Here is a 57671-nt window from a genome sequence, read left to right as displayed (position 1 = left end):
CGGATCGACCCCGCGGCGCCGGGACCAGGCCACCAGGGCGCGCGCGAGCAGCACCCACAGTGCCCCGAGACCCACCCATTCCACGACCTGCCAGCCCAGGGGATAGAAGGTGGATACCGAACCCGTGAGGGTCAGGATCGTCCCGCTGACCACCAACTCCAGCCCGAGTGCCACGAACGAGAAAGTGGCCAACGAGGCCATGAACCCCGGGTCCGCCTCGCGGGCGTCCCAGATCTCCGGCAGTCCGATGCGTCGCATGCCCCCAGTCAACCAGCCGCTGCCGTGCGGGCGGGAATCCCGGGCCCGGTCCCGCGGTGTCCGCGGGGGCCGGGTGTGACGCGAATCAAGGGCCCATGGCCTAAAATGCTCGTGAGGGCTCTGTGAGCGCAGTGCTGCGCTGCATCCCCCCACATCAGGTCGCTCCAACCGGGGGTTCCCGGTGCGGAACGACACACCTCGACGCAGAAGGACACTTATCCGTGGACCTGTTTGAGTACCAGGCACGCGACCTGTTCGAGAAGCACGGCGTTCCCGTGCTGGCCGGCATCGTCGCCACTACCCCAGAAGAAGCCAAGGCAGCAGCAGAGAAGATCGGCGGGGTCACCGTCGTCAAGGCACAGGTCAAGGTGGGCGGCCGCGGCAAGGCCGGCGGTGTGAAGGTCGCGAAGTCCGCCGACGAGGCCTACGAGTACGCCCAGCAGATTCTGGGAATGGACATCAAGGGCCACACCGTGCACCGCGTGATGATCGCGCAGGGCGCGGACATCGCCGAGGAATACTACTTCTCCGTCCTGTTGGACCGCGCCAACCGCTCCTACCTGGCCATGTGCTCGGTCGAGGGGGGCATGGAGATCGAGCAGCTCGCCGTGGAGCGCCCGGACGCCCTGGCCCGCGTGGACGTCAACCCCGCGGAGGGCATCACCGAGGCCAAGGCCCGCGAGATCGTGGAGCAGGCCAAGTTCGACGCCGAGACCGCCGAGAAGGTCGTCCCCGTGCTCGTCAAGCTCGGTGAGGTCTACACCAAGGAGGACGCCACCCTGGTGGAGGTCAACCCGCTGGTCAAGACCGGCGACGGCGAGATCCTCGCCCTGGACGGCAAGGTCTCCCTGGACGACAACGCCGAGTTCCGCCACGAGGACCACGCGGCGCTCGCGGACAAGTCCTCCGCGGACCCCCTCGAGGAGAAGGCCAAGGAGAACGACCTCAACTACGTCAAACTCGACGGCGAGGTGGGCATCATCGGCAACGGTGCCGGTCTCGTGATGTCCACCCTGGACGTCGTGGCCTACGCCGGTGAGAAGCACGGCAACGTGAAGCCCGCCAACTTCCTGGACATCGGAGGCGGCGCGTCCGCCGAGGTCATGGCCGCCGGTCTGGACGTGATCCTCAATGACCCGCAGGTCAAGTCCGTGTTCGTCAACGTCTTCGGTGGCATCACCGCGTGCGACGCCGTTGCCAACGGCATCGTGAAGGCGCTGGACATCCTCGGTGACTCCGCCACCAAGCCCATCGTGGTGCGTCTGGACGGCAACAACGTGGAGGAGGGCCGCCAGATCCTGCGCGAGGCCAACCACCCGCTGGTCACCTCCGCGGACACCATGGACTCCGGCGCCGACAAGGCGGCCGAGCTGGCCCACTCCGCCAAGTAATCGCCCACGCGAACAGCTATCAGGAAGAAGACATGTCGATCTTTTTGAACAAGGACTCCAAGGTCATCGTTCAGGGCATCACCGGCGGCGAGGGCACCAAGCACACCGCGCGCATGCTCGCTGCCGGCACGAACGTGCTCGGCGGTGTCAACGCCCGTAAGGCGGGCACCACGGTGAACCACCAGGACAAGGACGGCAACGCCGTCGAACTGCCCGTGTTCGGCAGCGTGAGCGAGGCCGTGCAGGAGACCGGGGCGAACGCGTCGATCGTGTTCGTACCGCCGGCCTTCTGTAAGGACGCCGTGATCGAGGCCATCGACGCCGAGATCCCGCTCGTGGTGGTCATCACAGAGGGCATCCCCGTGCAGGACTCCGCCGAGTTCTGGGCGCACGCCAAGGCGAACACCGGCGCGGACGGCAAGCCAAAGACCCGGATCATCGGCCCCAATTGCCCGGGCATCATCTCCCCCGAGGAGTCGCTGCTGGGGATCACCCCCGCGAACATCACGGGCAAGGGCAAGCTGGGCCTGGTCTCCAAGTCCGGCACGCTGACCTACCAAATGATGTACGAACTGCGGGACCTGGGCTTCACCACGGCCATCGGCATTGGCGGTGACCCGGTCATCGGCACCACGCACATCGACGCCCTCGAGGCCTTCGAGGCGGACCCCGAGACCGAGGCCATCGTGATGATCGGTGAGATCGGCGGCGACGCCGAGGAGCGCGCCGCGGAGTTCATCAAGGCGAACGTGACCAAGCCCGTGGTGGGCTACGTCGCGGGCTTCACCGCTCCCGAGGGCAAGACCATGGGCCACGCCGGCGCCATCGTCTCTGGTTCCTCGGGCACGGCCCAAGCCAAGAAGGAGGCCCTCGAGGCCGCCGGTGTGAAGGTGGGCAAGACCCCGTCGGAGACCGCGCAGCTCATGCGGGAGATCTTCGAGGGCAAGTAAGCCCCTCCCGGCGCTTCGCCGCCGGTGCATCCACGACGACGCCGCTCGCCCACCTCGGTGGAGGAGCGGCGTCGTTCGTCGTGGTGCCGTTCGGACGCGAGCGTCAGCCGGTGAGGGACAGCGGCGCGGTTCGTCGTGGTGAGAGTCGAGCGCCGGCCGGACGGGATGCGGGCGCGCGATGAGGACCGTGACTCGGGTCAGGACTCAGGTCAGGACGATGGTCCGATTGCCGGAGATCACCACGCGACCCTCCGCGTGCCACTTCACGGCGCGGGACAGGGCCTGGGTCTCCGCCTCGGAACCCACCGCCACGAGGTCCTCCGGGGTGTGCGCGTGATCCACCGGGATCACGCGCTGCGCGATGATCGGACCCTCGTCCAGGTCCGGGGTGACATAGTGGGCGGTGGCCCCGACCATCTTGACCCCGCGCTCGTAGGCCTGGTGGTACGGCTTGGCGCCCTTGAAGGAGGGCAGGAACGAGTGGTGGATGTTGATGCACCGACCCGCGAGCTGTTGTGTGAGCTCGTCCGAGAGGATCTGCATGTAGCGGGCCAGCACCACGAGTTCGGTGTCGTAGGACGCGGCGATCTCGAGCAGTTGCGCCTCGGCCTGCGGCTTGGTGTGCCGGGTGACGGGCACGTGGTGGAACGGCACACCGTAGAAGTCCACGAGGGGTTGCAGGTCCGTGTGATTGGACACCACACCCACGATCTCGATGGGCAGTGAGCCCACGCGCGCTCGGTGGAGCAGGTTCACGAGGCAGTGCGAGATCTTGGAGACCATGACGAGCACACGGGTTTTGTGCCGGGCGTCCACCAGACGGAAGCGCATGTCGTGCTTCTCGGCCACCGGGCGGAACCCCTCGATCAGGGACTCAGTGGTCACGGTGCCCGGTTCGTTCATGGTGTGGCAGCGGATGAAGAATTCGTCGTTGTGCCGGTCCGAGAAATGCTTGACGTCGAAGATGTCGCAACCCTGCTCCGTGAGGTTCGACGCCACGGCGCTCACGAGACCGTAGGCCTCGGGGCAGTGGACGGTCAGGACGTGTTCATCGGACGTGGGCTGCTGGGCCGACATGAGGGGATACTCCTGGGATCGCGGAACGGGGAACGGAGCGGCCCCGGAGCACGGGATGTCATCCGTCCGGGGACCGCAGACGATCTTATCGCCCCGGGCTACACAGCGCGCGGGATGGTCCGGATCTCGGAAGGGGCGTTAACGACCGGTGGCCGCGGGAGCGGACGGTAGGAGCCCGTCCGGCGCGGGGAGAGGTGCGCCTCTGTGAGAGAACCCGCAGCCACCGGCAGGCGATAACGCCTCAACGGGATCAAGCCGTGGGCTGAGCGGCTACCGACGCACAGCATCAACCACAGAGCACCCCCCAGTGCATGTGTGGCGATTTCCCTGTGCGAAGTCTCCCGTTGCGGTGGTTCGTAGAACCACGCCCCCAGAATATCGGAATTTCTCAGATGACTCGGAGCCGGTGAAATTTCATGAAGTGTGGTTCGCGCCAATCGGCCCACCGATTTATGCGTGTAAATCAGCCGGAAATTGACCCCTTAAAGCCGCTCTGACCTGCAATAACAGGGTTTTTCGCCTAGTGAGCGAAGGTTAACAAATGCTAATGAGCGAATATCTCAACAATACTCACTGCACTTGTAGGCCGTAGAGGGGACAAGTAATGCCTCCTGATTGTGGACACGCACCACTTTTATGTCGCACAAATCACACTTCTGCCCACGGAGAACAGTCGTCGTTCGGTACTCACGAGACCGTCGTGTTGAATGCGAGCCCCAGAAGGTAGGTGGCGATCGCGGCCCCGTACCCAATCCCGAGCTGCCGTAGTCCCCGCCTGAACGGGGAGGCGCCGGAGAGCAGCCCCACGAAACCGCCCGTGATCAACAACGCGATGCCCACGAGCGCCATTCCCACGGCCATGGCCACTCCGCCGCCCAGGCCGAAGAGGTAGGGCAGGATCGGGATGATCGCCCCGGACGCGAAGAAGCAGAAGCTCGACGCCGCCGCCCCCAGATCGGTGCCCAGGGCCTGGTTGTCGTCCGTGGCGGGAAGCTCCTCGCCCGGTTCCGTGTTGAGCACACGACGCGCCTTCTCGTCTTGGAACGACAGCGATGGATCGCAGTCGCAGTCGAAGTGTCCGAGTCGCTCGGCCGCCCGGTGCTCTGCAGCCTTCTCGCTCATGCCCCGGGCCCGGTAGATCAGTGTGAGCTCGTTGGCGTTCAGGTCCAACGCCGGCGCCACGCGCAGGGTCACCTGGGTGGGTTGGGAGGCGTCCAGCAGTTCCCGCTGGGATCGCACGGAGACGTATTCGCCCGCTCCCATGGACAGGGCACCCGCGAGCAGTCCGGCGATGCCCGAGAACAGCACCAGGGAGCTGGACGTGCCCGTGGCGCCCACGCCCATCACCAGGGCCAGGTTGGACACCAGGCCGTCGTTGGCGCCGAACACGGCGGCCCGGAAGTTGCCGGACAACCGCGTGCGGCCATCGGTTGCGAGCGCGCGGATGATCTCCTCGTGGACGGCCTCGTCCGCCGCCATGGCGTCCGTGGCATCCGGGTCCTCGCGGTACGGGGAGCGGGACTCGGCGCGCTGCAGCAGCGCCAGGACGAAGACGGATCCCACGTGCTTGGCCAAGAACATGAGCAGTTGCGCTTGCAGGGCGGGTCTCGCCGGACGATCGGCGTGGGGTCCGAGCAGACGACGCCAGTGTTCGGCGTGGCGGCCCTCCGCCTCGGCCACGCTCTGCAAGATCTCGGCATGGCGGCCCGAGCTGTGGCGGGCCAGGTGTTCGTACGTGGCGGCCTCGGCGAGTTCGTCCGCGAGGTAGTGACGCCACCTGCGGATCTGGGCGGCAGTGGGTTCCGGTGACTCGGGAACGGTGGAGGAAGCGCTGTGGTGCTCGGGCATGTACCCGTATTTTACGCGCGGGTCACCGGCGGTGGTTTCGCGGCTCCGAAGCACCCCGCGCGCCGTCGGCCGTGGATCCCGCCTCGCGCCTGGCTCGCACCTGAACCCGCGCCGAACGCTGTCTGCGCCGCAATACGCTCTGCGCGCCATCGACCGCGGAGCCAGTCAGCCCGCGGAGCCATCCAGCCCGTGGGCCGCTCAGCGCGCCGGGACGCTAGGCGACGGCCGGAGCCACCCGCATCGCGAACGGCAACAGGACCCCCGGTGAGCACCCCCGCGGTGATGGGTTTGGGTACGGCGGCCAGGAGTTTGCCGAACAGCCCGGTCGCGCCCAGCACGAGACTCACGAGGGCGGCGACCACGTAGGCGCCCACGGCGTCGGAGAACTCGTAGTTGCTGAGGGTAGCGCGAGCAGGCGGCTCGCGGTGATCTCCGGGGCGGGGAGCGACCCCACGCCCCAGTGGAACTCGTACGGGTCCCCGCACGCCCGGTGACTGCGCATGCCGGCGAGGACGCTGCGCGCGGCCGCCCGCGGCAGGCACGGTCCGCACGTCCACGGCCGTCCAGGGACGGTGGGATCGTCCCACCCCCACGACCTCAGCCGCTCCGCGGGACACCACGGCCCGGTGAACTCGGCGGGTCCGTGGGTGGCGGCCGCGGAACGGCCCGCGACGCGCTGCAGGGCGCACTGCACCCCGCGGGGTCCCGTGCGCACCCACGCGGCGGGAACGTCCGGGGTGCCCTCCGGTGAGTCGTACTCGACCATGAGGAAGTCGTTCCAGAGCATCCCGGCGATGGCCCTGGTGAGGACGGACTCCAGCCGGGACCATGGACAGGCCGGCGGATCGGGGACGGGGGAGGCAACCCGGGCCAGCACAACACCGATCCCGGCGCGCCGCAGTGCCACCTCGGTGCTCGGACCGTGGCCGTGCGGCGTCCTGCTGTGTGACATGCTCGAGTGCCTCCCAACACCGTGATCACGCAACACCCACGGATCGGGTCAGGGGTCCGCGCACGCGGTGCGGGTGCGCCGGGGCCAGCGCGATCTGTGCTCACGCTAACCCGCTGACCGTGCCGGGTCGACAGGTCGGGGGAAGTGTGACTTCCACGGAAAGGACCCCGCGCGGTGTTCCCGCGTGCGCCCGAGCTCGACCGTCGGCGTGATCGGGACCGTGCAGGGTACTCAACGGACCCCGGGGTTCGCTCAGACACCAACCAGCGCGCGGATGTCCTCGGCGTCGAGCGTGGCGGAGAAGAACCGTTCATCGTCGAGCACGGCCCCGAACAGGTCCGCCTTGCGGGCCTTGAGGTCCATGACCTTCTCCTCGATTGTGCCCTGCGCGACCATGCGGTAGACCATGACCTTCTTGGTCTGCCCGATCCGGTGGGTGCGGTCCACGGCCTGGTTCTCCGCCGCGGGATTCCACCACGGGTCCAGGAGGTAGCAGTAGTCGGCCTCGGTGAGGTTGATGCCGAAACCGCCGGCCTTGAGGCTCACCAGGAACACGGGGGCGCGGCCGCTGCGGAACTTCTCGAGCGCCCCCGCGCGGTCCCGCGTGCTGCCGTCGAGGTAGCTGTAGGCGATCCCGGCGTCGTCGAGGCGCTGGGCCACGATCTTGAGGAAACTCGTGAACTGGCTGAACACGAGCGGGCGGTGGCCCTCCTGGACGAGCTGGGGCAGCTGGTCGAAGAGGACGTCCAGCTTTGAGGATGGCGCCTTGGACTCCGGGTCCACCAGGACGGGGTCCAGCGCCAACATCCGCAGGGTGGTCAGCGACTGGAAGATGGTGAACCGGTTCTTGTCGAAGTTGCGCAGCAGGCCCAGGATCTTGGCGCGCTCACGCTGCAGCCGGCGGTCGTACGCACTGCGGTGTTCGGGGTTCAACCCCACGGGCAGGACGTGCTCGAGCTTGGGTGGCAGCTGCAGGTCCACGTCCGACTTGGTGCGGCGCAGCATGAACGGGCGCATCCGGGCCCGCAGCCGGGCCAGGGCATCCGAGTCCATGGCGCGTTCGATGGGACGCTGGTAGTACTCGGTGAAACGTTTCTTGGACGGGAACAGCCCGGGGGCGGTGAGCGAGAGCAACGACCACAGTTCGGAAAGACTGTTCTCCATGGGGGTGCCGGTGATCGCGAGACACGTGCGTGCCCGCAGGTTCTTCACGGCGCGGTAGGCCTTGGTCCGGGGGTTCTTGACGAACTGGGCCTCGTCCATGATCACCCCGGTCCACTCGACCGAACGGTAGGCCTCCGCGTCCAGACGCAGCAGGGCATAGGACGTGAGCACCACATGGGAATGCGCGGCGGCGTCGGCCACGGAGTCCTTGGTGTGGGTGAGCACGGTGATGTCCAAGGAGGGCGCGAAGCGGCGCAGCTCGGCGGACCAGTTGGCCACCACGGAGGTGGGTGCGATCACCAGGTGGGGTGGCAGCTGCGGGTCCCGGTCCGTGGCGCGCAGGATCGCGGCAATGGTCTGCACGGTCTTGCCCAGGCCCATGTCGTCCGCGAGGATCCCGCCCAGTCCGTGGTCCCACAGGAAGCTCAGCCACCGGAAGCCCTCGTACTGGTAGGGGCGCAGGTTGGCCTGTAGGGCCTCGGGGACCGGGGGAGAGGGGATCTCGTGCAGGTGGGTCAGTGCGCGCACGCCCTCGCGCCACTGCTCGGCCTGGCGGGTGTCCGTGGCGAGGTCTTCAAACTGCTCCCACAGGCTCGCCTGGTAGCGGTTCAACGCGAGCGGCGCGTCCTTGTCCTCCTGCAGAGTGCGGGCCTCGGCGATGAGCGTGCGCAGCCGCGTGAACTCGGGGCGGTCCAGGGAGAAGTAGGAACCGTCCGGCAGCAGCATCACCTCCTGGCCGCGGTCGAGCGCTTGAAAGATCTGGGAGAACGGGAGGTAGTGCTCACCGACCCTGATGGTGACACCCAGGCCGAACCAGTCGTGGTGTTCGGTGGGCGCGGTGGACACCGTGATCTCGGTGGGTTCGGTGACCTCGCGGTAGGCGGGACTCCCGCCGGTCTCCACGATGCGCAGGTCGGGGATCTTGCGCAGCAGCGGCAACCAAACCCGCAACAGGGTCAGGGCGTCCTGCGCCGCGTACGAACTGCGTTTGAAGTCCAACTCGGGGATCCGGCGGTGCACGGCCTGGACCATGGAGGACTCCCACCGGGACTCGCGGGCCACGGGCTCGTCCCCGAGAGGGTCCAGGGGGCGGAAGGGCAGCCGGATCCGTTCGCGACCCTTCTGGTACTCCCACTCCCACTCCACGCGTTCGGTGAGGTCGTCGTGGTGGATGGTGAGCACGAACTGCGGATCCGCGACCTGGGGCAGCACCAGGGAGTCCTCGCCCGCGATCACGTGCATGCTCTGGTGCAACCGGGGGAAGTAGGTGTCGAAGAACTCCTCCACACCGTCCTGCGGGACCGTGAGGGATTCGGCGCGGTCCAGGAACGAGCGCTGCTGCTGATTGAGGCGGGTGCCCAGGGCGACCAGGTGCAACGGGAACTGGTTGAGGTCCTCCGCGGTGTCCAGGGCCGCGGGGGTCGCGTCCGGGTAGAACAGGCCGTGACCTGGCTGGCCGATGATCCGGGTCCAGCGCAGGGGGATCTCGTTCTCGCCCACGATGAGCTGGGGGTGCAGGGCGAGCTCGCCGTGCTCGCCGGGATCCACGCGCACCTCGAACCGGCCGTCGCGATCCACGATCACGGGTGCTCCCGTGCCCTTGGAGACGAGCGGGATCCCGAGCCCCCGGGCGCGCCCCAGGATGGGCCACAACAGGGGAGAGGTGTAGCGCTCCATGTGCAGCTGGTGCCGGTCCGCAGCGTAACTGCCGCGGTGCGACTCGGAGAGCGCTCGCAGCTCCTCGAACCAGTCCAGTTGCTCCGCGCTCAGGTGCCCGGAGCGGGCGTGGGAGGCCAGGTTGCCCCAGTCGATGCCGGTGTGCACCCACCCGTGGCGCTGTCCGCGCAGCACCGGACGGGCCGTGAGACTCAGCGGGGTCTCCCGGGGTGATTCCTGCCACGCTTTCGGTGTGCGGTTCTGCACCCGGGTCAGGTCCAGTTCGAGGGCCACGGTGGGTCCGGATTCCGGGTCCGCCACGACCCTGTCGGGACTCATGCCGGGCACGATCCGGGAGAGTTCGCTGCGCCAGTCCGGGGCGGCACCCGGACCGCGGGCGTCCGTGAACTGCGCAGCACCATCCATGGCCCCTACCGTACCGCCCGGTGCGGACACGGCCGGGCGCCGGTGGGCGAGGGCCCGGGCAGCGGCGTCGTCGTCGTGCAAACCGGGGGCGCGGTGGGATCGGGCAGTGAACCGCCGACGGGCGGGAACTTATAATCGACAGGGATTGTCGTGTTTCGAGCGCGCCGCACGGCGCAGACGGAGGATTTGTGGCTGACGCTGCCGGTTTCCACACGGGGGACCACGCAATGGCATCCGGACCCCGGGAAGTCGAGTACCTGCGCTGGAACGACGCCGTGGCGCGGGCATTCTTCGGCCCCAGGAGGGCCGGGGAACTGGTCCACCTGGACCTGGACGAGAAAATGCTCGAACAGATCGGCTCGGAATTCGGCCTGGACGGCCCGGCCACGCTGCGTGCGCTCGCCGACTCCGTGACGCCGCTGCTCGTGACGGACGGCTCCCGCCGGTCCGTGTTCGACGCGTTCAACAAGCTCACCGAGGCGTGGTACCGGACGTCCCGGCGCCAGCTCGAGGACCTCACCAGGATTGGCCCGCCGCCCATCGTGGCGCTGTTGGCCCTGTTCGCCCTGGCCGGGCGGCACATGTCCGCGCTCGCGGCGCGCACGGGCAAGAAGTCCGTGTCCACGTTCTACCTGCCGCTCGCGGTGTTGCTGCAAGCGGGCCAGGACAACGTCAAGGCGCTCGAGACCTCGGTGCGCAAGGACTCCGAGACCTACTGGGACGCGCTGCGCTATTGGCTCGAGGCCTTCGACGGCCAACTCGGGTTGCCGTCCGCGTACGCCGTGAACCACCGTCCCGTGGGCCTCGCTCTGTCCCAGACCCTGTTCGGCCCGTCCGAGCTGCGGCAACTGCACCAGATGTTCGAGGACCTCGAACTGACCACGGCGCAGGGGATGAGCGCGGCGGAGCTCGGGATCTACATCGACTTCTGGCTCGACATCGCGGACACCGATGTGTCCAAGAGCCTGCGCAGCATCTGGACCAACCCCCTCACGCGCGATCCCGCGTTGCAGGTCGCGCTCGCCCAGTTGGACGCGTGGGAGTCCGCCCCGGACGACGCCGCCGCGGCCGCCGCCCGCGGCACGCGGCACCTGGGCTCGCGCAGCCCCGGGTTGTCCCTCACGGACGGCACGGACTACGTGGGCAACCCCATCTACGAACTCGGTTTCGTGGTGCCCAAGCGGCTGGTGCCCGGTCGGGAGGTGGATCTCGCGACCACGGTCGGCCCGCGCACCATGTTCCTGTCCTACATCGGGGACGCGTTCCTGGGGATCTCCGCGTACAACGCCCGCATGACGAGTGACACGCTGCTGTCCGGGCAGCTGCAGATCACCGCGGGGGAGCTCACCCTCACGCGTAATCCACGGCCCGTGGTGGTCTTCGCCAAGGACGCGTACTCGGACACGTTCATCTCCGTGGACCACGTCCCCGCGGCGTGGCCGTGCCGGATCATGGTGCGCAATCAACCTGAATGGGTGGATCAGATCCGCGCGATCCTGGACGACTCGGCCTCTCCCGACTACCGCGTGGTGGGCCCGGGGGAGAACGGGGTCTGCGAGGGCTGGGTGCTGTTCGACGACGTCCAGGTGCTGCGTGCCGGTGACCCCGCGCTGACCGTCAACGACAACTTCTCGGCCCTTGTACCCCGCCTGGTCCCCGCAATCACCCTGTCCGGCGGGCTGCGGATCCCCGGGGACGTGGACCGGTTCTCGGCCCTGCGGCCCCCGCAGTTGACCGTCACGTCCGACAGCGACGACCCCCTGTCCGTGGAGTGCGAGTGGCGTAACCCGCACTCGTTCAAGCTCATGAGCACCAAGCTCACCGCACCCCGGGTGCCACCGTTCCAGGTGAGCCTGGGCGGGACCGATCTGGCCCGCGAGGACGGCCACCTCAAGCCCAACGACTACACGCTAGTGCTGCGTTCCGGGCGCACCGTGAAGCAGCGACTCGAGTTCCGCGTGCGGGACAGTTCCTACTACATCACTCAACGCTCCCTGGGCTACGACGGTGAGATGGTCCACGTCGCGGAGGAACCGTTGTGGCCCGTCACCGCGGTGACGCGGGACGAGATCCCGGATGAGTACGTCCAGGGCTCGTTCGACAACATGGACCCCCACGAGGCCACCGTGGACGAGGTCCCCGTGCCCGAGGTCGCCGGGTGGGAGTCCGCCGAGGGGCAGATGTTCCCCGAGCGCAGCAACGAGCTGCCCGAGGCCCCCGACGTGTCCTGCATGGTCACGGGCAAGCACAAAGTGATCCTGCCCCCCATGGATCCCAAGGCCAAGGCGCCGTGGGTGTTCGGGCGCTGCAAGTTCTGCGGGCTCACCAAGCGCTACCCCGGCCGGCTCACCAAGCTCTCGGCGGTGGGTCAGACGGGTTCGGTCGAGGCACTGCAGTTCATCGGCCCGGACGAGGGCGAGTACCCGGGGTCCTGGGCGCCGTTCAAGGACATCCTCACGTTCTTGGGTGGCGGCAAGCGGTCGAGCCTGTCCATCGTGGCGCGCCAGCTCGAGGACTCCGAGCGCTTCGAGGAATGGTTCGTGGGTCACCTGCAGGCCCTCGGTTTCCTGGAGGTGATCCGGGACGAGAACTGGACGGTGCGCCGCTGGCAGGTGTGCTCCCCGGCCCTGACCCAGCTCGTGGACGGCTCCATCCTGCTCACGGGCGGGTGGAAGACCGACCAAGAGGACGCCGTGACGCAGGCGGTCGGGGCCCAGGGTGGTGAGGTCGTGGTGCTGTCCCCGGAGGACCACGCGACCACCATGCTCCAGGATGTGGACCTCGACGCGCTGAGCAAGCTGCTGCCCGAGGGGCTGTGCGACGTGGTCTACGACGCCGGGCCCGTCATGCTCGACACCCTGCCCCCGTTGTCCTCGGTCGTCGCCGGGCTGCCCCTGAAGGAGATGCAGTACAACGGGGTCGCGGAACGCTTCGTGCCCGCGGACGCCACGTGGGAGGCCACGGACGACCGCAACCAGGCGGGGCTGTACCGGATCAACCACCACCACAAGACGCGCTACGCCTACCGCACCGCGGAGGACGTGGTCTCGGGTCACGCCCGTCCCGTGTCCTCGGGGCTCGGCAAGCACCTCGCGGCGCGGGACACCGGCACGGCGTTGGTCAGCTACGATCCCGAGCTGCGGTTGCTCTCCGTGCCCATCGGTGCCGCCCTGCCGGGGCTGTACGCGCGCGCCACGGTGCTGTGCTCGGGGCTGCTGCCCCCGCTCGTGGACGAGGACTTCTCCCTGAACTACGGGGACGTCTCCGAGGAGTTCGCGAGCGCCCTCGTGGCCAAGCTGCTGGGCTGACAGTGCCGCCCCGGGCGAACGGGGGTGTGCTCGTGGGGCCGCGCGGCTGCATTCGGCTGCTGCGCGGCCCTCCCCTACAGTGAGGTGGCGTGCCATGACTAACGGCTGGTAGTAAGGCGCCTCAACCCCGGGTCGTCCGACGTCCGACCCGCATCCCCGACGTGACCACACACGATTCCTCGTCCATCCGTCACCCACGCCCGGGCTCGTCGCCCGTCGCGGATCCGCCCGCCCCGTCCGGGCCCCTCGCTCTGCGCCACCCCGGTTGCCCGTCAACTGGCGGGTCTTCGTGGCCGCGGCAACCCTGCTTGTCTCGCTGTCCGCCTGGGCCACGGAGGCACCCGAGCACGCCGACGCCGTGATCGGCGGCGTGGTCGCGTGGGTCGCCTCCCGGCTGGGGTGGTTCTACATCCTCACGGCCGCTCTCGCGATCGTGTTCGTGATCCTGGTCGCGGACAGCAGGCACGGCACGATCAAGATGGGCCCGGACCATGCGAAACCCCAGTTCAACCTGTTCACGGGGTGGGCCATGTACGCCCTGATGGGCATGGCATTCGGCTACTTCGCCTACCGCTTCGGCATGCCGCTGAGCATCCGCTCCGCTCTCTACCCCCTGATCGGGTGCCGGATCCACGGTGCCGCCGGCGACGCCGTGGACACCGCGGCGCTGCTGGGGACCATCTTCGGGGTGGCCACGTCCCTGGGGATCGGGGTGGTCCAGTTGAACTTCGGACTGCGCTACCTGTTCGCCGTCCCCGAAAACCTGGCGGTGCCGTCGGCACTGACCGCCCTGGGGATCCTCATGGCGGTGGCTTCGTGCGTCTTGGGCGTGGACAAGGGCATCCGGCGGCTTTCCGAGCTGAACATCATCCTGGCGATCGGGCTCATGCTGTACGTGCTCATCACCGGGCGCACGGCGTTCCTGCTGGATGCAATCGTCAAGGGCGTGAGCGGATTGCGCGTGGCAGACGCCTCGGTGATGCCCGAGCTCGTGACGGTGAACCCGAACATCACGGTCTTCATGAGCGGTGAACGCGCCGCCGAGCTGATCGCCCAGGACCGGGACACGACCGCCCACTGAGAACCGGGCGGGAGCGCAGAGAAGCGCTCGACACACGCGTGTGGCCCGGATCCGTTCGGACCCGGGCCGCACCGTTCGTGGAGTTCGCGGTCGCGGTGACCGTGTGCGCGTGGACTACGCGGGCATCGGCTCCAGCTTGTAGAAGGACACCCCGCCGGTCACCCGGGAGGCCCCGGGGACCAGGAGTCGGCTGTACTTGGCGCACCACTGGCCGCGCCCCCGTGTGTGCTGTGCGGCGAGTGCGACCTCACGGGCGTCGTCCGCGAAGTACTCGTGCTCGTGACCGTCCGATCCCGTGATGGACACCACGTGCCGGGCGGGGTCCGCCTGAACGGTGACGTCCACCCACTGTTCGCGGGTGTCGGGGTGGGATTTCTGGGTTGTCGTGTTCATGATGTCGGGCCTCTGATTTTTCCGGTCGCTTGCCGGAACCACACGTGTGGCCCCGGCCGCTTCGTCATCCAATCCACCCCTGAACCGAGGGTTGGCGTACGCCGAGTTGGAGCTCTGGGCGCGCGGTGACGTCCTTGTCGTTGCGCGGGCGCATCTCGTGAAGCTGCTTCGAGCCTATCCGTGGATTCGGGGGACCAGCCAGGCGCGGACCGAGAATGTCATCAAAACTTAACCAAGCTTCTGTTGAGTAACATCTGGCACCCGGCGGCGGTTCTCATGGGGTGCGCAGGTCGCTGCGGCGCGTGCCGCGCATCCGGGAGGTGACCGTGCGAGCGCGCTCGTAGTGGCCCAGCAACTGCTCGCACACAGCACCCCACGTGCGCTCCTGCACGCACTGGTGGGCGGTGCGCGCGAAGGCGAGGCGTTTGGCGTCGTCGCCCGCGAGGTCCCGGACGCGCTCGCGCAACCCGGCCAGGTCACCCGGGGCGTAGAGCCACCCGTTACGCGAGGAGTCCACGAGGTCCAGGGGACCGCCGCGGCCCACGGCCACCACTGGGACCCCCGAGGCCATGGCTTCCTGGATGGTCTGGCAGAACGTCTCGTGCTCACCGGGGTGCACGAACACGTCCAGCGACGCCATGGCCGTGGCGAGTTCGGTGCCCGTGAGGAAGCCCTCGAAGTGCGCGTTGGGCAATACCGAGCGCAGCGACTCCTTCCCGGGACCGGAACCGATGATCACGAGCCGGGTGTCCGGCAGGGCGTCGATCGCGGCGAGGTCCGCGACCTGCTTCTCGGGGGCCAACCGCCCCACGTATCCCACGAGTCGCTTGCCGCCGCCCACGCGCTCGCGCCACGCGTGATCGCGCAGCGCGGGACGGAACCGGCTCGTGTCCACTCCGCGGCGCCACATGTGCACCCGCTGGACGCCGTGCTCGTGGAGCTGGCTGATCGACGCCGTGGAGGGAGCGAGCGTGAGGGTCGCACTGTTGTGCATCGCACGCACGTGGGACCACATGGCGGTCTCCAGCACGGATGCACCGTAGCGTGCGGCGTAACCGGGCACGTCCGTCTGGTACACGGCCACGCACGGCAGACCCAAACCCTTGGCGGCCTGGATGGCCTGCCACCCGAGCACGAACGGGGACGCCACGTGCACCACGTCCGGGGCGAAGCGGGCCAGGATGCGCTGCATGCGACTCACGGTGCAGCTCGCCACGCGGACCTCGGGATAGCCCGCGAGCGGCAGGGACGGGATGCGCTCGATCCGCACGCCGTCCACGTGGTCCACCGAGCCCAGGAACAGGGTCTTCTCGTAGGAGGGGGCGATCACCATGGCCTCGTGCCCGTGATCCCGCAGGTGTTCCAGGACGCGGATCACCGAATGAGTGACACCGTTGACGTGGGGGAGGAACTGTTCGGCCACCAATGCAATTCTCACGGTTCCCACTGTGGGCCCGGCGCCTCACGGGGGAGTCACCCGGGGGTGGCCCGCAGGTGAAGTCCGGGCTAACTTCGCTGCCCGTGGTGCGCGGGTGAACGTGAAAAGATGTCCGGTGATGAAACTTCCCTCACTGCCCGGCGTGGTCTCGGGCGTACGCGACCGCTTCACGTCGCACGGTTCGTCCCCCGTGCGCGCCGCCGACGTGCCCCGCCCCGAACCGGACGACTCCCCGGGACTGCCCATGCCGCTCGCGCTGCAGGGCGTGATCGAGCTGCTCGCGGTGGCCTTGGTGGGCCTGTTGCTGGGCACCGTGCTCCTGGGTGCGGTATGGGCTGCGGGGGGCTTCGCGACCCTGGGCGCGGGCGGGAGCCTGCAGCTCGCCGGTCAGGTCTGGTTGCTCGCGCACTGCGTGCCCCTCACGATCCAAGCCATCCAGGGCCTGTCGCTGGACGGTGGCGGGACGGTCACGCTCGTGCCTCTAGGGCTCACGCTGATCCCGTTCGGCCTCGCGGTGATCGCGGGCCGCCGGATCGCCCGGGCGTGCTGGCGCGGTCAGTTCCTGATCCCGTTCTTCGCCGGGATGCTCGCGTACGCGCTCTTCGGGGCCCTCGTGGGCTGGCTCAGCCGCACCGAACAAGTCTCGGTGGACCTCGTGGCGGCCGCCCTGTTGCCCCTGGTCCCGGCCGGGTTGGGCACCCTCGTGGGCGGGTGGAGCGCTTCGCGCTCGCTCGCCGCGGTGCTCGGGGCCGACGTCGCGTCCTGGTTGCAGCGCACGAGCCAGCACTCACGCTGGGCCGGTTCCTACGTGTGGGCCGTGATCCGCGCCGGTTTCCTCGCCGCGGTCACCGCTGTGGCGGCCGGTGCCCTGTTGTTCGTGGTGACGCTCGCGTGGAACTGGGACCGCGTGATCACGGTCTACCAGGACCTCGGTACCGGCGCTGCGGGGGACACCGCCCTGACGGCACTGCAGTTCGGGTACCTGCCCAACATGGTCGTGTGGGCGCTCACGTGGGCCACCGGTGCCGGCTTCTCGCTGGGCACCGGGACCCTGGTGTCGCCGTTCCAGAGCACGCTGGGACCGCTGCCGCAGTTCCCGGCGCTCGCCGCGCTGCCCACCGGTGACCCGTGGCTGTACGCCCCTGCGGTCCTGGGGTTGCCCGTGCTCGCGGGTCTGCTCGCGGGGTGGTGGTTCTGCCGCGAGGGTGAGAACCACCTGGACGACTGGATGGCCATCCGCCTGCCTCTGCGCTGGATCACGTTCGTGCTCTCCACCGTGCTCACGGCGGTGTTCATGGCCGCGGTGGGGGCGGGCCTCGTGACCGCGCTCGCGTGGCTCTCCAGCGGTTCGCTGGGCATCGGCAGGCTCACGGACATCGGCCCGCACGCGTGGCACGTGTTCCTGTGGCTCGGTGCCGAACTCGCGGTGGGCGCCACCGTGGGGTGCCTGGCCGGGCCCTGGCTCGAACGCGAGGGCTACCGTTCCCGCTCCCGCGCCGAGGCGGACGAGCTCCCCGTGCCGGATTCCCCGGCCCCGGAGGACGACGCCGCTGTGGCCCACCACGACGCCCTGCCCGCCGCTGGCGCCGTGCACAGTTCCCGCTCGGCTTCCGGCCCCGGCGCCGGGCAGGATGCTCGCACGGCACCCGGTGGCCGTCCTGGATCCGGGGCGGCCGTCCCGGACGGCGAGGTCACGGCTCGGGGTGTCCGGGGTCTGTTCCGGGGCCGCGCGTCGCGCGCTGCCGCCGAGCCCGAGCGGGAGTCCCAGCCCCGCGGCGGGTCCACGGCCGTGGGACGATCGGCAGACGAACCGGGACTGTCCCGCCGTGAGGAGGCCAAGCGTCGTCGTGCGCAGCGCAGGTCCGAGAAGCGCAAGGCCGCGCGGCTGGCCGCCCTCGACGACGAGCGGGACTGAGACGACGATGAACCGCTCCTGGCGCCGACGGGCTCGGGCGTCCCAGGACATGGGACTGGGCCGATGACGAACCGCTCTCGATAGCAATGGACTCGCTGGGAGCGGGCGTCTCAGGACCCGGGACCGGCGGAGGTCGGCGAGGTCGCTCCCGGTGTAGCACTCCCCGAAGGGGCAGGGTTCGAGGCGCTCGGCGTGGGCGTGACAAGGGAGGCCTCAGGCGTGGCGGTGGCCGTCGGATCGTCCTGCGGCGCACCCGTCTCGAGGGGCGCACCCGAGAAATGCTTCCACACGTTGTCGTTGAGCTGTTGCTCGCACCGGCTGGTCGAGGACAGCGTGAGGGCCCGATCGGTGCATTCCTGGTAGACCTGGGTGGCCGGCCACACGAGCAACCGGGTGCCGCCGCCCAGCGCGTTGATCACACCCCACACGATGGCCAACACCGCGAGCACCGTGATCGGGACCCGTGAGGACGAACCGCGGGAGCGCGCGAGCGCGATGATGCCCAGCACGATCGCGGCGATGGCGAGTACGAGCCCCGCCACGGTGGACCACACGTCACCCACCACGAGTGCGGAGGCGAGCACCGCGAGGGCCGCGGCTACCGCGGCGAACCGGAGCCGAGCGCCGTCAGAGGGGTCCCCCGACTGGGGGCCGCGAGGTGAGGGCTTTTCACCGCGCGGGTCGCCGGCGTGCGGGCCACGGTGCTGCGGGCCGCCGGAGTGCGGTCCCCCTGAGTGGGAACCCCCGGAAGGGGAGCCGCCGGAGGTCGAACCCATCGAGTGCGTGGCGTGGGGCGGCGTGCACCGGTGGCGGGAATCGTGCATACCCACCACTGTAGGCGAGCGGACGGACCGAGCAGCGTCGCGGGCGCAGCACCGCCGCGGCGCCATCGAGGCAGCCTCGCTGGATAGAGTGGGCCCATGCGTTTAGTGGTTCTGGTCTCGGGCTCCGGTACGAATTTGCAGGCGATGATCGACGCCCTGCACCAGGGGGACGTGGAGGTGGATATCGCCGCCGTGGGTGCGGACCTGGAGTGCGCCGGTCTGGACCGGGCGCGCGCCGCGGGCATCGACACCTTCGTGGTGCCGCTGTCCGAGTACCCGGACCGGGAGCAGTGGAACCGTGCGCTGCAACGACGCGTGGCGTCCTACCACCCCGACCGCGTGGTGTTCGCCGGGTTCATGCGGATCGTGGACGCGGAGTTCGTGTCCGTGTTCCCGGGCCGGATCATCAACACGCACCCGTCCTTGTTGCCGTCCTTCCCCGGTGCCCATGCCGTGCGGGACGCCCTGGCCTACGGCGTGAAGGTCACGGGCGCCACGGTGCACGAGGTTGTCGCGGACGTGGACGCCGGACCCATCCTGGCCCAGGTCGCGGTCCCCGTGGCCGAGGACGATACCGAATCCGTGCTGCACGAGCGGATCAAATCCGCCGAGCGCACCCTGCTCGTCAACGCGCTGGCGAAACTGAGCTGGGACGTCACGAGCACCGACCCCGATCTGCCCCGGTCGTAGACTGAACCGGGCTCCGGCCCGCCTACCGTCCGTACCCTCGTCCCCACTGGAGAGCTCGTGAACACTGCCGACCTGAACCGTGTGCCGCTCAAGCGCGCACTGATCTCCGTGTACGACAAGACCGGTCTGGAGGAGCTCGCGCGAGGGCTGCACGACGCCGGCGTGAGCATCGTCTCGACCGGTTCCACCGCCGGGACCATCCGCGGCGCGGGGGTCCCCGTGACCGAGGTCTCCGAGGTCACCGGGTTCCAGGAGTGCCTGGACGGGCGGGTCAAGACCCTGCACCCGCGCGTGCACTCGGGAATCCTCGCGGACCGGCGCAAGCCGGAACACATGGATCAGCTCACCGAGCTCGAGATCGAGCCGTTCGACCTGGTGATCGTGAACCTCTACCCGTTCCAGGACACCGTGCGCTCGGGTGCGGAGCAGGACGCCGTGGTGGAGCAGATCGACATCGGTGGTCCGTCCATGGTGCGCGCGGCCGCCAAGAACCACGCCGCGGTCTCCGTGGTCGTGGATCCCGCCGGTTACCCGGACGTGGTGCGCGCGGCCCAGGAGGGCGGTTACGACCTCGCGGCCCGGCAGAAGCTCGCGGCGGCGGCGTTCGCCCACACCGCGGCCTACGACACCGCCGTGGCCACGTGGACCGCCCAGCAGTTCGACCACGACCCCGAGGCGAACTTCTGGCCCCCGTACGCGGGTCTCGCGCTGCAGCGCGCGGAGTCCCTGCGCTACGGCGAGAACCCGCACCAGAAGGCCGCGCTCTACACGAACGACGCCGCGGCGCCCGGGATCGCGCAGGCCGAGCAGTTGCACGGCAAGGCGATGTCCTACAACAACTACGTGGATGCGGACGCCGCCGTCCGCGCCGCATTCGACTACGACGAGCCCGCCGTGGCCGTGGTCAAGCACAACAACCCGTGCGGCGTGGCCGTGGCCACCCCCGGCGCGCAGGACCCCATTGCGGACGCCCACCTCAAGGCCCACGCGTGCGACCCGCTCTCCGCGTACGGCGGTGTCGTGGCGGCCAACCGCACGGTCACGGCGGACATGGCCCGCAACCTCAAGCCCATCTTCACCGAGGTGGTCGTGGCCCCCGAGTTCGAGCCGGAGGCGCTCGAGATCCTCGGGGCCAAGAAGAACATCCGCCTGCTCGCGCTGCCCGAGGGCTTCGGCCGCGATCCCTTGGAGTACCGCGGGATCTCCGGCGGCGCACTGTTCCAGCAGGCCGACCGCCTCGACGCCGAGGGCGACGACCCTGCCGACTGGACCCTGGTCTCGGGTGACGCCGCGGACGAGAAGACCCTGGCGGACCTCGAGTTCGCATGGCGTTCCCTGCGAGCCGTGAAGTCCAACGCGATCCTGCTCGCGAACAACGGCGCCTCGGTGGGCATCGGCATGGGCCAGGTCAACCGCGTGGACTCGTGCCGCCTGTCCGTGGAGCGGGCGAACACGCTCGCCGAGGATCACGCTGAACGTGCCCGCGGTGCGGTCGCGGCGTCGGACGCGTTCTTCCCGTTCGCGGACGGGTTGCAGGTGCTCCTGGACGCGGGCGTGCGCGCCGTGGTGCAGCCGGGCGGTTCCATCCGTGACGAGGAGGTCATCGAGGCGGCCCAGGCCGCGGGCGTGACCATGTACCTCACGGGGGCGCGGCACTTCTTCCACTGAGCGGCATCCACCGAGCCGCATCCACTGGGCGACACTCACTGAGCCGCTCCCGCCGGGCTACCGCGGTTTCACCCGGCGTACGACGACGCGCGGTCCCGGGCTTCCGGGGCCGCGCGTCGTCGTGTGTTGCGGTTGTCCAGGCGGGCTCAGGAGAACATGGCGCGGTGTTCCCGGGAGAGCTCGATGTAGTTCTGGGCGTTGCGACTCACGGCATGCTGCTCGTCCACGGACAGCTCCCGCCGGACCTTGCCCGGGACCCCGGCCACGAGGGAACCGGGCGGGATGCGTTCGCCCTCGAGTACCACGGTCCCGGCGGCGATCAGGCTCCCGCGGCCCACCACGGCGCCGTTGAGCACGGTGGCGTTCATCCCCACGAGGACGTCGTCCTCCAGGACGCACCCGTGGATGACCGCGTTGTGGCCCACGCTCACGCGCTCGCCGATGGTCGTGGGGTGGTCCGGGTCCGAGTGCACCGTGACGTTGTCCTGCAGGTTGGAGTTCGTCCCGATCCGCAGGGGGGAGCGGTCACCGCGCACCACGGCGCCGTAGAAGATGCCCGCCCCGGCACCCACCACCACGTCACCCACGATCGTGGCGTTGGGTGCCACGAAAGCGGAGCGGGCCACGGAGGGCCGGTGCTGACCGTAGGGCAGGATCAGGGGTTCGCGGGCGGCGACGGCGCCCGCGGGCTCGGAGAACTGTGTCATGAGCCATAGCATAGTGCGCGCTCGCGCTCGTCACGACGCCGCCGGTAGCCGCCACTCGCCCGGCGCGTGGCCGGGGCTCGGCCCGGTGTGCGCCCGGTGAGCAGGCGCGCCCGAGCCGCGCGGCGTTGTCGTACGGCCACGGTTCGGGGCGGGGCTCAGCCTTCGCCGGCGTCGGAGATGAACCGGCGCCGCAGGGCGGCCATGGCCTTCTCGGGACGCCGGGACTCGCGGTGGCGCAGTGACACCGCGATCTTCTGCCCGCCCTTGAGCACGTACTCGGCGCCGTTGACGTGCACCGTGACCGGATCCGCCTTGACCGAGCTCGCCTCGAGCTCCAGGATGTCGTGGTCCAGCGAGACCTCGATGACCTGACCGCAGTACAGGACCGTGAAGTCCACGGCGTCCAACTCGCGGGGCAGGGCGGGCTGGAACTCAAGCCACTGGCCCCGCACGCGCAGCCCGGCGTACGCGCGGGTGATCACGTCCACCGAACCGGCCATGGCACCCAGGTGGATGCCCTCACCCGTTGTGCCGCCCTGGGTGTCGTCCATGTCGATCATGAGCGCGTCCTGGAACGAACCCCACGAGCGGTCCGGGTCGAGCCACGCGAGCACCGCGGCATTGACCACGCGGGACAGGGACGAACCGTTGGAGGAGCGTGCGATGTAGTGGTCCACGGTGCGCTGGATGGCGTCCAGGTCCGTGGTGTAGCCCATGCGCGCGAGTTCCTCGATCAAACCCTCGGGACCCAGCAGGTACACGAGCATGATCGTGTCCGCCTGCTTGGAGAGCTTGTAGTTGTTGGTCAGGTCGCCCTCGTTCTCGAGCAGCAGGTCCAGGCGGCCGATGTTGCGGTACTTGGTGCGGTAGAAGTCCCAGTCCAGTTCGGCGAGTTCGTCGTAGCCCTCGAACTGCGCGATCGTGCCGTCCGCGTTGAACGGGACGTACATGTTCTCGGCCATCTTGAGCCACTTCTGGACCTCCTGCGGGGAGATCTCGAAGCGGGATTCCAGGTCCTCGCGCTGGTGCTCGACCATGTCGTGGAAGATGTGGGCCGAGTGACGGAACAGCCAGGACGTGAGCACGTTGGTGTAGGCGTTGTCCTTGAGCCCACCACCGTGCTGGCCCGCGGGGCCGTCGTGGTACTCGTCGGGGCCCATGACACCGGAGATGTGGTACTTGCCGTCGTGCGAGTCGTACTCCGCGAGGGACGCGAACAGGCGGGTGATTCCCACGATCAGCTCGGTCCCGTGGCCGGAGAGCCAGTCGATGTCCCCGGTGGACTCGTAGTACACCCACGCGTTGTACGCGATCGCCAGGCCCACGTGGAACTGGCGCCACGAGTTGTCCGGTAGCCAGCGCCGGGAGTGGTGGTTGTACAGCTCGGGCGGGGTCTCCTCGCGCCCGTCGGAACCGGACTGCCATGGGAAGGCCGCGCCGTAGAGACCGAAGTCCCGGGCATGCTGTTGGGCCATAGCCAGGCGCCGCCACCGGTAGGAGAGCAGGGACCGGGTCACGTGCGGCTGACGCATGTTGATCACGGGCAGGATGAACAGCTCGTCCCAGAAGATGTGGCCGCGGTAGCCCTCACCGTGCAGACCGCGGGCGGGGATGCCTGCGTCCCGCAGGGACAGGTGGGGGGCCAGGGTCTGGGCCGCGTGGAACAGGTGGGTGCGCACTGCGAGCTGGGTGGCCACGTGCTCGGGGGTGTCCTCCGCGGCCTCCAGGGTGACCTCGTAGCGGTCCCACAACCGGGCCCACTCGATCTCGTGAGAGGCCAGCAGCTTGCGCACCCCGAACGGCGTGCGGTTCAGCTCGGCGAGCGCTCCCTCGCGGGGGGAACCGATCGCGGCGTCGCGGCTCGTGACCACCGCGGTCGTGCTGTCCACGAGCACGGGGTTGTGCGGGTCGATCTGCACCGTGTAGCGGCGGAACTCGATCCCGCCGGGGCGCACCTCGCGGCGCTCGCGCACGGGGGTTTCGGACTCGATGCGCGTGCGCTGGGCCATCGCGATCTCGATTTTGGACTGGGAGGTGCGCACGAGGGACAGCAGGGTCTCGTGCTCGTCCGGCAGGGTCGTGGACTCGAGTAGCGCGAGGTGGTGGGCGTTGAGTTCCCGGTACTCGGCCACGCCGCTGTTGGTCACGGCGGGGTCCACACCGGTGCGCACGTGCAACCGCCCGCTGAATCCACGCGAGACGATCCGGGTCTCCTGGGCGCCCAGGTGGCGGTAGCGCAGGGACACCAGGCGGCGCTGGGTGATCTCCAGGCTGCGCGGGGGTTGGTCCGCGCCGGGGTCCTCGTCCGCTTCCGTGAGCACGAGCGTGCGGGTCAGCAGACCGCGGCGCAGGTCCAGTTCCACGCGTTCCTCGGAGGGCTTCATTCCGCCCTCGGACCACCACTGGCCCTCCGCGAAACGCAGGTCCAGGTGCAGCCAGTTGGGCACGTTGACCATGGACTCGTGCTCCACGTCCCGGCCGTTGATGTGGCTGAGCACCCGGTTGAACACGCCAGCCAGGTAGGTTCCGGGGTAGTGGACGGTGTTCGCGGCGAACTCACAGGCCGCGCCGCGCACGCCCATGTAGCCGTTGGCCAGGGTCAGCAGGGCCTCGCGGCGGGGCTCGGTGGCGGGGTCGAAACCGTCGAACACGAGCGCCCACGGGTCGTCCCGGCGCGCGCCCAGGTCCAGCTCGGCGACGTCGTTGAGCACCACGTGGGCGCCCGCGCGGTAGAGCCGTTCCCGGGCACCGTCCCGGTTGATCCCCACGACCAGGCCGAAGTCGCCGGCGGCACCGGCCTGGACGCCGGCCACGGCGTCCTCCACGACGACGCTCTCGCCGGGGGCCACGCCCAGCAGGCGTGCGCACTCGAGGAAGGTGTCCGGGGCGGGCTTGCCCGGCAGGTCGTGCGAGGCGGCCCAATTGCCGTCCACGATGCGGTCGAACAAGTGCTGCAACCCGGCGGCCTCGAGGACCACGGCGCTGTTGCGGCTCGCGGTCACCAGCCCCACGGGCACACCGCCCTCGCGCAGCCGCTCGATCAGGGCCACGGTGCCCGTGAACACGCGCACACCGTGCTCGCGCAGCTCCTCGTGGAAGAAGCCGTCCTTCGCGGCGGCCTGGCCCTGCACGGTCCAGTCACCCGGCTGCGGGTCCTCGTGGCTCTGGGCCTCGGGGAGCATGGTCCCGCGGGCGGCGAGCAACGCGCGGACGCCGTCCTCGCGACGTCGTCCGTCCACGTACGTGCGGTAGTCACCGCCCATGTCGAACGGGCGCCGGTCCACCTCGGTGGCCGGAGCTACGGGCTCGAGGCGGGGATCGGTCAGCAACCGGTCGAAGAGCTTCTGCCACGCGCGGGCGTGCACCCCGGCGGTGTCGGTCACCACACCGTCCATGTCGAAGATCACGGCGGCGTACGGGGTGCGCACCACGTCCACGGGTTCCGGCGGCGACTGGCCGTCGGTGATGCGCGGCATGGAAGCGGTGAACGGGGCGGTGGGAAGAACGTTCACGGCGCGAGATCTCCTAACACGAAGGATCAGGACGTGGGGCGGGACGATGCGAATGCTCGCGCTCGCTGAGCGAGAGCGGCAGCCCGGCTGCGCTGTGACGGCTGCCGCGCGCAGGGGGTACGCACGCGGTACGGGTACACATGCTACCCGCATTCGCTCCCCGGGCGGGACCCGCCCGCCGAGGGCCCGGACGATCCAGAAACTCTACGAGCATCGCCGCGCTCGTGCCCCCGCCGTGCTGAGGCGCAACACCGCGACGCGCGGATATGCTGGAGCGGACCCTCCCGCGCACAAAGAAGGTGGAGCATGACGGAATCCCTGGGACACCCTGTGACCAATCAACCGCTGTCGGAGGTGGACCCGGACGTCGCACGGGCCATCGAGGACGAACTGGGGCGCCAGCGCTCCACGCTCGAGATGATCGCGTCGGAGAACTTCGCGCCGCGTGCCGTGCTCGAGGCGCAGGGCTCGGTGCTCACGAACAAGTACGCGGAGGGCTACCCCGGCCGTCGCTACTACGGCGGTTGCGAGTACGTGGACGTCGTGGAGAACCTCGCTCGTGACCGCGCGTGCGAACTGTTCGGGGCGGATCACGCGAACGTGCAGCCGCACTCGGGCGCCCAGGCGAACACCGCCGTGATGGCCGCGCTCATGCAGCCCGGTGACACCCTCATGGGGTTGTCCCTGGCCCACGGTGGGCACTTGACCCACGGCATGAAGATCAATGTCTCGGGCAAGCTCTACAACATCGCCGCGTACGAGGTGGACCCGGACACCTACCGCATTGACATGGACAAGGTGCGCGAGCAGGCACTGCAGGCCCGGCCGAACGTGATCGTGGCCGGCTGGTCCGCCTACTCGCGCCAGCTGGACTTCGAGGCGTTCCGCTCGATCGCGGACGAGGTGGATGCCAAGCTGTGGGTGGACATGGCCCACTTCGCGGGTCTCGTGGCCGCGGGGCTGCACCCCAACCCGGTGCCCCACGCGCACGTGACCACCTCCACGGTGCACAAGACCCTCGCGGGCCCGCGCTCCGGTGTGATCCTCGCGGAAGCGGACCTCAAGAAGAAGGTCGATTCCGCGGTGTTCCCCGGCCAGCAAGGCGGGCCCCTCATGCACGCGATCGCGGCCAAGGCCGTGGCGTTCAAGATCGCCGCCACCGAGGAGTTCCGCGAGCGCCAGCAGCGCACGATCGAGGGCGCGCAGATCCTCTCCGAGCGGTTGAACTCCCCGGATCTCGCGGAGCACGGTGTGTCCGTGCTGACCGGCGGCACGGACGTGCACCTGGTCCTCGTGGACCTGCGCCACTCCGAGCTGGACGGCAAGCAGGCCGAGGACCTGCTGCACCAGGCGGGGATCACGGTCAACCGCAACGCGGTGCCGTGGGACCCCCGCCCGCCCATGACCACGTCCGGGCTGCGTATCGGGACCCCGGCGCTCGCGACCCGCGGTTTCGGCGCGGGCGAGTTCGAGGAGGTCGCGGACGTGATCGCCGAGGCCCTCAAGCCCGGTGCGGACGTCTCCGCCCTGCGCTCGCGCGTGGACGCCCTGACCGAGCAGTTCCCGCTGTACCCCGGCCTCGAGGAGTGGTGAGATGACGGCCCAGGTCCTCGACGGCAAGGCGACCGCGGCCCGGATCAAGGAAGAACTGACCGAGCGCGTGACCGCACTGCGCGAGCGGGACGTGGTGCCCGGTCTCGGAACCGTGATCGTGGGCGACGATCCCGCCTCGCACTCGTACGTGGCGGGCAAGCACCGCGACTGCGAGCAGGTGGGGATCGCCTCGATCCGTAAGGAACTGCCCGCGGACGCGTCCCAGGAGGAGCTCGAGCGCGTCATCGACGAGCTCAACGACGATCCCCGGTGCACGGGGTACATCGTGCAGTTGCCCCTGCCGCCGCACATGGACACCAACGCCGTGCTCGAGCGCATCGATCCCGCGAAGGACGCCGACGGGTTGCACCCCACGAACTTGGGGCGGCTGGTGCTCAACGTCAACGAGCCCATCACGTCCCCGCTGCCGTGCACGCCGCACGGGATCGTGGAGCTGCTCACGCGTCACGGGGTGGACCTCGCGGGGCGCCACGTGCTGGTGATCGGCCGCGGTGTGACCGTGGGTCGGCCCATCGGTTTGTTGCTGACCCGCCGGGAGATCAACGCGACCGTGACCCTGGCCCACACGGGCACCCGCAACCTGCCCGAGCTGCTCGCGCAAGCGGACGTCGTGGTGGCCGCGGCGGGGCGCCCGCACATGATCGGGGCGGACCAGATCAAGCAGGGTGCCGTCCTGCTCGACGTGGGTGTCTCCCGGGTCGAGGACACGGAGACCGGCAAGAAGAAGCTCACGGGGGACATCGACCCGGCCGCCGCCGAGCGCGCCTCGTGGCTGTCGCCCAACCCCGGGGGCGTGGGTCCCATGACCCGGGCCATGTTGCTCGTCAACGTGGTGGAGTCCTGCGAACGGGCCGTCGAGTCGGCCTGATCCCGTAGCCTTCCGGTCACGACGCCGCGCGGCCGTAAAGCCCGGGAGTCCGCGGTCCGAACACGTGCCGGGAACGAGGTGCGCGGGGCTCAGCCCCGGGATGGCTCCTCGGGGGTGTGTCGGCGCATGTCCGCGATCCCGATCCCCATGGCGATCAGCACGATCACAGTGATCACCGCGAAGCTCGCCGTGAACGCGGCATCCCAGTCGGCGCGGGCGAGCACACCGAAGGTCACCGCCGTGATCAGGGCGGTGCCGATCGCGGTGCCCAACCGAACAGCCCGAACGCCTTGGCGCGCTCCCGACCCTGGAAGTACTCCTGGATCATGCCCACCGTCTGGGGGTTGAGCATCCCGGATCCGAGGCCCTGGATCACCCGGCCGATGTTGAGCACCGTGGTGTTGGGCGCGAGACCGCACAACAGCGAGGCCCCTGCGAAGACCGCGATCCCCGCGATGAACAGCTTCCGGCGGCCGAACACGTCCCCCGCGCGGCCGCTGGCCACGAGCAGCACCCCGAACGCGAGCGCGTACCCGGTGAGCACCCACTGGAGTGCCGAGGAACTCGCCTCCAGCTCCTGCTGGATGGAACTCAGGGCCACGTTCACGATCGAGACGCTGATGAGGGACATGAACAGGGGAACGAGCAGGACCCACAGGATGCGGCGTCGTTCGGCGGGGTCCAGTGCGGGGGAGTCGTCCCCGGGGGAGCGCGGAGAGTCCGCCGAAGATGTGCTCACCCTCTCTTGATACCCCCTCGGGGCCCGGTTGTGCCAAGGGGCTCGGGCGACGCCGGCGGGTCGGGTCCCCGGGGACCGGCCCGATTCGGTGCGCCCCGCGCGGTTTGAGACAATGGGTTCATGCAGTCGATCGGATCAGCACACACCCGCGCCACCGACTCCCCGGACGCTCCCCGCACCGGACGCACCGCCCTGTGGGGGACGGTGATCGGGCTGGCCGTCCTGGCCGTGATCTTCGCGGTGGCCCTGATCCAGGCCGCCAACTCCAACTCCCTGCTCGGCTGGATCCTCGCGGGGATTGCCCTGGGCTGGCTCATGCTCGCGGTGTGGGCGCTGAGCATGGTGCGCAAGGCCGCGGCGTACGGCCGTGAGCAGGTGCGCCAGGCGCAGGAGCAGTTCCAGGCCCAGCACGGCCGCGCTCCCGCCGCCTCCGCGTCCGCCGGCGCGGGTCAGTCCCTGCGGGACGAGAAGCTCGCCCACGGCATGCAGGTGATCCTGGTGCAGTCCAAGGTCGTGAAGGAACAGCTCTCCGGCGCCGAGCCCGATCCTGAGCAGATCCAGCGGGCCCTGGAGACCATCGACATGACCGCGGCCAACGGGCTGCGCAGCCTCAAGGACTCCTCGAAGCCCGTGAGCGGTACGGTGGTGGACTGAGAACCACCCCGTAACGAGCGAGGAGACACAGGCACATGGCGGATTCCCAGCAGACGGTGCGCATTGCCACGGTGAACGTGAACGGCATCCGAGCGGCGTACCGGCGCGGGATGGCGGACTGGCTCGCCCCGCGCGGCGTCGACCTGTTGTGCCTGCAGGAGGTGCGCGCGCCGGACAAGATCACGCGCGAGCTGCTCGACGAGGACGTGTGGGACGTGCGGCACACCGAGGCCGCCGCCAAGGGCCGCGCGGGCGTCGCGATCGCTACGCGCCGCGACGCGTTCGACGGCGCCCTGCTTCCCACCGAGTCCCGCGTGGGCATCGGGGACGAGTACTTCGACGACTCCGGGCGCTGGATCGAGAACGACGTCCGCCTGCCGGACGGCACCACACTGACCCTGGTCTCCGCGTACGTCCACTCCGGCGAGGTGGACACACCCCGCCAGGACGACAAGTACCGCTTCCTGGACGCGATGCTCACCCGCATGCCGCAACTGGCCGAGCGCGGCGATCATGCCCTCGTGGTGGGTGACCTCAACGTGGGCCACACCGAGCGGGACATCAAGAACTGGAAGGGCAACGTCAAGAACGCAGGCTTCCTGCCGCAGGAACGGGCGTACTTCGACAAGTTCTTCGGGGACGTGGGCTACGTGGACGTGGCCCGCAGCCTCGCCGGGGACGTCCCTGGGCCCTACACGTGGTGGTCCTACCGCGGCAAGGCGTTCGACACGGACGCCGGGTGGCGCATCGACTACCATATGGCCACCCCCGGGCTCGCCGCGGCCGCCCGGAGTGCCGTCGTGGACCGGGCCGCCGCGTACGACACGCGCTTCTCCGACCACGCTCCGCTCGTGGTGGACTACCGCCTCTCGTGAGGTCCCGTGCGTCGGCGGACGACGACGCCGCTGCCCGCACCGCACCTCCCCGCCTCCCATGACCGAGAACCGAAAGAAGATGTCGACCGTGACCGAACAGAACACCGCCCCGAACCCCACACCCCGCGTGGTGTCGGGCGTGCAGCCCTCCGCGGACTCCCTGCACCTGGGCAACTACGTGGGAGCGCTGCGCAACTGGGTGGACATGCAGGACGACAACGACTGCGTGTTCTTCGTGGCGGACCTGCACTCGATCACCGCGGGCCAGGACCCGGCCACGATGTCCGAGCGCACCCGGGTCACGGCCGCGCAGTACATCGCCGCGGGCATCGACCCCGAGCGCTCCACGCTGCTCATCCAGTCCCAGGTGCCGGAGCACACGCAGTTGTCATGGGTGCTCAACTGCATCACCGGTTACGGGGAGGCCGCGCGGATGACCCAGTTCAAGGACAAGTCCCTCAAGCAGGGGGCGGAGAACACCACGGTGGGGTTGTTCACCTACCCCGTGCTGATGGCCGCGGACATCCTGGTGTACCAGGCGAACCAGGTCCCGGTGGGGGAGGACCAGCGCCAGCACCTCGAGCTGACCCGCAACCTCGCGCAGCGGTTCAACTCCCGGTTCGGTGAGACGTTCGTGGTCCCGGACGCCAAGATTCTCGAGAACTCCGCGAAGGTCTACGACCTCGCGAACCCCACGGCCAAGATGTCCAAGTCCGCGCCGTCGGATGCCGGGCTCATCCGCCTGCTGGATCCCGCGAAATCCAACGCCAAGAAGATCAAGTCCGCCGTGACGGACGACGGCACCGAAGTGCGCTTCGACCGCCAGGCCAAGCCGGGGATCTCCAACCTGCTGACCATCTACTCGTCCCTCACGGGCACCCCGGTGGACACCCTCGTGGCCGAGTACGAGGGCAAGATGTACGGCCACCTCAAGGTGGACCTGGCCGAGGTGGTCACCCAGACCCTGGACCCCATCCAGAAGCGCGCCCAGGAACTGCTCGACGATCCCGCCGAGCTGGACCGGCTGCTGGCCCGGGGCGCGCACAAGGCCCGGGAGATCGCGGCCCGCACGGTCACGGACGTCTACGAGCGGATGGGCTTCCTCCCCGGCGCGTGAGCCGCCGGGCGGGGCCCCGTGCGGCACGCCGTGTGGCGCCAGACGCCGTGGGATAGTCTGGACGGGGCCGACCTGAGGAGGATCGTGTGAGCGAGGGACATCCTTCCCCCACCGTGCGCCCGGGCCGGGTGTACGCGGGTGTGGTCATCCGGCTGCCCGAACCCATGGGCCAGGAGTTGCAGGACTGGCGTTCGTCCTTCGGGGACGCGCAAGCGGGCTCGGTCCCCGCGCACATCACACTCATGATCGCCGAGCGCGGGGAGGACTGGGCGGACCTCGTGTCCCACATCCGGGAGGTTGCCGACCGCTGGCAACCGTTCCACGTGGAGATCCGCGGCACGGGGACGTTCCGACCCGTGACCCCGGTGGTCTACCTGCGCATCGAGGGCGGTCACGACCAATGCGTGCAGTTGCACTGCGATCTGAGCGAGCACCACCTGGAGTCCGCGTCCCCCTTCGACTTCCACCCCCACGTGACGCTGGCCCACGGCACCACGGAGGAGGGGCTGGACCGCGCCCAGCACGTGCTGCGCACGTACCACGCGTCCTTCCTGGTGGACCACATCGACCTCTACGAGGGGGACGAACACGGTGCGTGGCACGTGCGGGACCGCCTCCCCTTCGGCGGGGCCGGCACGGACGACCGTGACGCACACTGACCCGCCCCCGGTGGTCCCCGCCCTCACGGACCGCACTGGACTGCACGCGGAACACCGGCGCCTGCGCGAAGTACGCCGACAGCTCGCCGCCGAGGGGGCACCCCTGGGCAGGCGGGCCGGCGCCCTGGGTGCGTGGTTCTTCGCGCGGTTCATGTCGGTGTTCCCCGTGCGCGTGGTGGCGCACTACATGTTCCACGGCGGGCCGCTCATGTCCGCCGGGCTCGCGTACCAATTGCTCTTCGCGTCCTCGTCCCTGCTGGTGATCTGCTTCGCAGCACTCGCCACGTTCCTGGGAACCGACTCGCCGCTTCAGCAGACGCTCGTGGCGGGTCTGGTGCAGAACATCCCCGGACTCCTGGACGTGGGGGACGGTAACGGGGGAGTCATCCCGCTGAGCCTGCTCGAGAACACGGGGCCCTTCACCGTGGCCTCCACCGTGGCGCTCGCGGTGTTGTTGTTCACCGCGTGGCGCTGGGTGGCCGGTATCCGGCTGGCCACGCGGCGGATGTTCGAACTGCCGCCCGCCCCCGGGGTGCCCGTGGCGGCCGTACCGCGCGATCTCGCGTGGCTCGTGGTGATCGGGATCCTGCTGCTCGCCTCCGCGACCGTGAGCGTCTTCGCGTCCGGCGCCGTGGACGGGGTGCTGGGGTGGCTCGGTCAGCTCGGTCTCACGCGCCTGCAGCCGTGGTTGGACGGCGGGGCCAAGTCCGCGGTCACGCTCGGCGTGGGTCTGCTCGTGGACATCCTGATGAGCCTGGCTCTGGTGAGCGGAGTCGCCCAGCTCAAACTGCATCGCAAGGCCCTGCTGGCCACCATCGTCACGGGTGCCCTGGGCTCGCAGGTGCTGCGCTACGGCGGCAGCGAAATCATCGCCCGCAGCGCGGACAACCCCTATCTGCTCTCGTTCGCGGTGCTCGTGGGTGTACTGCTGTGGTTCAACCTCTACGGGCAGGTTCTGTTGCTCGCGGCCGCCGTGGGCGCGCTCGTGCAGGCGGACATCCGAGGGGCCCGCGCCCAGCCGGAGCGCGAGGACCGGGCCGTCACGGTCGTGGCGGCGACCTCCCTGCCCGATGCCGCTCGGGGCCTCGGACACGCAACTCCCGTCCGCTTCGACAGGCCGGTGGCGGGCAGCAGCCCCGCGGTAGGTAGTGGCCCCGCGGCGTCGTCGTCGGAGAGCTGAAAGCCCGGGAAAGACCGCGGCCCCGGGATCCACGAGGGATCCCGGGGCCGCGGTCGTGCCACGAGGGGTCACAAGGCGGAGGCGAAGACCGCCTTCTTGACCTCGGCGATGGCCTTGGTCACCTGGATGCCGCGGGGGCACGCCTCGGTGCAGTTGAAGGTGGTACGGCAGCGCCACACGCCTTCCTTATCGTTGAGGATCTCCAGGCGCATGTCACCGGCCTGGTCACGCGAGTCGAAGATGAACCGGTGCGCGTTGACGATCGCGGCCGGGCCGAAGTACTGCCCGTCCGTCCAGAACACCGGGCACGAGGACGTGCACGCGGCGCAGAGGATGCACTTGGTGGTGTCGTCGAAGCGCGCGCGGTCCTCCTGGGACTGGAAGCGTTCTCCGGTGGGGGTGTGGTCCTCGTTCACCAGGAACGGCATGATCTCGCGGTAGGACTGGAAGAACGGTTCCATGTCCACGATCAGGTCCTTCTCGCACGGGAGGCCCTTGATGGGCTCCACGAGGATGGGCTTGGACAGGTCCAGGTCCTTGAGAAGGGTCTTGCACGCGAGCCGGTTGCGGCCGTTGATGCGCATGGCGTCCGAGCCGCACACGCCGTGTGCGCACGAGCGGCGGAAGGACAGGGAACCGTCCAGCTCCCACTTGACCTTGTGCAGGGCGTCCAGCACGCGGTCGGTGCCGTACATGGTTAGGTTCCACTCGTCCCAGTGCGCCTCGGAGCTGAACTCGGGATCATAGCGGCGGACCTTGAGCACCACGTCGTACGTGGGGATCGACTCCTCGCCCTTGTCGCCGGGCTTCTGAGCGTCCTGGGTCTGGTTCTCGGTGGCTGCAGTGGACATCAGTACTTACGCTCCATCGGCTCGTAGCGGGTCATGATCACCGGCTTGGTCTCCTGCCGGATTCCCGCGGTGGGGGACGACGGGTCCTCGTACACCATGGAGTGGACCATGAAGTTCTCATCGTCTCGGTTGGGGAAGTCCTCGCGGAAGTGACCACCGCGGGACTCCTCGCGGTGCAGGGCGGCCACGGACATCACCTTGGCCAGCTGCAGCAGGAAACCCAGCTCCACGGCCTCCAGCAGGTCCAGGTTGAACCGCTTGCCCTGGTCCTGGATGGAGATGTGGGAGTAGCGCTCCTCCAGAGCGGCGATGTCGTCCAGGGCCGTCTGGATGGTCTCGGCCGTGCGGAACACCTGCATGTTGGCGTCCATGGTGTCCTGCAGGTCCTTGCGAATGGCCGCGACCTTCTCGTCACCGTGCGGGCTGCGCGCGTTGTTGAGCAGCGCCTCGGTGCGCTCGGTGGCGTTGTCGGGGATCGGCAGGAACTCGGCGTCCCGCGCGTATTCCGCGGCGTAGATTCCGGAGCGCTTGCCGAACACGTTGATGTCGAGCAGCGAGTTGGTGCCCAGACGGTTGGAGCCGTGCACGGACACGCACGCGACCTCACCGGCGGCGTAGAGACCGGGAACCGTGTTCTCGGAGTCCTGGAAGACCTCGCCCTTGATGTCGGTGGGGATGCCACCCATGCAGTAGTGCGCGGTGGGGAACACGGGCACCGGCTCAGTGTAGGGCTCCACACCCAGGTAGGTGCGGGCGAACTCGGTGATGTCCGGGAGCTTGGCGTCGATGTGCGCCGGCTCCAGGTGGGTCAGGTCCAGCAGGACGTAGTCCTTGTTGGGGCCGCAACCGCGGCCCTCACGGACCTCGTTGGCCATGGAACGGGCCACGATGTCACGGGGGGCCAGGTCCTTGATGGTGGGGGCGTAGCGCTCCATGAAACGCTCACCCTCGGAGTTACGCAGGATGCCACCCTCACCACGGGCGGCCTCCGAGACCAGGATGCCCAGGCCCGCCAGGCCCGTGGGGTGGAACTGCACGAACTCCATGTCCTCGAGGGGCAGGCCGTTGCGGAACGCGATCGCCATGCCGTCGCCCGTGAGGGTGTGGGCATTGGACGTGGTCTTGAAGACCTTGCCCGCGCCACCGGAGGCGAAGATCACGGACTTGCACTGGAACACGTGCAGCTCGCCGGTCGCGAGATCGTAGGAGACCACACCGGCGGGGCGGCGGCCCTCCGGGGTGTCCACCATGATCAGGTCCAGGACGTAGTACTCGTTGTAGAACTCCACGTTGTGCTTGATGCACGTCTGGTAGAGGGTCTGCAGGATCATGTGACCGGTACGGTCCGCGGCATAGCACGCGCGGCGGACGGGGTTCTTACCGTGGTCGCGGGTGTGTCCACCGAAGCGACGCTGGTCGATCTTGCCCTCGGGGGTGCGGTTGAAGGGCAGTCCCATGTGCTCCAGGTCCAGCACCGCGTCGATGGCCTCCTTGGCCATGACCTCCGCGGCGTCCTGGTCCACCAGGTAGTCGCCACCCTTGACGGTGTCGAACGTGTGCCACTCCCAGTTGTCCTCCTCGACGTTGGCGAGGGCGGCGCACATGCCGCCCTGGGCCGCACCGGTGTGGGAACGCGTGGGGTAGAGCTTGGTCAGTACGGCAGTGCGGGCGCGCTGGCCGGATTCAATGGCGGCACGCATGCCGGCGCCGCCGGCGCCGACGATTACCACATCGTACTTGTGAACCTGCATACCAGATGTTCTTTCTATGTGGGTGAGTGGGAGAAGTATCGGGTCCCGGCCGCTCGGGCCGCGACGACGCACGACGGCGGAGCCGGGGGCTCCGCCGTGGCCGCGATCACGCTCCGGGGCAGAAGGACGCCAGCAGCGCGGGGTCCGCACCGGCGGGGCACGGCTCGAAGGTGAAGATCACCATGGTGCCCAGCAGGATCACGAAGCCCGAGGCCACGAAGAGCAGCACCTTGAGCCAGAAGCGGGTGGTGTTGCGATCGGCGTAGTCGTCGATGATGGTACGGATACCGTTGGTGCCGTGGAGCATGGCCAGCCACAGCATGACCAGGTCCCAGACCTGCCAGAACGGGTTGGCCCACTTGCCGCCCACGAACCCGAAGTCGATCGCGTGCACGCCGTCCCCCACCATGAGGTTGACGTAGAGGTGACCGAACACGAGCACGAGCAGCACCACGCCCGACATGCGCATGAACAGCCATGCGATCATCTCGAAGCTGCTGCGGGACGAACCGGCGCGGTTGTACTTCACGCCGTCCACCTGAAGGTCCCGGCTGCGGGGGACGCTGATCTTGGTCTTGAGAGGAGTGCTCACGGAATTAACCCCCGAAAACGACTGAGAGGTGACGGATGAGGAACGGGATCATCACGATGACCCAGAGGGCGATGACGCCCCAGAGCAGACCCTTCTGGTTCTTGGTCCCGCCCTTCCAGAAGTCGATCAGGATGATGCGCAGGCCGTTGAAGGCGTGGTAGACGATCGCGGCCACGAGGCCGGCCTCGCCGAGACCCATCACGGGGTTCTTGTAGGTCGCCATCACTGCGTTATAGGCCTCGGGGGATACACGCACGAGAGCGGTGTCGAGGACGTGGACCAGCAAGAAGAAGAAGATGGCCACGCCGGTAATACGGTGGGCGACCCAAGACCACATGCCGTACTGGCCGCGGTAAAGGGTGCCCCTGGTTGAGTTCGCCACGGAATGTCCTCCCTGTGTCGCTCGTCGTCGTGCGCACCGAAGAATGGTCGAAGAAGAAGGCAGCGTTCTCGCGCGAGTGCACGGCGATGGCGGAGCCCTGGCTGGCTCTGTCATGGATGATGCGGTAGTTCTCGTCAAAGATACCAGCCCCCCGCACATTTCCTGACAACGTGTCTGCAAGTGTGCCCCCCGGAATAGCGCGGAATTAGCGCATTGTTCTGTGTCTGAATCGGCTCCGGCCGTGCGCCGTCCGAACGCCCCGCGAGCGGCCGTCAAGCGGCCCCACGACCTCCGTGCGTAGGGTCCGCCGGCGACGTCTCACGGGGCCTTCGAGGGAACCTCTCGCCCGGGTGCGGGGTCGGGCCCGCGAAGGCTCACGGGAAGTCCCCGTGGGCCGGCCGGCCGCGTCGTGCGTGGGCACACCCGGCCCGTGTGCGGCCCGTACCCCGGGATGTCACGGGTGACGCATCCAGGGCCGCCGGGGGAGGGGGCCGTACACTGACCGTCGTGACTTCGCCATTGCAACGTTTCCATCCGTTCATCCCCGCGGGCGGGGTGGGTTCACGGCTGTGGCCGCTGTCCCGTGCGGATGCCCCCAAGTTCTTGCTGGACCTCACGGGCTCCGGCTCGTCCCTGCTGCGGGCCACCTTCGACCGGCTCGCGGGTCTGTCCGCCGGTCCGGTCATGGTCGTGACCGGGCGCTCCCACGCCGGGGCGGTGCAGGAACAGCTGCCCGAGCTCACGGCGGACGACCTCGTGCTCGAGCCGTCCCCCAAGGACTCCGCGGCGGCGATCGGCCTCGCGTGCACGCTCATCGAGCGCCGCGACCCCACCGCGATCATCGGTTCGTTCGCGGCGGACCACGTGGTGGAGCCCGCCTCGGCGTTCCAGGAGGTCGTCAAGGAAGCGGTGCGGGCGGCGGACACCGGACGCATCGTCACGATCGGGATCACGCCGTCGTCGCCCGCCACGGGCTTCGGCTACATCAAGGCGGGGCAGTCCCTGGGACTCGATCAGGCACCCCACGCACTCGCCGTGGAGCAGTTCGTGGAGAAGCCGGACGAGGAGACCGCGCGCGCTTACGTGGCCAGCGGGAAGTACACGTGGAACGCGGGCATGTTCGTGGCGCCCGTGGGTCTCATGCTCTCCTACCTGCGCCGCAGCGAACCCGAGCTCGCGCGGGGCCTGGACCGAATCGCGGACGCGTGGGAGACCCCCGAGCGGGACGCCGTCGTGGACGAGGTGTGGCCCACCCTGACCAAGACCGCGATCGACTACGCCGTGGCCGAACCCGCCGCCGCGGCCGGGGACGTGGCCATGGTCCCCGGGGACTTCACGTGGGAGGACGTGGGGGACTTCGCGGCGATCAACCGGCTCAACAAGGTGGACCCGCGCACGGACGCGCCAGTGTCCATCCTGGGCCAGAACAACCGTGTGCTCACGGACGAGTCCTCCGGGATCGTCGTGTCCGACACGGGGCGGTTGATCGCGCTGATCGGCGTGGCGGACATCGTGGTCGTGGACACCCCGGATGCCCTGCTGGTCACCACGGCCGAGCACGCGCAACGGGTCAAGAACGCGGTGGACTCCCTCAAGCGCAACGGCGACACGGACGTCCTGTGAGCCCCGCCTCCGCCCGCGCTGAATCACCGCGCGGGGTCCCGGCGGTACTGTGACACACATGTTGGATCTGCCTCTGCCGTCCGCCGACGACATCGGACTGCCCCCGGCCATCGGCCCCCTGCTCTCGCACTACCTCCCGGACCTCGTGCGCTTCCGCCGGGACATCCACAAGCACCCGGAACTGTCCTACGAGGAGTACCGCACCACGGACCGGATCGTGCACGCCCTCGAGGCCGCCGGGTTGCACCCCGTGCGCTTCGAACGCACCGGGTGCTACGTGGACGTGGGTCGCGGGCCCGTGATGGTGGGCCTGCGCGCGGACATCGACGCCCTGCCCATCCTCGAGGACACGGGCCTGGACTACGCGTCCGTCAACGAGGGCGTGATGCATGCGTGCGGTCACGACATCCACACCACGGTCATGCTCGGGGTGGCCCGCGTGCTCGCCGACGTGCACCGTTCGTCCCCGTTCGCGGGCACCGTGCGCGTGGTCTTCCAGCCGGCCGAGGAGAAACTGCCCGGCGGCGCCCTGACCATCATCAAGGAGGACGTGCTGGCCGGCGTGCCGCGGATGTTCGCCCTGCACTGCGAACCCAAGGTGGACGTGGGCCAGGTAGGCACGCGCATCGGGGCGATCACCTCGGCGTCGGACACCATCCGGATCGAGCTGTCCGGACGCGGCGGGCACACGTCCCGCCCGCACCTGACCGAGGACCTGGTCTACGCGATGAGCCAGATCGCGATCAACGTGCCCGCGGTGCTCTCCCGCCGCGTGGACGTGCGCTCCGGGGTGGCCGTGGTGTGGGGTCAGATCCACGCAGGTGTGGCACCCAACGCGATCCCCATGTCCGGTTTCATGTCCGGGACCATGCGCTGCCTGGACGCGGACGCGTGGTCGCGCGCCGGGGACATGCTGGACGAGGTCGTGGAGCAGGTGGCCGCACCGTACGGCGTGAACGTGGACCTCGAGCACATCCGGGGTGTGCCGCCGGTGGTCAACGGCGAGACCGAGACCACCCTGCTGGAGATCGCCGCGCGAGCGGAGCTGGGGGAGGAGAGCATCCTGCTGGTGGAGCAGTCCATGGGCGGGGAGGACTTCGCGTGGTTCCTGCAGCACGTCCCCGGCGCCATGATGCGCCTGGGGACCCGGGCTCCCGGCGGCCGAACCTACGACCTGCACCAGTCCGACTACGCCCCTCAGGAGGAGGCGATCGGCTGCGGCGTGCAGGTCATGGCCTCCACGGCGTTGCGCGCCATCCGCTTGCGCGTGCGCGAGCTCGCGGACGCGACGACGACGCCGGACGCCCCGCAGTCCTGACACGCCCGCGGTGAGCGTACTGCTGGGTACTTCCGGGGCTACACTGAGCTGACCTATGACCCGGCTCACTGCACGGGTCACCGCCCGGGGGCACGGGCCGGTGACCCGTGCACTGTGTTCCCGGGTCACGACCCACATCTGATCCCAGTCCGACCGGAGGACCTCATGACTACTCGACGTTTGCGCACCCTGGGGACGCTTGGCCTGGCCGGGGTCACCGGCCTGGTCCTGGCGGGTTGCGGTGCCGCCCCGGACAACGCCGGCGACAGCAGCGCCCAGGCCTCCGACTTCAAGGGCTGCATCGTCTCCGACGACGGCGGTTTCCAGGACCGTTCCTTCAACCAGAGCTCCTATGAGGGCCTCAAGGCCGCCGAGGAGCACAAGGGCATCCAGATCAGCCAGGCCGAGTCCCAGTCCGAGACGGAGTTCGAGCCCAACCTGACCTCCATGGCGCAGCAGGGCTGCAACCTCACGGTCTCCGTGGGCTTCCTGCTCGCGGACACCACCAAGAAGGTGGCCGCGGCCAACCCGGAGAAGCACTTCGCGATCGTGGACGACAACTCGATCAAGGCGGACAACGTCAAGCCCATCGTCTACAACACCGCCCAGGCGGCGTTCCTGGCCGGGTACCTCGCGGCGGGCACGTCCGAGACGGGCAAGGTCGCCACGTACGGCGGCATGGACATCCCCACCGTGACCGTGTTCATGGACGGTTTCGCGGACGGGGTGAAGTACTACAACGAGAAGAACAAGGCGGACGTGCAGGTCCTCGGGTGGAACAAGGACTCCCAGAACGGCACGTTCCTGAGCTCGTTCCAGGATTCTTCCAAGGCCAAGACCGTCACGCAGAACCTCATCGGCGAGGGCGCGGACGTGGTCCTGCCCGTCGCCGGCCAGGCGGCCCAGGGCACCGTGGACGCCATGACCGAGGCCAACCGCAGCGGCAAGAACGTCCGGCTGATCTGGCCGGACACCGACGGCTACGAGACCCTGGACGCCGGCAAGGAGTTCCTGCTCACGTCCGTGCTCAAGGAGATGTCCACCTCGGTCGAGGACGTCGTGACGCAGGCCGCGGACGGCAACTTCGACAACACCCAGTACGTGGGCACGCTCGAGAACGGTGGTGTGGGCCTGGCCCCCTACCACGACCAGCAGGACGAGGTCAGCGAGGACCTCGACAAGCAGGTCCAGCAGCTCAAGCAGGACATCATCGACGGCAAGGTCACGGTGCAGTCCAAGAACGCCCCCACCGCCTGAGCGGGCGGGCCCGGCAGGAGCAGAACAGTGCAGTTGAAACTGACGGACGTCACCAAGAAGTTCGGTGACTTCACCGCCAACAACCGTGTGAACCTCACGGTGGAACCACATCAGATCCACTGTTTGCTCGGTGAGAACGGTGCGGGCAAGTCCACGCTCATGAACGTGCTGTACGGGCTGTACGAGCCCACGTCCGGCACGATCGAGATCGACGGCGCGCCCGTCAGTTTCTCCGGCCCCGGCGATGCCATGGCGGCCGGGATCGGCATGGTGCATCAGCACTTCATGCTGATCCCGGTCTTCACGGTCGCCGAGAACGTGGCCCTGGGTCACGAGAACACGCGCGGGATGTCCCTGGACCTGGAGACCACCCGGGCCCGGATCCGGGAGATCTCCGAACGCTACGGCTTCGCGGTGGACCCGGACGCCGTGGTCGAGGACCTGCCCGTGGGCGTCCAGCAGCGGGTCGAGATCATCAAGGCCCTCGTGCGGGACGCCAAGGTGTTGATCCTGGACGAGCCCACGGCCGTGCTGACCCCCCGGGAGACGGACGAGCTGCTCGAGATCATGCGGCAACTGCGGGACAACGGCACGTCCATCGTGTTCATCTCCCACAAGCTGCGCGAGGTCCGGGCGGTGTCGGACGTGATCACCGTGATCCGGCGCGGGGAAGTGGTCGGCCAGGTGGGTCCGGAAACGTCCACGGACGAGCTTGCGGCCCTGATGGTGGGCCGGGACGTCTCCCTGACCGTGGCCAAGGACACCGCCCACACCACCGGGACCGCGCTCGAGGTGCGCGGGCTCACCGTGGTGGGGGACAACGGCGTCGTGCTGCTGGACAATGTTGACTTCGACGTCGCGCCCGGCGAGATCCTGGCCGTGGCCGGTGTGCAGGGCAACGGACAGACCGAGCTCACCCAGGCCCTCGTGGGACTCGAGGAGCAGGTGAGCGGTTCCGCGCGCCTGGACGGGCAGGAACTCGTGGGGCTGCGCACCCGGGAGATTCTGGCCAGCGGTGTGGGTTTCGTGCCCGAGGACCGTTCCACGGACGGGCTCGTGGGCACCTTCACCGTGGCCGAGAACCTCGTGCTGGACCGCTACCGGGAACGGGAGTTCGCGGCGGGACCGTCCCTGCGCCTCGGTGCGATCAGTGGGCACGCCGGCTCTGAGGTGAACGAGTACGACATCCGCACCGGATCCGTGGACTCTCCGGTGGCCACGCTGTCCGGCGGCAATCAGCAGAAGGTCGTGATCGCCCGCGAGCTCGGGCGGCCCCTCAAACTGTTCGTGGCGTCCCAGCCCACGCGCGGTGTGGACGTGGGATCCATCGAGTTCATCCACAAGCGCATCGTGGCCGAGCGGGACAAGGGCACCGCGGTGCTCATCGTGTCCACCGAACTGGACGAGATCTACGCACTCGCGGACCGCATCGCGGTGTTCTTCCACGGTCGCCTCATGGGTATCGTGGGCCCGGACACCCCGCGCGAGGCCCTTGGGCGCATGATGGCCGGTGAGCCCGCGGACAGCGTGCTGCCGCCCGCGCCGTGGGATCACTCGCACGACGACGGCGGGTCCGCCGCGGCAGCCACCGACCGGTCCCCGGCGGGTGCCCCCGCGGGCGGCTCGACGGCCGCACCCGCGACCGCTCCCGCTCACGCGGGCGACGCCGCTGCCGTCACCCTGGATGGGGACGGCCTCGATCCCGGCGCCCACCCCGCCGACCGAACCACCGACCGACCCGAGGGGAACCGCACGGCATGAGCGCGTCCACCGCACCGGCCACCTCCGATCAGGTCTCGGCCCCGCCACCCACCGAACTCTCCGCTGAGGACCCGCGCCGCACCCTGCTGGGCTCCACCCTGCAGTCGGTGCTCGCGGTCGTCGTGGCGCTGATCCTGGGCGGGCTGCTGATCGCAGTCACGGACGAGCGCGTCCGCCAGGCCGCCGGGTACTTCTTCGCCCGCCCCGGGGACACGCTCTCCGCGATGTGGCGAGCGGCCTCGAGCGCGTACATCGCCATGTTCTACGGCGCGGTGTATAACCCCAACGGCAGCACGCTCGCGGACCGGTTGTACCCGCTGACCGAGACCCTGACCGTGGCGACCCCCCTGATCCTCGCGGGTCTGGGCGTGGCCCTCGCGTTCCGGGCCGGGCTGTTCAACATCGGCGCTCAGGGACAGATCCTGATCGGTGCCACGCTCGCGGCGTGGGTCGGTTTCGCGTGGCAGTTGCCCGTGGGACTGCACCTGCTCGCCGTCGTCGTCGCCGGCGCCGCGGGCGGTGCCGTGTGGGGCGGGATCGTGGGACTGATCAAGGCGCGCACGGGCGCGCATGAGGTCATCCTCACGATCATGCTCAACTACGTGGCCCTGAACCTCGTGGCGTGGTTGCTCACGCTGCCGGGGTTTCAGCGCGAGGGCTCGTCCAACCCCATCAGCCCGCCCGTCGCGGACACCGCGATGTTCCCCAAGCTGCTGGGTGACCACTTTCGGTTGCACTGGGGCTTCGTGGTGGCCGTGCTGGCCACCGTGGCCGTGGCGTGGCTGCTCAACCGTTCCACCGTGGGCTTCGAGCTGCGCGCCGTGGGAGCGAACCCCCGCGCCGCGCGTACCGCGGGCATTTCCGTGACCCGCGGGTTTGTCGTCGTCATGCTCCTCGCCGGCCTGCTGGCCGGGCTCGCGGGTACCGCGCAGATCGCCGGTACGGAACACTCGCTGACCTCGGGCGTGGCCGCGTCCTTCGGCTTCGACGCGATCACCGTGGCCCTGCTCGGCCGCTCGCGTCCGTGGGGGACGTTCTTCGCGGGCATCCTCTACGGGGCCTTCCGCGCCGGTGGCGTGACCATGCAGTCCATGACGGGGACCAACATCGACATCGTGCTGGTCGTGCAGTCCCTGATCGTGCTGTTCGTGGCGCTGCCCCCGCTGTTCAAGTTCGCCACCCGTCGCTCGAAGGAGGCCGCCGCGTGAGTACCGCTATCACTTCGCAGCCCTCCGGTCCTACGTCCGGATCCCCGGAGCCCGCGCCCGAAGCCTCTCTGGCCACCTCCGCCGCGAACCGCGCCGTGGGTGTGCGGACCCTGCGGCCCGCAATCGGCCTGGGTGTCCTGGCGCTCGTGTCCCTGATCGTCTTCGCGCTGAACGCCTCCGGGCAGAGCGTGGACTTCCGGGTCTCGAACGACGGCGATGCCATCCGCCTGCCCGACGTCTCCGTGCCCTCCGCCCCCTACGGTTGGGTTGTTACGATCGTGCTCGCCGCCCTCGCGGTGTACGCGGCCGTGCAGGCGCGCAAGCTGCCGCGCTGGGCGGTGATCGTGGCCGGTTTCTTCTTCGTGACCGGGTTCCTGGTGTGGATCGTGAGCACCGCCCAGACGCCCAGCATCTCCATCACGGCGTTGCTCGCCGGGTCCGTAGCACTCGCCACGCCGCTCGTGTTCGGTTCCCTGGGCGGTCTACTGTGTGAGCGCTCGGGCGTGGTGAACATCGCGATCGAGGCCCAGCTGCTCTTCGGTGCGTTCTCCGCCGCGGTCGCCGGGACCGTGGCCGGCAACCCCTGGGTGGGTCTGCTCGCGGCGATGCTGGGAGCGGTGCTGGTCTCCGCCGTGCTCGCGCTGTTCGCGATCCGCTACCGCGTGAACCAGGTGATCGTGGGCGTGGTGCTCAACGTGCTCGTCTCCGGCCTGACCGGGTTCCTCTTCGCGACCGTGCTCGAGCCCAACGCCGCGTCCTTCAACGCACCGGACCGCTTGCCGCACGTGCGCATCCCGGTCCTCGCCGAAATCCCCGTGGTGGGCCCCGTGCTGTTCGACCAGTCGGTGATCGGCTACATCATGTACCTCGCGGTGATCGTGGTGTGGTTCGCGCTGTACCGGACCCGATGGGGTCTGCGTACTCGCGCGGTGGGGGAGCACCCCAAGGCCGCGGACACCCTGGGCGTCTCGGTGAACGCGCTGCGCGTGCGCAACGTGTTGTTGGGCGGCGCCGTGGCCGGTCTGGGCGGGGCGTTCTACACGCTCGTCTCGGTCTCCGCGTTCACGCGCGATATGACCGCGGGCGCCGGGTACATCGCCCTGGCCGCGCTGATCTTCGGCCGCTGGAACCCCGTGGGTGCGCTGCTCGCGTCCCTGCTGTTCGGGTTCGCATCCAACCTGGAATCCATCCTGTCCTTCCTGGGCACCCCTGTGCCCAGCCAGTTCCTGGCCATGCTGCCGTACGTGGTCACGATCCTCGCGGTGGCGGGTCTCGTGGGCCGTTCCCGCGGCCCGGCCGCCTCGGGCGAGCCGTACACCAAGGAATGACGCGCACCGCGGTACGACGACGGCGCCGCGTGCGCCGCTCGCATGGCCACGCGGCGTCGTCGACCGGTGGTGCAAACGCGAGACCGAGCAGTTCCGGAACCGGACAATCCTGACGTTCGAGCGACGAGGAGAGGCAACGATCATGAGTGGCACCCGCAACCCGGTGGACGAGGCCACGTGGCGCGAGCTGCAGCGTGCCGCCACGGACGCCCTGGCCCACTCCTACTCGCCGTACTCCCGATACCCGGTGGGGGCGGCCGCACTCGTGGACGACGGCCGCGTGGTCACGGGCGCGAACATCGAGAACGCGTCCTACGGGGTGACCCTGTGCGCCGAGTGCTCCATGGTGAGCGCGCTGTTCATGTCCGGCGGGGGCAAGCTCGTGGCGTTCGTGTGCGTGGACGGCCACGGGGAGGTGCTCATGCCGTGCGGGCGCTGCCGGCAGCTGCTCTACGAACACCGGGCCCCGGGGATGGAACTGCTCACGGTCAGTGGGGTGCGCAGCATGGACCAGGTGCTCCCGGACGCGTTCGGGCCGGAGAACCTGTAACCGGGGCGGAGCGACGTCGAGCCCGTCACGGACCGGCGCACGGGCCCGGTTCCCGGTATCCGTGGAGCCCACGCCACCTATACTTTGCAGGAAACCAAGCCCGGCTCTGGAAGGGAAACGAACACGTGGGTCTGAGAGATCTGTTCCGCAGCAAGAAGAACGACACCCCGACACCCCAGCCGGCTCCCGGCGCTCGCCCCGTCGACCCCGCGGCCGCTCCCCAGAGCGCGCAGGGCGCTCCCGAGGCACCGCAGCAGGCGCTGGAGAACGCGCCGCGTCGTCATGATCCGGACGCAGTCGCCCTGCCGGAGTCCGGTGCGCTGCGCAACCTCGTGGAGCTGTTGCTGTCCCGCGGCGCGGACCGTGCGCGGCTGACCCTCGTGCAATCGGGCAACATCATGACGCACCAGACCCGCCAGGCCGTCGGGGACGCCCAGGACGAGGTCGAGAACGGCACCGTGGACCAGGGCTCGCCGCTGTTCGACGACGTCGCGGATCTCTACACCCAGGCCATGAACACCCCCGTGGGGCCGTGGCGTCAGCTGGACCTGATCGCCGCCACCCCGCACGACGGGCAGCGCGAGATCACCGTGACCTACGACTTCCCCAACGGAGAGTCCCGCACGGAGCAGTACGTGCACGGCGCCCCGGCGGAGGCGTCGCAGCATGCCCCGGTGGCCGGGGCGCCCGTCGTCGACGGCGCGCTCGCCGAGGACTCCCGGCCCGCCGCCGGGACAGTCCCGGCCGACACCACCCAGGGCGACGACGACGCCGTGCGGGTGGTGCCCGAGCACGGGCCGAGCGAACCCGTCGAGGACGGCGAGGTGCTCACGGCCGGTGACGCGGCCCCGGTCGTGCAGGACGAGTCCCTCGAGACGCCCGCGGTGGCCGATCGGGATGCCGCCGAGCTCACGGCGCAGCAGGAAGAGGCCGAGCAGCCCCAGCGGTCGGAGCCGCTCGACGAGCGGGGACAGTTCGAGCAGCGGGAGTCGGCCCTCCACGCCGAGCCCGTCGCGCAGAGCACCGAGGATCGTCCCGAGGTGATCGACGCGACCGAGGAACGGGCCACCGAGAACGATGAGTCCAGCCCCGAGGACCTCCCGGCCCACGTGGACGAGTCCGAGTTCGGCACGGAGCCCGCCGAGAACCTCGTGTCCGCCGCCTCTGTGCAGGATGCTGAGGACGACCCCGCGAGCGCACCGCAGGTCGCGCTCGCCACGGACGTGGCGCCGTCGTACCGCGGGGCCGAGCCGGAGCAGGGACTCGACCCGGACGCGTTGGCCCCGGGCAACCTCGCGCTGACCACGGGTGACGTGGTCTCCCGCTTGGCGGACGCGCAGCGGCACCTGTTCGACTCCGAGGGCACCGCGCGGGACGTCTCCACCGTGTTGATCCGCGTGCGCGCTCTGGGCACGTACTACGACGCGCTGACCCACGTGCGCCTCAACGGGTTCTGGGATCAGCGTCCGACCTTCGAGCTGGTCCCGGAGGAACTGCTCAAGGTCCAGGAGCTCAAGGACGACTCCTACGTGGAAGGCTCCGGCGCACCGCTGGCCATGATGTTCCGCTTCCGCCCGGGCGTCCCGCCCGAGGTCACGTTCGACTACTCGGACGAGGAGGCCTTCGTGCGCTATGAGCAGCGCCTGCCGGGGCAGAACTACCTCGAGGAACTGCGCATGTACCCGCGCACCGGCTCCAACATCCCCGAGCACGTCAACGACGCCCTGCAGGACTGGAACTACTGATCCATGACGTCCCGCACCATTCCCGAGGCCCCCGCCCGCACCACGGACGGGGGCTTCGGGCCACACCGCCGGATCTGTCTGCACGATCACCTGGACGGCGCGCTGCGTCCGGCCACGATCATCGACCTCGCCGCCGGGATCGGTCATGAGCTGCCCGCCACGGACCCCGCCGCACTCGGTCGCTGGTTCCGGGAGAGCGCCAACTCGGGCAGCCTGGAGCGCTACCTGGAGACCTTCGCGCACACCGTGGCCGTGACCCAGACCGCGGACGCGCTGCGCCGGGTGGCCCGCGAGTACGTCGCGGACTGCGCGGCGGACGGGATCGTGCACGCGGAAGTGCGCTGGGCCCCGGAACAGCACGTGGCCGGTGGCCTCACGCTCGACGCCGCCGTGGATGCCGTGCAGGCCGGTCTCGCCGAGGGCGTGGCCGAGGTCAAGGCCGCGGGCGGTCACCTCTCAGTCGTGCAGATCCTGTGCGCCATGCGCCACCTGGACCGCTCTCTTGAGATCGCCGAGCTCGTGGTGCGCCGCGTGCGTGCTGCGGCGTCCGATCATGCGGTCTCCGACCACGCGGCGTCTGACACCACGACGTCGCACGGGGGCGTCCCCGGCGAACCTGCACCCGGGTCCGTGGTCGCGTTCGACCTAGCGGGACCCGAGCGTGGTTTCCCGGCGTCGGATCACCGCGCGGCCCTGGACCTGCTCGCGGAGAACTTCATCCCCGTGACGCTGCATGCGGGTGAAGCGGACGGTGCGGAGTCCATGGCGGATGCGCTCACCGCCGGACGCGCCCTGCGCCTGGGTCACGGCGTGCGGTTGCTCAACGAGGACCCCGATGCGCGGTCGCCGCTGTCCCGGTGGATCCGCGACCGCAGGATCGCGCTGGAGGTCTGCCCGTGCTCCAACCTGCAGACCGGTGCGAGCGCGGTGTGGGGGGACGACATCGCCCATCACCCGGCCACCCGGTTTCTGCGGCACGGCTTCGCGGTCACGATCTCCCCGGATAACCGGCTCATGAGCGACACCTCCGTGGGCAACGAGCTCGAGCTGTTGCGTGAGCAGGCGGGGTGGGACGAGGCCGATCTGGTCGCGGTGCAGCGCAACGCGGCCCGCGCGGCGTTCGTGCCGCGGGCCTATCAGGAATGGCTCGAACGCCACGTGACGGGTGAGGACGCATGACGGCGCCCGAGGAACCGACACGAGAGGCGCCCGCGGGGTCTGTGACCCCGCACGATGAGTCGGCGCAGAAAGCCAGGACGGGGAACATGACCGCCCATGACCCGGCGGTGCCGGACGGAGGCTCCGCACCGGGCGCGGAGTTCGAGCGGCTGCTCGCCGTCATGGACCGCTTGCGTTCGCCGGGCGGGTGCCCGTGGGATGCCGCCCAGACCCACGAGTCGCTGCTGCGCTACCTCGTGGAGGAGAGTTACGAGGTCGTGGAGGCGGTCGAGGCGCTCGAGCCGTCCGAGCGGCGTCGTACCGAGCTCGTGGAGGAACTCGGGGACGTGCTGCTGCAGGTCGTCTTCCACTCGCGCATCGGCCAGGAACACCCCGACGGGCAGCGCTTCGACATCTCGGACGTGCTGGCCGCGGTCACGGACAAGCTCGTGCGGCGCCACCCCGCGGTGTTCCCACCGGGCGACGACGCCGCGGCGCGCCAGGCCGCGGGGACGACCGCTGCGACTGCGGGCGCCGTGAAGGCGACCGCTGCGGACAGCACCGTTGTCGAGGGCACCACCCTGGACAGTGCCAGCCCAGGCGGCACTGGCTCGGATGTGACGGGCGCGGGCAGCGTCGTCGTCGGCAACGGGACACCGAGCGATGCGGAACTCGCCGCGCGCTGGGACGCAGTGAAACGCCGCGAGAAACCCCAGCGCACGCGGATCTTCGACGGCATCCCGCCGGCGCTGCCCGCGCTCGCGTACGCCGAGAAGGCCCTGTCCAAGGCGCGCCGGCACGGCGTGGCCGGGCTCCCGGAACCGCGCCCCGAGTCGGACGAGCAGGACCGGCAGGCGGAGGAGGACGCGCTGGGGGAGGAGTTGTTCCGCCGCGTGCAGGACAGCTCCGCGCGCGGCCTCGACGCCGAGCGCGCATTGCGGACGGCGGTGCGACGGTTCGTGCGTGACCACGACGCACCTTTATCGCCCGCACCCAGCGACGCTCGGTAGGCTAAAGACCGGGGGACCGCCCCACGGGTCGACGACCGACAAGGAGATTTTCATGGCAATGATCATTGCGCTGCAAGCCCGCCAGATTCTGGACTCCCGTGGCAACCCCACGGTCGAGGTTGAGGCACTGCTCGAGGACGGCAGCTTCGGGCGCGCGGCCGTGCCCTCCGGCGCGTCCACCGGTGAGTTCGAGGCCGTGGAGCGCCGCGACGGCGACAAGAAGGTCTTCCTGGGCAAGGGCGTGCTGGACGCCGTCCACGCCGTGGACGAGGAGATCGAGCAGGCCGTGGTGGGCCTGGACGCCTCCGACCAGCGCGCCGTGGATCAGGCCATGTTGGAACTGGACGGTACCGACAACAAGGCCAAGCTGGGCGCCAACGCGATCCTGGGCGCCTCCATGGCGATCGCCCGTGCGGCTGCGAGCTCCGCAGACCTGGAACTGTACAAGTACCTGGGCGGGCCCAACGCGCACGTGCTGCCGGTGCCCATGATGAACATCCTCAACGGCGGTTCCCACGCGGACTCCAACGTGGACATCCAGGAGTTCATGATCGCCCCGATCGGTGCTCCCACGTTCTCCGAGGCCCTGCGCTGGGGTGTGGAGGTCTACCACAGCCTCAAGTCCGTGCTCAAGGACCGCGGGCTGGCCACCGGTCTGGGTGACGAGGGCGGCTTCGCCCCGAACCTGGAGTCCAACGCCGCCGCGCTGGACCTGATCCTCGAGGCCATCGAGAAGGCCGGGTACAAGCCCGGTCAGGAGATCGCGCTGGCCCTGGACGTGGCGTCCTCCGAGTTCCACGAGAAGGGTTCCTACACCTTCGAGGGCCAGAAGCGTTCGGCCGAAGACATGTCCCGGTACTACGCCGAGCTGGTCGAGAAGTACCCGCTCGTGTCCATCGAGGACCCCCTGGACGAGAACGACTGGGAGGGCTGGGCAGCGCTCACCGAGCACATCGGGGACAAGGTCCAGCTCGTGGGTGACGACCTCTTCGTGACCAACCCGGAGCGCCTGGGTCGCGGCATCGACGAGCACGTGGCCAACGCCCTGCTCGTGAAGGTCAACCAGATCGGCTCCCTCACCGAGACCTTCGACGCGATCGAGCTCGCCCAGCGCAACGGCTACCGCTGCATGATCTCCCACCGTTCCGGCGAGACCGAGGACACCACGATCGCGGACATCTCCGTGGCCGTGAACGCGGGTCAGATCAAGACCGGTGCCCCGGCGCGTTCCGAGCGCGTGGCGAAGTACAACCAGCTGCTGCGCATCGAGGAGGAGCTCGGCGATTCCGCGACGTACGCCGGCGCCTCCGCGTTCCCCCGCTTCACCGGCAAGTGAGCTGTGCGGCGGCCCCCGTGCCGCCGTGGGTTCCCTGACGACGACGCCGCTCGCCCCCGTTCCCGGGGCCGGGCGGCGTCGTGCTGCGGGTAGACTGACCGAGCACGAACCACCCACGTCACCCGGGAGGCACCCATGGTCGGACCCCGCCCGCGGATCCCCCGTATGGGCCCCGAGCCCGCTGACGACACCCCGCGCGAACCGCGCGGCGGGCGCTCGCGGGACGCTCGGCGCAACCCTCCGCGGGACACGCAACGGTCCGCGAAACGGGACTCGCTGAGGGACACCCCCTCCCAGGACAGCGCTGGCGGCTCGTCGACGCTCGCGGCCCCCACACCCGCCCACTCGTTCAACGGGCGCCTCGTGGCCCTGATCGTGGTGGCCACGCTCATCGTGTTCCTGGCCGCGCCCACCACCAAGATCTTCTTCGACCAGCGCGCGCAGATCTCCGCGCTGCAGCAGAGCATCGCCCACGAACAAGAGCGACAACAGCAGCTCAAGCACGAGGAACAACTGTGGGGGGACGACTCCTACGTGGAGCAACAAGCGCGTGAGCGGATGTCCTACGTGATGCCGGGGGAGAACGCCTACCTGGTGCTCGGCGCGCAACCGGGCGTGCGCCAGAGCGTCGAATCCTCCGCCGAGCAGGTCGAGGCTAGCAAGCCGGCGTGGGCGGACGGGCTGTGGCAGTCCGTGGTGGACTCCGCGTACCCGCCCGAACAGATCACCCTTGAACCGCAGACCCGAGGAAGTGGCAATCAGTGACCGCAGCGGCCCATGAACACCGCCCGTCCGTGACCGATCAGGACCGCACCGTGGTGGGACACCAGCTGGGTCGGCCCCCGCGGGACGTCGTGGAGATCGCGGCGCGCTGCGTGTGCGGGAACCCGCTGGTCGTGGCCACGGCCCCCCGGTTGAGCAACGGTTCCCCGTTCCCCACGGTCTTCTACCTCACGCACCCCGTGATCACGTCCGCGGTGTCCCGGCTCGAGGCCGAGGGCACCATGTACGGCATGTCCGACCGGATCACCGAGGACCCGGAACTCGCCGAGCGGTACCGGGCCGCGCACGAGCACTACCTGGAGCAGCGGCGCCGGATCGGGGAGGAAGCGGGGATCGGCGAGGTTCCCGAGATCGAGGGGATCTCCGCGGGCGGCATGCCCACGCGTGTGAAGTGCCTGCACGTGCTCGTGGGGCACAGCCTCGCGGCCGGTCCGGGGGTGAACCCCCTGGGGGACGAGACCCTCGAGCTGATCTCCGACACCTGGTCCCGGGACCGCTGCGCATGCGATCCCGCGTGGCACAGCGCGGACTGACCCTCGTACGGCGTTCGCCCCGGTGGGGTGACGTTCCCGAGGGGCGGTCCGATCATGACTGCTCCGATCACTCATGCGCGATCATGCGCGATCATGCGTGTGCCGTGACCAGCGCGGGCATGGGCGGCGGCGCGTTCGCTGGTCAGAGTCCCGGGTCGGGGTCCACGGCGTGACGGGTGCGGTGCTGCAATTCCCGCCACTGTTCGGTCGGCCCCAGTGACAGGGACAGGGTGTGCAGTTCCACGTGCGTGGGTGAGTGATCGGGCTCGTGGGCGGGTTCCCCGTCCTCGGTGATCATCCGCTGGACCGCGGAGCCCGGCATGAGGATCAGGGCCACCTGTCGCGCGGCTCCCGGCGGGAGTTCCAGGGGTGCGATGACCACCTGGGGATCGGCGTCCACCGTGGGTTTCAGGGCGCGCAGCGCCACGTCCACACCGCCGCGCGCGGGGTCCAGCGCTCGCCCACGAGCCACGGCGCCACGATGCCCGCCGCGGCCACGAGCAACCACGAGACCAATTCGCCGTCGGGCCTGCGGCGCGGATCGCGCTCCGCCGTCCATACCAGCGATGTGAACCGCATGAGCAGCAGGGTGGAACCGGTGGCCACGAGCGGCAGGATCGAGTCCAGGCCCCCTCCCAGTACGGAGATGGGTGATACGGCTTGTTTGGACACGTACGTGTCGAACGCGTCCGGGGCCAGCGACGGCGGCCAGGTACGTGCCGATGTTGCCCACGAAGGACAAGAGCATGAAGGCGGTGAGCGCACCCTGGTGCCGTTCGGTGTGGCGCAGTTTGAGCTACGTCAGGGCCAGCAGGGACCCGCCGTACAGCAGCGCGGCGATCAACAACAGGGGCCGGGCCACGGCGTCCACCGAGAAGCGGGCGCCGAACAACAACCACGGGACGTCCACGGACTCGCGGTCACCGAACACCGCCAGCAGCCCGGCCGGCACCGCGGCCAGTGCGGCACATAGGGCGGCGCCGCGGCGCACGGGGGCCGCGCGCTGTGCCGGGAGCACTCCCGCGAGCACCACGACGGCGAGCACCGCGATCGGGACCAGGAACGTGAGGGCGAAGAGAATCGGCCGAGCACCCCCTCTGCGACCTGGCGAGCGATCTGCAGCGGAGCGAACTCGAGCGATGCCGCGAGACCCACGAACACGGACGCGGCCGCGGTGATCGCGGTGGGCACCAGCAGGCTGGCCGGTTCCCGCATCACGGCGGTCGCACCGGGCTGCGCGGCCGTGCTGCCGCCGGACGTCGCGGTGCTGCTGTCCGACGCCACCGGGGTGCCGTCCTCGGACGGTGTCGCCGAACTGTCCTCGGGCCCCGCGGTGCTGGTTTCGGACCCCGCCACCGAGCCGTCCCTGGCCGTCGCCGGGGAAGCGTCCTGGTCAGCGGGGTCGCGGAACCACATGCGGTAGACCGCCGGCAGGAAATACATGGCGTTGAGCAGAGACGAGGCGATCAGCACGCCCACGACCCAGGGGTGTTCCGACTCCAGGGCGCCCAGGCCCAGCATCCACTTGGACACGAAACCGGCGGTCACGGGCAGACCGATCATGCCGAAAGCGCCCACGGTGAAGGCCGCGAAGGTCCACGGCATGTGCCGACCCAGACCGTGCATCTGCGAGAGCTTGGTGATGCCCAGGGCCTCGGCGAACAGTCCCGCGCAGAAGAACAGGGCGATCTTCATGAGTCCCTGGTGCACCAGGTGCACCACACCGCGCGTGGTCCCCGCGAGCGTGACCAGGGAGATCCCGACCACCACGTAGCTGACGTGCCAGACCGTGGAGTACGCGAGCCGCTTCTTGAGGTCCTCCTGGCGCAGGGCCTGGTAGGGGCCGTACAGGATGGTTAAGCACGCGACGATCAGCAACGGGGTGAGCACGCCCAGTTCCGAGGCCACGTGAATCCCGTACACGTCGTCCACCACGCGCACGATCCCGGCGGTCAGCGCGATCTCCACGGTGAGCATGGCCGCGAAGGACCATTCCGGGGACCACCGCAGCCGCGCGTTACCGAGCGAGACGGCCAGCGCCCCGGTCAGGATGAAACCGATCACGCCCACGATCAGCAGGGGCCGTAGCCACCGGCCGGTCAGCCGGTCCAGGGGCACCCCGGCGCTGCGCAGCAGGATGAGCGCGCCCGCCAGCACAGCCCCGGACTGGAACGCACCGCCGGAGTCCGAGCTGCCCAGCCGCAGCCACACGAGGATCACGAGCACCCCCAGACCCAGGAAGGACATGGCCTGCACGCTGCGCGCGCGGGGGAGCACGGTGGCCGCGGTGGTCGCGAGTACGGCGACGCCGAGGGCCACGTCGAGGGCGATGAGTTCGGTCACGGGGCGGGCCGCCTCGGGTCCGCGGTGCCCGGCGCGCTGGGCTCATCTGCCGTGCGAGCGGAACCCCATTTCGCCCACCGCGGGGGAGGCGCCGGGGCCGTCAAGGGTGCGAGCGACGTCGTGCTCCGTGGCCCCAGTGCGGTCAGGGCGTGCGCCGAGACGGACGCCGAGCCGAGGGTGAGCACCCACGCGATCGCGAGCAACGCCGCGCTGGACCAGCTCCCCAGGTACACGGCGGCGCCGACCATGATGAGTCCCGGGCCCAGGTTGTCCGCCTTGGTGAGCGCGTGCAGTTGACTGCGTATGTCCGGGAACCGGATGAGCGCTGCCGTGCCCGCGGTGAAGAACAACACTCCGCACACGATCAGGACGGCGCTGAGGCCGGTGATCATGCGCCGTCACCGCCTCCAAGCGGCGCGGGGCTCGTCCTCGCGCCCCGAGCGGCACCGGGGGTGCGCGCCGCGGTCAGTCGGACGACGGCCGTGAGCGAGGCCAGCCCGATCAGCACCACGGCCACGTCCGGGAATCGCGACGACGCCGCGGGCCCAGCAGCACGGTCAGCAGCACCACGAGCGCGGCGCCGGTGGTACCGCGCAGCAGCAGCGACAACAGCCAGCGGTCGGTGACGGGGCGGCGGGCCGTGACCACGAACGCGACCACGACATCAACCAGGAGCACCACGAAGACCGCGGTGAGCAGGATCTCGAACACATCGGCTCCTCGGATCGCGGGTCACCGGCTGCGCAGGTGATTTACGGGGGAGGGGGCGGAAGTGCCCCGCGACGCGGGTAAATTGGTGCCGGGCCGGTCAACCGGCACGCTCCCACCGAACCGAGGATCCATCACCCATGCGCGTTGCGGCCATCGACTGCGGTACGAACTCCATCCGTCTGCTCATCGCGGACGTGAAGGACAAGGACGGTCACCTCGAGCTCAAGGACAGGGTGCGCGAGATGCGCATCGTGCGCCTGGGCCAGGGTGTGGACGCCACCGGCTGGCTCGCCGAGGCCGCCCTCGCGCGGACCTTCGCCGCCGCCGAGGAGTACGCCCGGCTCATCACCAAGCACAAGGTGGACGCCGTCCGGTTCGTGGCCACGTCCGCCACGCGCGACGCCGGCAACCGGCAGGTCTTCGTGGACGGGATCAGGTCCCGCCTGGGGGTGACCCCGGAGGTCGTGAGCGGTGACGAGGAAGCGGCGTTGTCCTTCCGCGGCGCCCTCAACGCGGCCGCGGGACTGACCCCGGAGGACCGCGTGCTCGTGGTGGACCTGGGCGGCGGTTCCACAGAGTGCGTCCTGGGGTCTCCGGATCACGTGATCGCCGCCCGCAGCGTGGACGTGGGGTGCGTGCGCATGACCGAACGCCACCTGGGGTCCAACCCGCCCACCGAGGAACAGCAACGCCTCGTGCTGCGGGACGTGGACGAGGCCATGGACACCGTGGCACGCACCGTACCGCTCGAACTGACCACCCGGCTCGTGGGTGTCGCCGGGACGGTCACCACGGTCAGTGCCATGGCCATGGGCCTGAGCCGCTACGACGAGGACCGGATCAACGGCAGCGTCCTGGACAGCGACGTCGTTATCCGCGCGTGCCGGGAGCTCACCGGGATGACGCGGGAGGAACGCGCCGAGCTGGGGTTCATGCACGAGGGTCGCGTGGACGTCATCGGGGCGGGTGCGCTCGTGTGGCGCCGGATCATCGAACGTGTCTCGGACGCGACCAACGGGCGCGTCAGCACCGTGACCGCGAGCGAACACGATATTTTGGACGGAATCGCCCTGTCCCTCGCGGCCTGAGATCACGGGCCGGTCGCCGTTGCACCCCGGCACACCACCCGCGGGCGCGCGGGGGAGCGGACGCCCGCGCCGGCACCCGGTGTGGACGGGCCCGGAGCGGAAGCGAGCCGGAGCGGACGGGTCAGCGGGCGACGTCGTCGTGACGCCGGGCGGGGGGCCGGAACGTCGGCCGCCGGGAGCGGTCGGGAACGCGCGTGCAGCGCGGGAAAGCAAGAGGGGTCATGGGACGGCTGAGAACACGCGGAGCGCTGTCACTCGCCGCGGTGGGCCTGCTGGTCGGCGGAGCAGGTGCCGCCCCGGCGCTCGCCGTGGAACCCATGCCCGCGCCGTCGGTACCCGTAGAGACCCCCATCGCACCGCCCCCGGGCGACAAGGTGCCCGTGGAGACGGTGGACGTGCGCCAGGAGGAGTACTGGCTGGACGACTACGGCGTGCGGGACGCGTGGAAGTCCGCGACCGGCAAGGGCGTGAAGATCGCCGTGATCGACACCGGCGTGGACGGCTCCCACCAGGATCTCAAGGACGCAGTTGGTGAGGGCACGGACGTCTCGGGCGTGGGCAAGGCCAACGGCCAGGATGGTCTGGGCGCGGAACCCGAACACGGGACGCTGGTGGCCTCACTCGCGGCGGGACGCGGTCACGGACCCGCGAACCAGGACGGTCCGGGCGGGACCCGGGGCATCATCGGCGTGGCCCCGGAGGCCGAGATCCTGCCCGTGTCCCTGTGGGTCGGCAGCGAGCACCCCGGCGCCCGCGACATCGACGAACAGATCCCGGACGCCGTGCGGTGGGCCGTGGACCACGGCGCGGACGTGATCAACATGTCCCTGGGCTCGAACGCCACGGGGTGGCCCCCCGCGTGGGACTCGGCGTTCGCGTACGCGGAGGAGAAGGGTGTGCTCGTGGTCGCGGCGGCGGGCAACCGGGGCTCGGGGCTGAACCAGGTGGGGGCGCCCGCCACGATTCCGGGGGTGCTGTCCGTGGGCGGCGTGGACCGGTCGCGCACGGCGAGTTGGGACTCGTCCTCCCAGGGCATCTCGATCGCGGTGGCCGGGCCCAGCGAGGAGATGGTGGGTGCGATCCCAGGGGACGGCTACGCCCGGTGGTCCGGGACCTCCGCCACTGTGCCCCTCGTGGCCGGGACAGCGGCGCTGATCAAGCAGAAGCACCCCGACCTCACGGCCGCTGGGATCGCCCAGCGGATCGTGGACACCGCGCACGACGCGGGAGCGCAGGGCAAGGACCCGCTCTACGGGTATGGGATCCTGGATGTGCGCGCGGCCGTAGAGGACGACGTCCGGATCTCCGACACCAATCCCCTGGGCAGCGTGCGGCAATGGATTGCGCAGAACCGCCCGCCCTCGCAGACACCCACCCCG

Annotated in this window: 50 protein-coding genes and 1 riboswitch (1 of these 51 running past the window's edge); of the genes, 29 read left to right on the top strand and 21 right to left on the bottom strand. The window is 69.6% G+C overall.

Annotation, left to right across the window (positions count from 1 at the left end):
• Nucleotides 1–258, bottom strand: partial view of a hypothetical protein gene (locus tag A5728_RS11475; protein WP_064847202.1) — the beginning only. It extends 522 nt beyond the left edge of the window; only the first 258 of its 780 coding nucleotides appear in the window; its start codon is at nt 256–258; the stop codon falls past the left edge of the window.
• Nucleotides 259–479: 221 nt separating this feature from the next.
• On the opposite strand from A5728_RS11475, the gene sucC reads away from it, so the two are divergent.
• Both sucC and sucD read left to right on the top strand, forming a co-directional pair.
• Nucleotides 480–1649, top strand: a complete 1170-nt coding sequence (gene sucC / locus A5728_RS11470) for an ADP-forming succinate--CoA ligase subunit beta (RefSeq protein WP_064847201.1) — start codon at nt 480–482, stop codon at nt 1647–1649.
• 32 nt (nt 1650–1681) lie between these two features.
• The gene (sucD, locus tag A5728_RS11465) at nt 1682–2599 is read left to right on the top strand and encodes a succinate--CoA ligase subunit alpha (RefSeq protein WP_064847200.1); all 918 of its coding nucleotides are present in this window, start codon (nt 1682–1684) and stop codon (nt 2597–2599) included.
• Nucleotides 2600–2803: 204 nt separating this feature from the next.
• On the opposite strand, the gene purU is transcribed toward sucD, so the two are convergent.
• The 4 genes from purU to A5728_RS11445 all read right to left on the bottom strand — a co-directional run bounded on the left by purU (nt 2804) and on the right by A5728_RS11445 (nt 9722).
• A complete protein-coding gene (gene purU, locus A5728_RS11460; protein ID WP_064847199.1) occupies nt 2804–3676 on the bottom strand; it encodes a formyltetrahydrofolate deformylase in 873 nt (290 codons plus the stop codon).
• 687 nt (nt 3677–4363) lie between these two features.
• On the bottom strand, nt 4364–5524 hold the full coding sequence (locus A5728_RS11455; RefSeq protein WP_064847198.1) for a VIT1/CCC1 transporter family protein: 1161 nt from the start codon (nt 5522–5524) through the stop codon (nt 4364–4366).
• Between the two features lie 343 nt (nt 5525–5867).
• A complete protein-coding gene (locus tag A5728_RS14280; protein ID WP_231885633.1) occupies nt 5868–6476 on the bottom strand; it encodes a hypothetical protein in 609 nt (202 codons plus the stop codon).
• A gap of 252 nt (nt 6477–6728) precedes the next feature.
• Entirely contained in the window at nt 6729–9722 is a 2994-nt protein-coding gene (locus tag A5728_RS11445) for a DEAD/DEAH box helicase (protein ID WP_082943440.1), read from the bottom strand.
• Between the two features lie 227 nt (nt 9723–9949).
• Between A5728_RS11445 and A5728_RS11440 the strand changes: the two genes are divergently transcribed.
• Nucleotides 9950–13030: a hypothetical protein gene (locus A5728_RS11440; RefSeq protein ID WP_231885632.1), complete on the top strand. Its 3081-nt coding sequence runs from the start codon at nt 9950–9952 to the stop codon at nt 13028–13030.
• 265 nt (nt 13031–13295) lie between these two features.
• Complete coding sequence (locus A5728_RS11435) at nt 13296–14111, top strand: BCCT family transporter (RefSeq protein ID WP_082943439.1); 816 nt, start codon at nt 13296–13298, stop codon at nt 14109–14111.
• A 114-nt stretch (nt 14112–14225) separates the two neighbouring features.
• Here A5728_RS11435 and A5728_RS11430 read toward each other — a convergent pair whose 3' ends face one another.
• Together A5728_RS11430 and A5728_RS11425 are read right to left on the bottom strand one after the other, a co-directional pair.
• A complete protein-coding gene (locus A5728_RS11430; RefSeq protein ID WP_064847194.1) occupies nt 14226–14504 on the bottom strand; it encodes a hypothetical protein in 279 nt (92 codons plus the stop codon).
• A gap of 20 nt (nt 14505–14524) precedes the next feature.
• A riboswitch (SAM riboswitch) is annotated at nt 14525–14667 on the bottom strand.
• A gap of 111 nt (nt 14668–14778) precedes the next feature.
• Entirely contained in the window at nt 14779–15942 is a 1164-nt protein-coding gene (locus A5728_RS11425; RefSeq protein ID WP_064847232.1) for a glycosyltransferase family 1 protein, read from the bottom strand.
• Nucleotides 15943–16060: 118 nt separating this feature from the next.
• On the opposite strand from A5728_RS11425, the gene A5728_RS11420 reads away from it, so the two are divergent.
• Nucleotides 16061–17857, top strand: coding sequence for a DUF6350 family protein (locus tag A5728_RS11420; RefSeq protein ID WP_231885631.1), 1797 nt, complete (start codon nt 16061–16063; stop codon nt 17855–17857).
• Nucleotides 17858–17967: 110 nt separating this feature from the next.
• Here A5728_RS11420 and A5728_RS11415 read toward each other — a convergent pair whose 3' ends face one another.
• The gene (locus A5728_RS11415; protein WP_156523456.1) at nt 17968–18681 is read right to left on the bottom strand and encodes a DUF308 domain-containing protein; all 714 of its coding nucleotides are present in this window, start codon (nt 18679–18681) and stop codon (nt 17968–17970) included.
• Between the two features lie 96 nt (nt 18682–18777).
• On the opposite strand from A5728_RS11415, the gene purN reads away from it, so the two are divergent.
• Entirely contained in the window at nt 18778–19371 is a 594-nt protein-coding gene (gene purN, locus A5728_RS11410; protein WP_082943438.1) for a phosphoribosylglycinamide formyltransferase, read from the top strand.
• 57 nt (nt 19372–19428) lie between these two features.
• Nucleotides 19429–21039 carry a bifunctional phosphoribosylaminoimidazolecarboxamide formyltransferase/IMP cyclohydrolase gene (gene purH / locus A5728_RS11405; RefSeq protein ID WP_064847192.1) on the top strand — a complete coding sequence of 537 codons (1611 nt, stop codon included), beginning with the start codon at nt 19429–19431 and terminating at the stop codon, nt 21037–21039.
• A 146-nt stretch (nt 21040–21185) separates the two neighbouring features.
• Here purH and A5728_RS11400 read toward each other — a convergent pair whose 3' ends face one another.
• Nucleotides 21186–21746, bottom strand: a complete 561-nt coding sequence (locus A5728_RS11400; RefSeq protein ID WP_064847191.1) for a gamma carbonic anhydrase family protein — start codon at nt 21744–21746, stop codon at nt 21186–21188.
• A 155-nt stretch (nt 21747–21901) separates the two neighbouring features.
• Entirely contained in the window at nt 21902–25258 is a 3357-nt protein-coding gene (locus tag A5728_RS11395; protein ID WP_064847190.1) for a beta-phosphoglucomutase family hydrolase, read from the bottom strand.
• A 306-nt stretch (nt 25259–25564) separates the two neighbouring features.
• On the opposite strand from A5728_RS11395, the gene glyA reads away from it, so the two are divergent.
• Nucleotides 25565–26851, top strand: coding sequence for a serine hydroxymethyltransferase (gene glyA, locus A5728_RS11390; RefSeq protein ID WP_064847189.1), 1287 nt, complete (start codon nt 25565–25567; stop codon nt 26849–26851).
• Nucleotide 26852: 1 nt separating this feature from the next.
• Nucleotides 26853–27740 carry a bifunctional methylenetetrahydrofolate dehydrogenase/methenyltetrahydrofolate cyclohydrolase gene (locus tag A5728_RS11385; protein WP_064847188.1) on the top strand — a complete coding sequence of 296 codons (888 nt, stop codon included), beginning with the start codon at nt 26853–26855 and terminating at the stop codon, nt 27738–27740.
• 89 nt (nt 27741–27829) lie between these two features.
• Here A5728_RS11385 and A5728_RS14885 read toward each other — a convergent pair whose 3' ends face one another.
• Both A5728_RS14885 and A5728_RS13790 read right to left on the bottom strand, forming a co-directional pair.
• The gene (locus A5728_RS14885; RefSeq protein ID WP_064847187.1) at nt 27830–28012 is read right to left on the bottom strand and encodes a hypothetical protein; all 183 of its coding nucleotides are present in this window, start codon (nt 28010–28012) and stop codon (nt 27830–27832) included.
• Nucleotides 27985–28479, bottom strand: a complete 495-nt coding sequence (locus A5728_RS13790) for an MFS transporter (RefSeq protein WP_064847186.1) — start codon at nt 28477–28479, stop codon at nt 27985–27987. The genes A5728_RS14885 and A5728_RS13790 overlap by 28 nt, the downstream gene beginning before the upstream one ends.
• Before the next feature lie 120 nt (nt 28480–28599).
• Between A5728_RS13790 and A5728_RS11370 the strand changes: the two genes are divergently transcribed.
• The 5 genes from A5728_RS11370 (at nt 28600) to A5728_RS11350 (ending at nt 32964) form a co-directional block, all read left to right on the top strand.
• Nucleotides 28600–29133, top strand: a complete 534-nt coding sequence (locus A5728_RS11370; RefSeq protein WP_064847185.1) for a hypothetical protein — start codon at nt 28600–28602, stop codon at nt 29131–29133.
• A 35-nt stretch (nt 29134–29168) separates the two neighbouring features.
• The gene (locus A5728_RS11365; protein ID WP_064847184.1) at nt 29169–30008 is read left to right on the top strand and encodes an exodeoxyribonuclease III; all 840 of its coding nucleotides are present in this window, start codon (nt 29169–29171) and stop codon (nt 30006–30008) included.
• 79 nt (nt 30009–30087) lie between these two features.
• Nucleotides 30088–31125, top strand: a complete 1038-nt coding sequence (gene trpS, locus A5728_RS11360) for a tryptophan--tRNA ligase (protein WP_231885637.1) — start codon at nt 30088–30090, stop codon at nt 31123–31125.
• Between the two features lie 86 nt (nt 31126–31211).
• Nucleotides 31212–31784 (top strand): 2'-5' RNA ligase family protein, encoded by a 573-nt coding sequence (locus tag A5728_RS11355; protein ID WP_064847182.1) that lies wholly within the window; start codon nt 31212–31214, stop codon nt 31782–31784.
• A complete protein-coding gene (locus A5728_RS11350) occupies nt 31771–32964 on the top strand; it encodes a YihY/virulence factor BrkB family protein (protein WP_156523455.1) in 1194 nt (397 codons plus the stop codon). The genes A5728_RS11355 and A5728_RS11350 overlap by 14 nt, the downstream gene beginning before the upstream one ends.
• Nucleotides 32965–33032: 68 nt before the next feature.
• Here A5728_RS11350 and A5728_RS11345 read toward each other — a convergent pair whose 3' ends face one another.
• From A5728_RS11345 to sdhC, 4 genes are all read right to left on the bottom strand, one after another.
• Nucleotides 33033–33815, bottom strand: a complete 783-nt coding sequence (locus tag A5728_RS11345; RefSeq protein ID WP_064847181.1) for a succinate dehydrogenase iron-sulfur subunit — start codon at nt 33813–33815, stop codon at nt 33033–33035.
• Complete coding sequence (gene sdhA, locus A5728_RS11340; protein WP_064847180.1) at nt 33815–35566, bottom strand: succinate dehydrogenase flavoprotein subunit; 1752 nt, start codon at nt 35564–35566, stop codon at nt 33815–33817. Before sdhA ends, A5728_RS11345 begins: the two co-directional genes overlap by 1 nt.
• A gap of 106 nt (nt 35567–35672) precedes the next feature.
• Nucleotides 35673–36158, bottom strand: a complete 486-nt coding sequence (locus A5728_RS11335; protein WP_035963740.1) for a succinate dehydrogenase hydrophobic membrane anchor subunit — start codon at nt 36156–36158, stop codon at nt 35673–35675.
• A gap of 4 nt (nt 36159–36162) precedes the next feature.
• The gene (gene sdhC, locus A5728_RS11330) at nt 36163–36540 is read right to left on the bottom strand and encodes a succinate dehydrogenase, cytochrome b556 subunit (RefSeq protein ID WP_082943437.1); all 378 of its coding nucleotides are present in this window, start codon (nt 36538–36540) and stop codon (nt 36163–36165) included.
• Between the two features lie 507 nt (nt 36541–37047).
• Here sdhC and A5728_RS11325 point away from each other — a divergent pair.
• From A5728_RS11325 to A5728_RS11265, 13 genes are all read left to right on the top strand, one after another.
• The gene (locus tag A5728_RS11325; protein ID WP_064847179.1) at nt 37048–38163 is read left to right on the top strand and encodes a mannose-1-phosphate guanylyltransferase; all 1116 of its coding nucleotides are present in this window, start codon (nt 37048–37050) and stop codon (nt 38161–38163) included.
• Between the two features lie 58 nt (nt 38164–38221).
• On the top strand, nt 38222–39481 hold the full coding sequence (locus tag A5728_RS11320; RefSeq protein ID WP_052160783.1) for an amidohydrolase: 1260 nt from the start codon (nt 38222–38224) through the stop codon (nt 39479–39481).
• Nucleotides 39482–39646: 165 nt separating this feature from the next.
• Nucleotides 39647–40738, top strand: coding sequence for a BMP family protein (locus tag A5728_RS11315; RefSeq protein ID WP_064847178.1), 1092 nt, complete (start codon nt 39647–39649; stop codon nt 40736–40738).
• Nucleotides 40739–40765: 27 nt separating this feature from the next.
• Nucleotides 40766–42499, top strand: coding sequence for an ABC transporter ATP-binding protein (locus A5728_RS11310; protein ID WP_064847177.1), 1734 nt, complete (start codon nt 40766–40768; stop codon nt 42497–42499).
• Entirely contained in the window at nt 42496–43707 is a 1212-nt protein-coding gene (locus tag A5728_RS11305; protein ID WP_064847176.1) for an ABC transporter permease, read from the top strand. Before A5728_RS11310 ends, A5728_RS11305 begins: the two co-directional genes overlap by 4 nt.
• On the top strand, nt 43704–45035 hold the full coding sequence (locus A5728_RS11300; protein ID WP_064847175.1) for an ABC transporter permease: 1332 nt from the start codon (nt 43704–43706) through the stop codon (nt 45033–45035). Before A5728_RS11305 ends, A5728_RS11300 begins: the two co-directional genes overlap by 4 nt.
• Nucleotides 45036–45177: 142 nt before the next feature.
• A complete protein-coding gene (locus A5728_RS11295; RefSeq protein ID WP_064847174.1) occupies nt 45178–45585 on the top strand; it encodes a cytidine deaminase in 408 nt (135 codons plus the stop codon).
• A gap of 125 nt (nt 45586–45710) precedes the next feature.
• Nucleotides 45711–47330, top strand: a complete 1620-nt coding sequence (locus A5728_RS11290) for a hypothetical protein (RefSeq protein ID WP_064847173.1) — start codon at nt 45711–45713, stop codon at nt 47328–47330.
• A gap of 3 nt (nt 47331–47333) precedes the next feature.
• Nucleotides 47334–48509, top strand: coding sequence for an adenosine deaminase (locus tag A5728_RS11285; RefSeq protein WP_082943436.1), 1176 nt, complete (start codon nt 47334–47336; stop codon nt 48507–48509).
• Between the two features lie 86 nt (nt 48510–48595).
• Complete coding sequence (locus A5728_RS13785; protein WP_082943435.1) at nt 48596–49498, top strand: MazG nucleotide pyrophosphohydrolase domain-containing protein; 903 nt, start codon at nt 48596–48598, stop codon at nt 49496–49498.
• Between the two features lie 52 nt (nt 49499–49550).
• Complete coding sequence (eno, locus tag A5728_RS11275; RefSeq protein WP_064847172.1) at nt 49551–50834, top strand: phosphopyruvate hydratase; 1284 nt, start codon at nt 49551–49553, stop codon at nt 50832–50834.
• A gap of 135 nt (nt 50835–50969) precedes the next feature.
• Nucleotides 50970–51599: a septum formation initiator family protein gene (locus A5728_RS11270; RefSeq protein ID WP_064847171.1), complete on the top strand. Its 630-nt coding sequence runs from the start codon at nt 50970–50972 to the stop codon at nt 51597–51599.
• Nucleotides 51596–52150 (top strand): DUF501 domain-containing protein, encoded by a 555-nt coding sequence (locus A5728_RS11265; protein WP_064847170.1) that lies wholly within the window; start codon nt 51596–51598, stop codon nt 52148–52150. Before A5728_RS11270 ends, A5728_RS11265 begins: the two co-directional genes overlap by 4 nt.
• Before the next feature lie 142 nt (nt 52151–52292).
• On the opposite strand, the gene A5728_RS11260 is transcribed toward A5728_RS11265, so the two are convergent.
• From A5728_RS11260 to A5728_RS11240, 5 genes are all read right to left on the bottom strand, one after another.
• On the bottom strand, nt 52293–52622 hold the full coding sequence (locus A5728_RS11260) for a hypothetical protein (RefSeq protein ID WP_143470087.1): 330 nt from the start codon (nt 52620–52622) through the stop codon (nt 52293–52295).
• Nucleotides 52559–52822, bottom strand: a complete 264-nt coding sequence (locus A5728_RS11255) for a hypothetical protein (protein WP_064847168.1) — start codon at nt 52820–52822, stop codon at nt 52559–52561. Before A5728_RS11255 ends, A5728_RS11260 begins: the two co-directional genes overlap by 64 nt.
• 168 nt (nt 52823–52990) lie before the next feature.
• Nucleotides 52991–54493, bottom strand: coding sequence for a proton-conducting transporter membrane subunit (locus A5728_RS11250; RefSeq protein ID WP_064847167.1), 1503 nt, complete (start codon nt 54491–54493; stop codon nt 52991–52993).
• Nucleotides 54490–54885: a monovalent cation/H(+) antiporter subunit G gene (locus tag A5728_RS11245; RefSeq protein ID WP_064847166.1), complete on the bottom strand. Its 396-nt coding sequence runs from the start codon at nt 54883–54885 to the stop codon at nt 54490–54492. Before A5728_RS11245 ends, A5728_RS11250 begins: the two co-directional genes overlap by 4 nt.
• Before the next feature lie 109 nt (nt 54886–54994).
• Nucleotides 54995–55204, bottom strand: a complete 210-nt coding sequence (locus A5728_RS11240; RefSeq protein WP_064847165.1) for a hypothetical protein — start codon at nt 55202–55204, stop codon at nt 54995–54997.
• A gap of 137 nt (nt 55205–55341) precedes the next feature.
• On the opposite strand from A5728_RS11240, the gene A5728_RS11235 reads away from it, so the two are divergent.
• Nucleotides 55342–56292: a Ppx/GppA phosphatase family protein gene (locus A5728_RS11235; RefSeq protein ID WP_064847164.1), complete on the top strand. Its 951-nt coding sequence runs from the start codon at nt 55342–55344 to the stop codon at nt 56290–56292.
• Nucleotides 56293–56513: 221 nt separating this feature from the next.
• A partial coding sequence (locus A5728_RS11230) for a S8 family serine peptidase (RefSeq protein WP_064847227.1) occupies nt 56514–57671 on the top strand: 1158 nt, incomplete at its 3' end.

The organism is Kocuria sp. ICS0012 (genome assembly GCF_001665945.1).
Classification (GTDB): Bacteria; Actinomycetota; Actinomycetes; order Actinomycetales; family Micrococcaceae; genus Kocuria; species Kocuria marina.
Note: the sequence above shows the minus strand (reverse complement) of the source record. Positions and strands in the feature narration are given on the sequence as shown.

Coding starts and splice junctions, on each gene's coding strand:
- sucD (WP_064847200.1), top strand. CDS start 1,682: ATGTCGATCTTTTTGAACAAGGACTCCAAGGTCATCGTTCAGGGCATC.
- purU (WP_064847199.1), bottom strand. CDS start 3,676: ATGTCGGCCCAGCAGCCCACGTCCGATGAACACGTCCTGACCGTCCAC.
- A5728_RS11455 (WP_064847198.1), bottom strand. CDS start 5,524: ATGCCCGAGCACCACAGCGCTTCCTCCACCGTTCCCGAGTCACCGGAA.
- A5728_RS14280 (WP_231885633.1), bottom strand. CDS start 6,476: ATGTCACACAGCAGGACGCCGCACGGCCACGGTCCGAGCACCGAGGTG.
- A5728_RS11445 (WP_082943440.1), bottom strand. CDS start 9,722: ATGGATGGTGCTGCGCAGTTCACGGACGCCCGCGGTCCGGGTGCCGCC.
- A5728_RS11440 (WP_231885632.1), top strand. CDS start 9,950: ATGGCATCCGGACCCCGGGAAGTCGAGTACCTGCGCTGGAACGACGCC.
- A5728_RS11430 (WP_064847194.1), bottom strand. CDS start 14,504: ATGAACACGACAACCCAGAAATCCCACCCCGACACCCGCGAACAGTGG.
- A5728_RS11420 (WP_231885631.1), top strand. CDS start 16,061: ATGAAACTTCCCTCACTGCCCGGCGTGGTCTCGGGCGTACGCGACCGC.
- A5728_RS11415 (WP_156523456.1), bottom strand. CDS start 18,681: ATGCACGATTCCCGCCACCGGTGCACGCCGCCCCACGCCACGCACTCG.
- purN (WP_082943438.1), top strand. CDS start 18,778: ATGCGTTTAGTGGTTCTGGTCTCGGGCTCCGGTACGAATTTGCAGGCG.
- A5728_RS11400 (WP_064847191.1), bottom strand. CDS start 21,746: ATGACACAGTTCTCCGAGCCCGCGGGCGCCGTCGCCGCCCGCGAACCC.
- glyA (WP_064847189.1), top strand. CDS start 25,565: ATGACGGAATCCCTGGGACACCCTGTGACCAATCAACCGCTGTCGGAG.
- A5728_RS11385 (WP_064847188.1), top strand. CDS start 26,853: ATGACGGCCCAGGTCCTCGACGGCAAGGCGACCGCGGCCCGGATCAAG.
- A5728_RS11370 (WP_064847185.1), top strand. CDS start 28,600: ATGCAGTCGATCGGATCAGCACACACCCGCGCCACCGACTCCCCGGAC.
- A5728_RS11365 (WP_064847184.1), top strand. CDS start 29,169: ATGGCGGATTCCCAGCAGACGGTGCGCATTGCCACGGTGAACGTGAAC.
- trpS (WP_231885637.1), top strand. CDS start 30,088: ATGTCGACCGTGACCGAACAGAACACCGCCCCGAACCCCACACCCCGC.
- A5728_RS11345 (WP_064847181.1), bottom strand. CDS start 33,815: ATGTCCACTGCAGCCACCGAGAACCAGACCCAGGACGCTCAGAAGCCC.
- sdhA (WP_064847180.1), bottom strand. CDS start 35,566: ATGCAGGTTCACAAGTACGATGTGGTAATCGTCGGCGCCGGCGGCGCC.
- A5728_RS11320 (WP_052160783.1), top strand. CDS start 38,222: ATGTTGGATCTGCCTCTGCCGTCCGCCGACGACATCGGACTGCCCCCG.
- A5728_RS11315 (WP_064847178.1), top strand. CDS start 39,647: ATGACTACTCGACGTTTGCGCACCCTGGGGACGCTTGGCCTGGCCGGG.
- A5728_RS11305 (WP_064847176.1), top strand. CDS start 42,496: ATGAGCGCGTCCACCGCACCGGCCACCTCCGATCAGGTCTCGGCCCCG.
- A5728_RS11295 (WP_064847174.1), top strand. CDS start 45,178: ATGAGTGGCACCCGCAACCCGGTGGACGAGGCCACGTGGCGCGAGCTG.
- A5728_RS11285 (WP_082943436.1), top strand. CDS start 47,334: ATGACGTCCCGCACCATTCCCGAGGCCCCCGCCCGCACCACGGACGGG.
- A5728_RS13785 (WP_082943435.1), top strand. CDS start 48,596: ATGACCGCCCATGACCCGGCGGTGCCGGACGGAGGCTCCGCACCGGGC.
- eno (WP_064847172.1), top strand. CDS start 49,551: ATGGCAATGATCATTGCGCTGCAAGCCCGCCAGATTCTGGACTCCCGT.
- A5728_RS11270 (WP_064847171.1), top strand. CDS start 50,970: ATGGTCGGACCCCGCCCGCGGATCCCCCGTATGGGCCCCGAGCCCGCT.
- A5728_RS11245 (WP_064847166.1), bottom strand. CDS start 54,885: ATGATCACCGGCCTCAGCGCCGTCCTGATCGTGTGCGGAGTGTTGTTC.
- A5728_RS11235 (WP_064847164.1), top strand. CDS start 55,342: ATGCGCGTTGCGGCCATCGACTGCGGTACGAACTCCATCCGTCTGCTC.